General features: G+C 61.0%; 51 protein-coding genes, 1 tRNA gene and 1 pseudogene (2 of these 53 only partly in view). 32 read left to right on the top strand and 21 right to left on the bottom strand.

Annotated features, from left to right (window positions below; all coding sequences use genetic code 11):
• The 3 genes in view from AB7828_RS19955 to AB7828_RS19945 are tightly spaced (at most 33 nt apart) and all read left to right on the top strand, a layout consistent with a single transcriptional unit that may run on beyond the window.
• Positions 1–41, top strand: the end of a protein-coding gene (locus AB7828_RS19955) for a rod-binding protein (RefSeq protein WP_309941951.1). The gene continues 424 nt to the left of window position 1, outside the view; the window shows 41 of its 465 coding nt (coding positions 425–465); the start codon falls outside the window, past its left edge; it ends in the stop codon at positions 39–41.
• A gap of 33 nt (positions 42–74) precedes the next feature.
• Positions 75–566 carry a hypothetical protein gene (locus tag AB7828_RS19950; RefSeq protein ID WP_441230991.1) on the top strand — a complete coding sequence of 164 codons (492 nt, stop codon included), beginning with the start codon at positions 75–77 and terminating at the stop codon, positions 564–566.
• Positions 563–1,015: a hypothetical protein gene (locus tag AB7828_RS19945; RefSeq protein ID WP_089263453.1), complete on the top strand. Its 453-nt coding sequence runs from the start codon at positions 563–565 to the stop codon at positions 1,013–1,015. Before AB7828_RS19950 ends, AB7828_RS19945 begins: the two co-directional genes overlap by 4 nt.
• A gap of 169 nt (positions 1,016–1,184) precedes the next feature.
• On the opposite strand, the gene AB7828_RS19940 is transcribed toward AB7828_RS19945, so the two are convergent.
• On the bottom strand, positions 1,185–1,898 hold the full coding sequence (locus tag AB7828_RS19940) for a response regulator transcription factor (RefSeq protein WP_089263454.1): 714 nt from the start codon (positions 1,896–1,898) through the stop codon (positions 1,185–1,187).
• 902 nt (positions 1,899–2,800) lie between these two features.
• A complete protein-coding gene (locus AB7828_RS19935) occupies positions 2,801–3,685 on the bottom strand; it encodes a hypothetical protein (RefSeq protein WP_441230990.1) in 885 nt (294 codons plus the stop codon).
• 516 nt (positions 3,686–4,201) lie between these two features.
• Here AB7828_RS19935 and AB7828_RS19930 point away from each other — a divergent pair.
• Both AB7828_RS19930 and AB7828_RS19925 read left to right on the top strand, forming a co-directional pair.
• Positions 4,202–4,555 carry a hypothetical protein gene (locus tag AB7828_RS19930; protein ID WP_441230989.1) on the top strand — a complete coding sequence of 118 codons (354 nt, stop codon included), beginning with the start codon at positions 4,202–4,204 and terminating at the stop codon, positions 4,553–4,555.
• Positions 4,556–5,495: 940 nt separating this feature from the next.
• The gene (locus tag AB7828_RS19925; protein WP_441230988.1) at positions 5,496–6,401 is read left to right on the top strand and encodes a glycosyltransferase family 1 protein; all 906 of its coding nucleotides are present in this window, start codon (positions 5,496–5,498) and stop codon (positions 6,399–6,401) included.
• A gap of 78 nt (positions 6,402–6,479) precedes the next feature.
• Here AB7828_RS19925 and AB7828_RS19920 read toward each other — a convergent pair.
• A tRNA-Arg gene (locus tag AB7828_RS19920) sits at positions 6,480–6,556 on the bottom strand.
• A 203-nt stretch (positions 6,557–6,759) separates the two neighbouring features.
• On the opposite strand from AB7828_RS19920, the gene AB7828_RS19915 reads away from it, so the two are divergent.
• From AB7828_RS19915 to AB7828_RS19905, 3 genes are all read left to right on the top strand, one after another.
• Complete coding sequence (locus AB7828_RS19915) at positions 6,760–7,755, top strand: class I SAM-dependent methyltransferase (protein WP_441232282.1); 996 nt, start codon at positions 6,760–6,762, stop codon at positions 7,753–7,755.
• Positions 7,756–7,940: 185 nt separating this feature from the next.
• Entirely contained in the window at positions 7,941–8,906 is a 966-nt protein-coding gene (locus AB7828_RS19910; protein ID WP_441230987.1) for an amidohydrolase family protein, read from the top strand.
• Between the two features lie 112 nt (positions 8,907–9,018).
• Positions 9,019–10,107: an acyltransferase family protein gene (locus tag AB7828_RS19905; protein WP_441230986.1), complete on the top strand. Its 1,089-nt coding sequence runs from the start codon at positions 9,019–9,021 to the stop codon at positions 10,105–10,107.
• An 8-nt stretch (positions 10,108–10,115) separates the two neighbouring features.
• Here AB7828_RS19905 and AB7828_RS19900 read toward each other — a convergent pair whose 3' ends face one another.
• The 5 genes from AB7828_RS19900 to AB7828_RS19880 all read right to left on the bottom strand — a co-directional run bounded on the left by AB7828_RS19900 (position 10,116) and on the right by AB7828_RS19880 (position 14,445).
• Positions 10,116–10,616: a hypothetical protein gene (locus AB7828_RS19900; RefSeq protein ID WP_175369198.1), complete on the bottom strand. Its 501-nt coding sequence runs from the start codon at positions 10,614–10,616 to the stop codon at positions 10,116–10,118.
• Positions 10,617–10,662: 46 nt separating this feature from the next.
• Positions 10,663–10,839, bottom strand: coding sequence for a hypothetical protein (locus AB7828_RS19895; RefSeq protein WP_231078773.1), 177 nt, complete (start codon positions 10,837–10,839; stop codon positions 10,663–10,665).
• Positions 10,840–11,047: 208 nt separating this feature from the next.
• The gene (locus AB7828_RS19890) at positions 11,048–12,109 is read right to left on the bottom strand and encodes a polysaccharide deacetylase family protein (protein WP_441230985.1); all 1,062 of its coding nucleotides are present in this window, start codon (positions 12,107–12,109) and stop codon (positions 11,048–11,050) included.
• Between the two features lie 115 nt (positions 12,110–12,224).
• Entirely contained in the window at positions 12,225–12,629 is a 405-nt protein-coding gene (locus tag AB7828_RS19885; protein WP_231078775.1) for a YccF domain-containing protein, read from the bottom strand.
• 94 nt (positions 12,630–12,723) lie between these two features.
• Positions 12,724–14,445, bottom strand: coding sequence for a putative bifunctional diguanylate cyclase/phosphodiesterase (locus AB7828_RS19880; protein ID WP_441232281.1), 1,722 nt, complete (start codon positions 14,443–14,445; stop codon positions 12,724–12,726).
• 612 nt (positions 14,446–15,057) lie between these two features.
• On the opposite strand from AB7828_RS19880, the gene ssuD reads away from it, so the two are divergent.
• The 4 genes and pseudogenes from ssuD to AB7828_RS19860 all read left to right on the top strand — a co-directional run bounded on the left by ssuD (position 15,058) and on the right by AB7828_RS19860 (position 18,553).
• Complete coding sequence (ssuD, locus tag AB7828_RS19875; protein WP_441230984.1) at positions 15,058–16,215, top strand: FMNH2-dependent alkanesulfonate monooxygenase; 1,158 nt, start codon at positions 15,058–15,060, stop codon at positions 16,213–16,215.
• Between the two features lie 19 nt (positions 16,216–16,234).
• A complete protein-coding gene (locus tag AB7828_RS19870; RefSeq protein ID WP_441230983.1) occupies positions 16,235–17,041 on the top strand; it encodes an ABC transporter permease subunit in 807 nt (268 codons plus the stop codon).
• 239 nt (positions 17,042–17,280) lie between these two features.
• Positions 17,281–17,925 (top strand): annotated as a pseudogene (locus AB7828_RS19865) (ATP-binding cassette domain-containing protein); the annotation flags it as partial.
• A 25-nt stretch (positions 17,926–17,950) separates the two neighbouring features.
• Positions 17,951–18,553, top strand: a complete 603-nt coding sequence (locus tag AB7828_RS19860) for a flavin reductase family protein (protein ID WP_439074332.1) — start codon at positions 17,951–17,953, stop codon at positions 18,551–18,553.
• A gap of 84 nt (positions 18,554–18,637) precedes the next feature.
• Here the strand turns inward: AB7828_RS19860 and AB7828_RS19855 are convergent, their stop codons facing one another.
• Genes AB7828_RS19855 through AB7828_RS19845 form a run of 3 tightly spaced genes read right to left on the bottom strand, consistent with a single transcriptional unit; the run spans position 18,638 to position 23,836 of the window.
• Positions 18,638–20,863 carry a CHASE2 domain-containing protein gene (locus AB7828_RS19855; protein ID WP_441230982.1) on the bottom strand — a complete coding sequence of 742 codons (2,226 nt, stop codon included), beginning with the start codon at positions 20,861–20,863 and terminating at the stop codon, positions 18,638–18,640.
• 10 nt (positions 20,864–20,873) lie between these two features.
• Positions 20,874–22,181, bottom strand: a complete 1,308-nt coding sequence (locus AB7828_RS19850) for an HlyD family type I secretion periplasmic adaptor subunit (protein WP_441230981.1) — start codon at positions 22,179–22,181, stop codon at positions 20,874–20,876.
• Complete coding sequence (locus AB7828_RS19845; protein WP_441230980.1) at positions 22,178–23,836, bottom strand: type I secretion system permease/ATPase; 1,659 nt, start codon at positions 23,834–23,836, stop codon at positions 22,178–22,180. The genes AB7828_RS19850 and AB7828_RS19845 overlap by 4 nt, the downstream gene beginning before the upstream one ends.
• Here AB7828_RS19845 and AB7828_RS19840 point away from each other — a divergent pair.
• Entirely contained in the window at positions 23,826–24,005 is a 180-nt protein-coding gene (locus AB7828_RS19840) for a hypothetical protein (protein WP_439075071.1), read from the top strand. The two genes, AB7828_RS19845 and AB7828_RS19840, sit on opposite strands and share 11 nt — an antisense overlap.
• Positions 24,006–24,101: 96 nt before the next feature.
• Here AB7828_RS19840 and AB7828_RS19835 read toward each other — a convergent pair whose 3' ends face one another.
• Positions 24,102–28,955, bottom strand: a complete 4,854-nt coding sequence (locus AB7828_RS19835; protein WP_441230979.1) for a cadherin-like domain-containing protein — start codon at positions 28,953–28,955, stop codon at positions 24,102–24,104.
• Between the two features lie 567 nt (positions 28,956–29,522).
• On the opposite strand from AB7828_RS19835, the gene AB7828_RS19830 reads away from it, so the two are divergent.
• On the top strand, positions 29,523–30,323 hold the full coding sequence (locus AB7828_RS19830) for a transglutaminase-like cysteine peptidase (RefSeq protein ID WP_441232280.1): 801 nt from the start codon (positions 29,523–29,525) through the stop codon (positions 30,321–30,323).
• A 43-nt stretch (positions 30,324–30,366) separates the two neighbouring features.
• On the opposite strand, the gene AB7828_RS19825 is transcribed toward AB7828_RS19830, so the two are convergent.
• A complete protein-coding gene (locus AB7828_RS19825; RefSeq protein WP_441230978.1) occupies positions 30,367–32,055 on the bottom strand; it encodes a methyl-accepting chemotaxis protein in 1,689 nt (562 codons plus the stop codon).
• A 245-nt stretch (positions 32,056–32,300) separates the two neighbouring features.
• Between AB7828_RS19825 and AB7828_RS19820 the strand changes: the two genes are divergently transcribed.
• Together AB7828_RS19820 and AB7828_RS19815 are read left to right on the top strand one after the other, a co-directional pair.
• Positions 32,301–33,143 (top strand): SDR family NAD(P)-dependent oxidoreductase, encoded by an 843-nt coding sequence (locus AB7828_RS19820; protein ID WP_441230977.1) that lies wholly within the window; start codon positions 32,301–32,303, stop codon positions 33,141–33,143.
• Positions 33,144–33,160: 17 nt separating this feature from the next.
• On the top strand, positions 33,161–33,670 hold the full coding sequence (locus tag AB7828_RS19815; RefSeq protein ID WP_441230976.1) for a cupin domain-containing protein: 510 nt from the start codon (positions 33,161–33,163) through the stop codon (positions 33,668–33,670).
• Here the strand turns inward: AB7828_RS19815 and AB7828_RS19810 are convergent.
• Positions 33,651–33,947, bottom strand: a complete 297-nt coding sequence (locus AB7828_RS19810) for a hypothetical protein (protein ID WP_441230975.1) — start codon at positions 33,945–33,947, stop codon at positions 33,651–33,653. The genes AB7828_RS19815 and AB7828_RS19810 overlap by 20 nt on opposite strands.
• 150 nt (positions 33,948–34,097) lie before the next feature.
• On the opposite strand from AB7828_RS19810, the gene AB7828_RS19805 reads away from it, so the two are divergent.
• Positions 34,098–34,871, top strand: coding sequence for a DUF4886 domain-containing protein (locus AB7828_RS19805; protein WP_441232279.1), 774 nt, complete (start codon positions 34,098–34,100; stop codon positions 34,869–34,871).
• 130 nt (positions 34,872–35,001) lie between these two features.
• Here AB7828_RS19805 and AB7828_RS19800 read toward each other — a convergent pair whose 3' ends face one another.
• Entirely contained in the window at positions 35,002–36,228 is a 1,227-nt protein-coding gene (locus AB7828_RS19800; protein ID WP_441230974.1) for an LLM class flavin-dependent oxidoreductase, read from the bottom strand.
• Positions 36,216–36,371, bottom strand: coding sequence for a hypothetical protein (locus tag AB7828_RS19795; protein WP_231078790.1), 156 nt, complete (start codon positions 36,369–36,371; stop codon positions 36,216–36,218). Before AB7828_RS19795 ends, AB7828_RS19800 begins: the two co-directional genes overlap by 13 nt.
• A 46-nt stretch (positions 36,372–36,417) precedes the next feature.
• Between AB7828_RS19795 and htpX the strand changes: the two genes are divergently transcribed.
• From htpX to AB7828_RS19775, 4 genes are all read left to right on the top strand, one after another.
• Positions 36,418–37,350 carry a zinc metalloprotease HtpX gene (htpX, locus tag AB7828_RS19790; protein ID WP_441230973.1) on the top strand — a complete coding sequence of 311 codons (933 nt, stop codon included), beginning with the start codon at positions 36,418–36,420 and terminating at the stop codon, positions 37,348–37,350.
• 157 nt (positions 37,351–37,507) lie between these two features.
• Positions 37,508–38,587, top strand: coding sequence for a DUF4892 domain-containing protein (locus tag AB7828_RS19785; protein WP_441230972.1), 1,080 nt, complete (start codon positions 37,508–37,510; stop codon positions 38,585–38,587).
• A 186-nt stretch (positions 38,588–38,773) separates the two neighbouring features.
• Positions 38,774–39,196, top strand: coding sequence for a hypothetical protein (locus tag AB7828_RS19780; RefSeq protein ID WP_441230971.1), 423 nt, complete (start codon positions 38,774–38,776; stop codon positions 39,194–39,196).
• A 53-nt stretch (positions 39,197–39,249) separates the two neighbouring features.
• On the top strand, positions 39,250–39,999 hold the full coding sequence (locus tag AB7828_RS19775) for a cupin domain-containing protein (RefSeq protein ID WP_441230970.1): 750 nt from the start codon (positions 39,250–39,252) through the stop codon (positions 39,997–39,999).
• A 61-nt stretch (positions 40,000–40,060) separates the two neighbouring features.
• On the opposite strand, the gene sthA is transcribed toward AB7828_RS19775, so the two are convergent.
• A complete protein-coding gene (sthA, locus tag AB7828_RS19770) occupies positions 40,061–41,455 on the bottom strand; it encodes a Si-specific NAD(P)(+) transhydrogenase (protein WP_441232278.1) in 1,395 nt (464 codons plus the stop codon).
• 278 nt (positions 41,456–41,733) lie between these two features.
• Between sthA and AB7828_RS19765 the strand changes: the two genes are divergently transcribed.
• The 9 genes from AB7828_RS19765 (at position 41,734) to AB7828_RS19725 (ending at position 51,921) form a co-directional block, all read left to right on the top strand.
• Positions 41,734–43,146 (top strand): MFS transporter, encoded by a 1,413-nt coding sequence (locus AB7828_RS19765; RefSeq protein ID WP_441230969.1) that lies wholly within the window; start codon positions 41,734–41,736, stop codon positions 43,144–43,146.
• A 144-nt stretch (positions 43,147–43,290) separates the two neighbouring features.
• The gene (locus tag AB7828_RS19760) at positions 43,291–44,109 is read left to right on the top strand and encodes a chromate resistance protein ChrB domain-containing protein (RefSeq protein ID WP_441230968.1); all 819 of its coding nucleotides are present in this window, start codon (positions 43,291–43,293) and stop codon (positions 44,107–44,109) included.
• Position 44,110: 1 nt separating this feature from the next.
• Positions 44,111–45,508, top strand: a complete 1,398-nt coding sequence (gene chrA / locus AB7828_RS19755; protein ID WP_441230967.1) for a chromate efflux transporter — start codon at positions 44,111–44,113, stop codon at positions 45,506–45,508.
• A gap of 105 nt (positions 45,509–45,613) precedes the next feature.
• Entirely contained in the window at positions 45,614–45,862 is a 249-nt protein-coding gene (locus tag AB7828_RS19750; RefSeq protein ID WP_093757628.1) for a hypothetical protein, read from the top strand.
• A 212-nt stretch (positions 45,863–46,074) separates the two neighbouring features.
• Positions 46,075–47,262, top strand: a complete 1,188-nt coding sequence (locus AB7828_RS19745) for an extracellular catalytic domain type 1 short-chain-length polyhydroxyalkanoate depolymerase (protein WP_441230966.1) — start codon at positions 46,075–46,077, stop codon at positions 47,260–47,262.
• Positions 47,263–47,361: 99 nt separating this feature from the next.
• Positions 47,362–49,851 carry a PAS domain-containing protein gene (locus AB7828_RS19740; RefSeq protein WP_441230965.1) on the top strand — a complete coding sequence of 830 codons (2,490 nt, stop codon included), beginning with the start codon at positions 47,362–47,364 and terminating at the stop codon, positions 49,849–49,851.
• 195 nt (positions 49,852–50,046) lie between these two features.
• The gene (locus AB7828_RS19735) at positions 50,047–50,466 is read left to right on the top strand and encodes a DUF1236 domain-containing protein (RefSeq protein WP_068730422.1); all 420 of its coding nucleotides are present in this window, start codon (positions 50,047–50,049) and stop codon (positions 50,464–50,466) included.
• 166 nt (positions 50,467–50,632) lie between these two features.
• Positions 50,633–51,604 (top strand): acyl-CoA desaturase, encoded by a 972-nt coding sequence (locus AB7828_RS19730; RefSeq protein WP_441230964.1) that lies wholly within the window; start codon positions 50,633–50,635, stop codon positions 51,602–51,604.
• A gap of 65 nt (positions 51,605–51,669) precedes the next feature.
• The gene (locus AB7828_RS19725; RefSeq protein WP_093757625.1) at positions 51,670–51,921 is read left to right on the top strand and encodes a hypothetical protein; all 252 of its coding nucleotides are present in this window, start codon (positions 51,670–51,672) and stop codon (positions 51,919–51,921) included.
• A gap of 5 nt (positions 51,922–51,926) precedes the next feature.
• Here the strand turns inward: AB7828_RS19725 and AB7828_RS19720 are convergent, their stop codons facing one another.
• From AB7828_RS19720 to AB7828_RS19710, 3 genes are all read right to left on the bottom strand, one after another.
• Complete coding sequence (locus AB7828_RS19720) at positions 51,927–52,253, bottom strand: hypothetical protein (RefSeq protein WP_089263487.1); 327 nt, start codon at positions 52,251–52,253, stop codon at positions 51,927–51,929.
• 7 nt (positions 52,254–52,260) lie between these two features.
• Positions 52,261–52,929, bottom strand: coding sequence for an MBL fold metallo-hydrolase (locus AB7828_RS19715; protein WP_441230963.1), 669 nt, complete (start codon positions 52,927–52,929; stop codon positions 52,261–52,263).
• A gap of 249 nt (positions 52,930–53,178) precedes the next feature.
• Positions 53,179–54,303: a vWA domain-containing protein gene (locus tag AB7828_RS19710; protein ID WP_441230962.1), complete on the bottom strand. Its 1,125-nt coding sequence runs from the start codon at positions 54,301–54,303 to the stop codon at positions 53,179–53,181.
• A gap of 147 nt (positions 54,304–54,450) precedes the next feature.
• On the opposite strand from AB7828_RS19710, the gene AB7828_RS19705 reads away from it, so the two are divergent.
• Positions 54,451–54,945 (top strand): MmcB family DNA repair protein, encoded by a 495-nt coding sequence (locus tag AB7828_RS19705; RefSeq protein ID WP_441230961.1) that lies wholly within the window; start codon positions 54,451–54,453, stop codon positions 54,943–54,945.
• Positions 54,946–54,959: 14 nt separating this feature from the next.
• Here AB7828_RS19705 and AB7828_RS19700 read toward each other — a convergent pair whose 3' ends face one another.
• Positions 54,960–55,514 (bottom strand): ActR/PrrA/RegA family redox response regulator transcription factor, encoded by a 555-nt coding sequence (locus tag AB7828_RS19700; protein ID WP_089263491.1) that lies wholly within the window; start codon positions 55,512–55,514, stop codon positions 54,960–54,962.
• Positions 55,515–55,728: 214 nt separating this feature from the next.
• On the opposite strand from AB7828_RS19700, the gene AB7828_RS19695 reads away from it, so the two are divergent.
• Positions 55,729–56,708: the 5' portion of an MFS transporter gene (locus tag AB7828_RS19695; protein WP_441230960.1), read on the top strand. Its footprint extends 286 nt past the window's final position; the window shows 980 of its 1,266 coding nt (coding positions 1–980); it begins with the start codon at positions 55,729–55,731; its stop codon lies beyond the right edge, outside the window.

Genomic DNA, 56,708 nt, shown 5'->3' with positions numbered 1-56,708 from the left:
CCAAATCGCGCCCGACATCGGCTCCAACTTCCGAAGGCTAACGGCCGAATCCGGCCATGACAGTAGAGATCGACATGGAACAGATCGAACAGCAGACCTCAATCATCCCCGTCGAAGCGCAGGCTCTGGCCCTGCCTGAGAATGACCTTCCTGAATCGGCGGCACAGGAAGCCCCGATTTTCGGCGAGGCGGACGATGTGCCTGGCCAATGGCTCGGCACCCAAAGCAGCGCGCTGAGCGCGATCGATCGGCTGAAAGCGACCATCGACGAGGAGACGGAGAAGCTTGAGGTTCGCGCGGTAGTGGATTTCGACGGCTTCAGCCAGCGCAAGAACCGTGGCCTGCTCGAACTGACTCGGGCAATGCGGCTGACTCAGGACATCAAGAATGATCCGCGCGTCACGCCGCAACTCACACTGTTGCGTGCGAGCCTGATCCGTAATCAAGCTGCGTTGCAGATCCATCTCGATGCAGTGCGTGAGGTCTCGGCCATCATCGCGCGTTCGATCCAGGAGGTTGAATCGGACGGCACCTACTCACTGGCGATCGCAGGCAAGCGCAAATGATGAAGCTGCTGATCACGGGCATTTGGGCCTGCCTCGTCACTGTGGGTACCAGTTTCGGGATCTCCTACTGGAAGGAGACTGCGGCTGCATTGCCCGCGAAGCAGGACCAACCTGAAGGTCTGGTCTATGAAAAGGTCAAGGTGATCAATGTGCCGATGATCGCCGACGGCAGCGTTCAGGGCTATATCGTCACCCAGCTCGTCTTCACTGCTAACGCCAAAGTCCTGCGTCAGCTTCCGGTGCCGCCGGAGCCGTTCGTCGTCGATGAAGCATTCCGTATGATCTATGGCGACCAGAAGCTCGATTTCAAGAATCTCGGTCGTTACGACCTCACACAATTCGCGCAGACGGTGCGCGCGCAGGTCAACAAGCGTCTGCAGACGGAGGCGCTGCAGGAAGTCCTGGTGCAGGATTTCAATTATGTGTCGAAGGATCAGATTCGCCGCTGAGACTACAACGGGTGGTCATCGCTGTGGTACGGTGACGCTCGATGATCTAGCGTGGTGGATGTGTGGTACTTCGCGTTGCGCGAGAATCTCTGTGTCTTGCACAGCAGTTCGAGGAGGCGGTGGACGCCAACGCCGTGGTCGGCGTCCTCTTGCGCGTAAGGCGTGAGCCTTAGTTCGCCTTTGAAACAGGCGCTTCGTTAGCGGGACGAGACTTCAGATCGTCCAATCGGTAACCCATATAACGCTTCGATTCGATCGGGTCGAAGCCGAGATGATCGCGTAGCTTCTTGCGCAGCTTGCTCACATGGCTCTCGATCACATTCTCATCGAAGCTCGCATCGAACAGACCGTAGATAGCGTTGAAGAGCTGGGTCTTCGTCAGCCATTTGCCCTGATGCCCGACCAGGTGTTCGAGAATGCGTAGTTCGCGTCGTGGCAGAATCAAAGTGCGACCGGCAACCTCCGGGTCGCGGCCATCGAGAAAGACACGAATTACGCTCGTTTGTGCCGGTTCATGCTGATCGATGGTGCGGCGGCGAATAACTGCCGTTCGTGCCATGATCTCGCGGACGTGGACCGGTGCGTGAACGACGTCATCGACGCCAGCTTCGAATAACTCAATGGTCTGCTTGAGGTGCTTCAGGCTGTTGAGCGCAATAATCGGCGCTCGTGACCTGTTGCGGATACTGGATGGGATGCTCGTCCGATCCGGACAATCGCCCAGCAGAAAGGCCCGAATGACAGTTAAATCATTACCAACGGCACATTCCAGCCAATCGCGAAAGTCTGTAGAAGTGAAGCCAATCGATACAACCCCTTCGCGATCAAACCCGGCCGCATAGCCTTGTGTGACGCCCTCTCGGTCATCGATTACAACAAACATTTTAATCCCCTGCGTGTTCGCCTTGATATCGTTATGGGGTCGAATTAGGCGCACTCGCCCCATTTTTGTCTTGAAGACGCAACACAACAGTTACTTGAGCGGATGGATGGGCCTTTGAACGATTCGCTGACTTGCAAATGGGAGGCCCGGTCGCTTTTTACGGGATACCCAATGCTTTGATGCGGTCAGCTCACATTCTCCGGCTTGCATTCATCCGTAGTTTCAGAGAGCTCCCTCTCGCTATGTGAACACGACATGACATCTCATGGTCGTGCACGGTCGGTGGCAGAACCGAACCAGCGCTAATGTCAAAACGGGGGAAGTGGTCGATCGCGTGCCGTATCGTCGATATCTGGCGCTTTGATCGGCTGAACTTGCCCGAGTTGTCACACACGCGAATCGGCATACTAGTCATCAAGATGATACCGCATCATCAAGTAGTCGAGGTGCACAAATTTGCAAAGAGTCGTGCATGCAAACCATGCAGTTGAAGCAAACTAACAAGTGGATAATTCATGAAGGGCGACGATTTAGTCGGATCCTTTTTGCATCGAACTATCTCACAGCGCGTCGTCACAGATGCAATCGCGACTTCACCGGTTTGAACCAGTGCAGTACCACACGGCAAAACGCATTGATTGTCGTGCGCGGGCATATGGAGCGAGAGTCTGCTCGTCATGTGCGGGGCAGCAACATGCGATTGCGTGGGTCCGATATCAGTCGGCATCGGCCAATACTGATATCCGCTCTCAAGAGCGTGCCATATAGGGCGCTCGGATCGCTCGATACGAATCCGAAGTTGCCGATCTTGTCGGCGTCGTCCTTGGTAGTCATCCAGCGTGTCACGAGCATCCTGCCTGTGCGTGGCCGTTAGTATCGATCAGTCAGATCGAGGCATCAATTCAGCGACCTGAAAGGATGACGCCTCTGCTGGTTAGAACCTGCCAGCGGTTGTTTTCGTTCTTGATTTCCTGGATCCGCCCGAGAGCAGGGACATCCTGCCCCGGCACGACTTCAATCACGCCGGTTTTCCCCTCGAGCACTGCGACGCCATCATAGGCGCGGCGCACGTGCCAGCCGGGAATAACTTCGCGTGACGTACTTGCTGGCCGTTGCGCCTGAGGCTGCACCGTGCCGGTGATATCGGCAGTATTCGCCAGCGTGGCTGCGACCTGTACCGCTTGTGCTTTCTCATCGGCAATGCGTGCAAATTTCGCAGCCAGAGCGGTTTGTTCGCGGTCGGCGCGATCTTGTGCGCGGCTTGCCTGTTCGGCGGCCTGCGTACGGGCAGCTTCAGCGGCAGCGCGACTGCTCGCCACATCGCCGGTCATCTCCGCAACTTGCCGTCGTAGCTGCGCGACGGAATCGCGAATGCTGCGAAGATCCGCATCAGATACGGCTGAAGATGTCATCGGCCGCAGGAGCAGATAGGCAATCGCGCCAGCGGAAACGAGCGTTGACAGGCCGACGACCATCGCCAGGGAGAAGAATGGAGCTTTCCATGCCGGCGATTGTAACGGTCTTGCGACAATACGGGCGGGCGGCACAGTGAAGCGCACCTTTGCCTTGATCGGCTCTTCCCGGGTGGAAATGCGAGCGCGTTGCATATTTGCCCGCGCCTCGCTGGCGAGAAGTTCGTCGATCGCGGCGGCAGCAGCGATGTGAGGTTTTGGCGTGGAGTGTGAATTCGGTAATTGCTCACGAAACATGCTGCCGTTTTCCACAGCGGTCGACTGTGAATCCGACGGTTTCTTGGACATCGTCATGCTGATCTTTGCATTGGTCATGACTGTCTGCAGTGGCAATCAAATCGTAAGAGCGGCGTAACAAGCGAAGCTTGCGCGAAGCCGTCGAGATAGATGTATGGGCCAACGATCAACCGACGGTCGATCTCCGTCGTACGACGATGCAGATCGTTTGAACGATGATCGGGGGCTGTCCGCACCGACATATCATGCACAAGAGCGCATAGGAGTTGTGTAGTTATTGGTGTGGTCTTCGTGTGGTCACGAGCGGCTAGCCGGTCATCTCACGACCGTCACGGAGCAGCAATTTGATCGAGGAATGGAGAATTGCGCACGCACGATCAATGAGATGCGAGACAATCAAATTAAAGTCGACCCAAAGAATATTGAAATTGATTCGTAAAAATATAGATGAGTCGAGCTGCCTCGCTCCAAAGACTATCAGATCGAATCGGTAAATCCGCGCATTGAGTTAAATGCCGTAAATCTTGATAATAGATCGATAGGGGCTATTCATCGGTTGATGAAGTGGCGTTTTAAGAAACCGACACTATTGCCGTGGCCATGGATATCGATCTCAAAAGCCTTCGCGATTACGTGAAATTGTTGAAAGCCGAGCGGCAGGATTCGCCGATCGGCAAGATCAAATCTGGCGCGACTGAAATTATTCGAAAGAACCTTCGGGAACTGGAACGGATGCACCGTGAAGACGGCGCGACGTGGACCGAGATCGCTGCGGGCCTTGCTGCGCAGGGCGTTACCCAGGGTGATGGTCAGCCCATCACTGGCCGTCGCCTCACAGCTCTGATGCATAATATCAGGGTGCAGGAAGAACGGAGTCTCGCCCGGGGGAAGGCGTTCGTTGATGCGCCTGACGAGGAACCGCCCGAGCCACGAGGCAGTGGCGACTGACGCGTCGTTGCGGATTATCAATTAGATCCATTCAAAATGACGCGTCTTGTTGACGGCGTTCTGCCACGAATGTCGTTGCAGTGGATCGAGTTGAAAGAGGACCGGCATGGTGCTCCCGCCCCATTGCGGCATGGGCTCTGCCTTTGGCGTTCGCTCGACGCTGATTATCTTGTGCGGCGCCGGTCCTTCAGCTCCGACCGTTCGGACGGTCATCTGACGTGCCGACGCTCGGCCTTGTCCACCCTGATATGTAATCAGTTTCATGACCAACCAGGTATGGATCCAGTCCGCCGCGCGCTCAGGATGTCATGCTTCATCATGTCCTGTAGAGGATGTGGCTACAGCGCGTGGTGCGCCCAGTTGACGACATGGAATATGGATGGTGGCGCGCGGGTCGCTCATCGACTGATCCTGCAGCGTCAACGGTCGCCGGGCGCGGAAAGTGAAAATGGGAATGCCCGGCGATCTTCAACAGGTTGAGCAGCGGTCCCCGCCGAGTGTTGTAGAAGCTGCAGCCGGTGCAGCAAGCGGACAACCGGTGTCCGATCGCAGGTAGCTCTGGGAGAGGCCAAAAGGCGCCTTGAGGTCAGCTCGCCAAAAGCTCTTGCAAGCTGGGCATGTTGCAGCCTTCTTCGCCCTCGTCAGACGCGCTTTTTTGTTGCATTCATGCCGTGTCGCGCATCAATCCTTGATGGTGATACCCGTTCTGTTGCAACTCCTGTGAACTGGCCTCGTCTGTTAAGGAATCCCATCGGTGAGTACGACGGCTGAAAGCCCAAATAGGACGAGACCGAAAATCCTCGAATTGGGCTCCTGGCACTACTGTAAGGACGTCTATCCCGAAGAGACGGATGTGCTTTGGACGGGGGAACGTCCGATCCCTCGCGGGCGAGCGGCTAAAGGCTTCGCCGACTGCACGCCCTGGCGATTCATCAAGGCAATGCGTGAGGCGCGACGCGGGAAATACGACCTGATCATCGTCTATATGCCACTACGCCCGGCGTGGCATCCGCGCTACTGGCTACGCGCTTTCTTCCGGCAACCGCTTCGTCCGCTCTCCGCGATGACAAGAGTGTTCGGCGTCTCCTGGCTACGATTCGTGAAGCTTCCCGTGCCGGTCGCCGTTCTGGATATGAACGATGCCTTCATCGTCGGCTCGCATAACTTCTTTCTGCTCGACAAGGCTGCCGCGGCTTTCAAGCGCGAGCTTCCCGTCGATCGGTGGCATATTCTCTGCCACTCGGCCCATCCGGCGCTTCCGACGCGACGCATACGGCGCAATCGGCGCTGGAACGAACGTCTGGCGAAGATACGCCCCATTTCGCTTCCTGCAGCAAGGATCGATACCGATGGCGAACATCCGGAAAAGATATCTGACGTGTTTTTCGTTGGCGAAGTCGCGGAAAATTCGTGGGTGCGCCGTGTCGGTCTTTCAGAGCTCGAGGCGTTGAGAAGCAAGGGCCTCAAGATCGATATTCCGCATGAGAGGCTACCGCATGACGAATTCCTGCGGCGGCTTTCGAGCGCATGGCTGGCATGGTCACCGTCGGGCTATAGCTGGGAGTGCTATCGAACCGCAGAGGCAGCGCAATGCCTGACCGTGCCGGTTCTCAACTATCCGACGGTCGAGCGTCACGCGCCCGTCCGAGAACACGAGCATGTCCTGTTGTACGATGTAACCCCGGGCAGTCTGTCGTCCGCGGTCGAGCGCGGACTGAGCGACAAACCGCGCCTGCGCCAGATGGCACTGGATCTGCGCGAGCATGTTCGCAAATATCATCTGCAGGACGCGATGGTCGATTATGTCATCGGCGAGACGCTGCGTGCTGATGGTCGAACGGCTTAACGGAAGCAAGGCTCTGAGGCGCAATCCCGTTGGGCTTGACCCCGCCGCACATGCCGCCTAGCGCGGTGCGGCAAGATCTGGCGCACCCGACACGATTCGAACGTGTGACCTTTGCCTTCGGAGGGCAACGCTCTATCCAGCTGAGCTACGGGTGCTTCGAGGGTCCATTTAGCCGATTGGCCGGGCGGCGGCAACGGCTGGCCGGGGCGGGATTCGGCGAAAATGACCCGGCTGGAGGGCGCGTTGCCCTCTTTCAGGCGACGGTCACGCGTTCGAAGCGCGCCGGGGATGCGCAGAAGCGCTCGCGCCGCTGGTGTGACGGGTCTTTCGCGCGGGCGAGGGGGCCAGATTGCGCCCCGTGATTGTCCCGGAACCTCGCCCATTTGCTCGATCACGCTGTGTTTGGCAGCGGGATGTCGTCCGATCGCGAATACTGAACCTAGACCAAGAGCTGAGTGACATAACTCCGGCTACCCAGGCGCCGTTCTGCGAACTGACCCAGGCGCCGGCCGTTCCCATGTCGAACAGTGGAGGATGTCCTATGAATCCCAACCAGGCTCTTTGGGAGAAAGGCGATTTCACCCGTATCGCTGAGACGATGCGTGCCAGCGGCGAAGCGCTTGTCGCGTCGATTGGGATCACGCGCGGAAGTGATGTGCTGGATCTTGGATGCGGAGACGGCACGACAGCGCTTCCAGCAGCAAAAGCCGGGGCAAACGTCACAGGTGTCGATATTGCGCGCAATCTGGTGGACGCCGGCAACAAGCGCGCGAAGGCGGAAGGGCTTACGTGTCGTTTTCAGGAAGGCGATGCGTCGAATCTAAAAGATATCAAAGACGACAGTTTCGATGTTGTCGTTAGCATCTTCGGCGCGATGTTCGCGCCCCGGCCATTGGATGTCGCCAGGGAAATGGTTCGCGTCACGCGGCCAGGCGGCCGGATTGTGATGGGAAACTGGATCCCGAACGATCCCACTCTGGTGGCGCAGATCCTCAAGATCAGCTCGTCCTATTCGCCTCCTCCGCCGGAAGGGTTCGTAAGTCCCATGACCTGGGGTCTCGAGGACAATGTTGTCGAGCGCTTCACGTTGGCCGGCATTCCGAAGCCAAATATATCATTCGCTCGTGACTCCTACGAATTCAACTTTGCCGGACCGCCGGCAAAGTTCGTCGATCAGTTCAAGGCCTATTACGGTCCGACCATGAATGCCTTCGATGCGGCTGAAAAAGACGGTCGCGCCGACACCTTGAAGGGAGAGCTTGTAAAGCTGTTCGAGAGTCAGAACAGAAGCTCCGATCCTGCGACGACATCGGTGAAGGCGACGTTCCTGCGCGTCACCGTCCGCAAACCGTGACATGACTGCGAGCGAGTTGCTGCACAGCCAATTTGACATGGGGTTGTGCAGCAGGCGGGCAATCCCCACCATGTTTGCTCTGCAGCATGTGGAAGTACACTTGACATGGATCGCGAAACGATCACGTTGGCCTCAATCACGTGAACGCCGGCCCAAAATGGCGTCACGATATCAGGGAGGAACCAATGTTCACAAGACGCGGTGTTCTGCTCTCTTCAATCGCGGGAGCGGTCGTGCTCAGCAACAGACTTGCGGTTGGCAAAGCCGCGCAGCCGGCGACGCCGGTGAATTTCCAGGTGCCCGCGGACGCCTGCGACTGTCACACCCATATTCATGGCGATCCCGAAAAATTCCCGTTCTTTGCAGGCCGCGTCTATACGCCGGAACTGGCGTCGCCGGAGGAAATGGCGGCGCTGCACAAGGCACTCGGCGTCAAGCGCGTGGTGATCGTCACGCCCAGCATCTACGGCACCGATAATTCGGCGACACTGTTCGGCATAAAGGCGCGCGGCAGCGATGCGCGCGGCGTTGCTGTCATCGATGACAAGACACCGGAGAGCGAGCTCGACGCCATGAAGGCCGCGGGCATTCGCGGCATGCGGATCAATCTTGCGACCAGCGGCGTGAGCGATCCTGCCATCGGCAGGCAGCGTCTTCTGGGCGCGATCGAGCGTATGAAGACGCGCGGCTGGCACATCCAGATGTTCACCAATCTGCCATTGGTATCCGCGATCAAGGAGGTCGTTGCCAGTGCACCGATGCCGCTGGTGTTCGATCATTTCGGCGGTGCGGAAGCCAGGCTCGGACCGGATCAGCCGGGCTTTGCGGACCTGCTCGACCTCGTCAAAACCGGCAAGGCCTATGTGAAGATTTCCGGCGCCTATCGCGCTTCAACGCAAGGGCCGGATTTCCCCGACGTCGCACCTCTGGCGAAGGCGCTGATCGCAGCCAATCCGGAGCGGATCATCTGGGGCACCGACTGGCCGCATCCGGATTCGGTGACACCGCCCGGCAAGAAGCCGACCGAGGTCACGCCGCTCTATCAGATCGACGATGGCCGCCTGCTGAACCAGCTCGCTGTGTGGGCGCCCGACGCGGCACTTCGCAAGACAATCCTGGTCGACAACCCGGCGCGGCTTTACGGCTTCTGACCGCTGGCGTCACCTCGCCGCCTTCTTTGTCCCGCGAGAGTTCCGGATCGGCGGAACTCTCGTCTCTGCCAGAGGTTTGCCCCCGACCGCGACGGGCGGTCGAGGGAGCCCCATGCTGTCAAATCTGCAGGTGTTGCGCGGCGTAGCTGCCCTCGGTGTGGTGTTCTTCCACACCGGCTACAAGTTCGCGGGCGATTGGCACACCGAATTCTTCGGGGTCTCCACCTTCTTCGTCATCTCCGGCTTCATCATGTGTTTCATCACCCGTAAGGGTGATGACGATTTTCTCGCCAAGCGCTTGGAGCGGATCGCACCGCTCTATTGGCTGTGCACAGCCGTGCTTCTTGTCGTGATGTTCGGATCTGCGCTGCTTGAGGCAGAGACATGGGCAAAGCCGTTGGATGGCCGTTCGTCCGAGCCGCTCTGGGCCTATGTCGGCCGTAGCCTGATGTTCGCGCCGATCGGTGACAAATATCCGATCCTGAATGTCGGTTGGTCGCTGAACTACGAGGTGTATTTTTATCTGATCTTCGCAGCCGCGCTTGTGATCAGCCGCCGTCTGGCGCCGCTGATCGTTGTCGGATGCCTGGTGGCGTTGAACTATGCCGCGGCCGCCGTCTGCACGGCGGCTGCCTGCCACTATCTGTCCTTCGACTATACGAAGTTCTTCATCGCCGGGATCGCGATCTTCTATGCGTTGCAGGTTTTTGCTCCCGCTGCACCACAACGCTCCATTGTCTGGATCGGCGCCGCACTCGTCACACTCTGCTATGGGTCCCAATTCGTGGGACCGCTATGGGCAAACAGCGTCACGCCGTCGGTCTATATGGCGCTCGCCGCAGCCGCGCCGGTCGTGATTGTCGCCAGTGCGCTGTTTGTCGAATATGCCGGCGGTGCCATAACCTGGCAGCCGCTTATTCTGATCGGCAATGCGTCCTACGCCATCTATCTCACGCATCCGATCGTTTTCGACGTCATGAAAACAGGGAATGAGCGATGGCTTCAGCTGCCGACGCCCGAAGCATCGACAATGATGATGCTGTGTTATGTCGCCATAGCCGGCGGCGCGGGCATCATCGTGCATCTCACAATTGAAAACCCACTGCTTCGCGTGATCAGGCGCAGGCGGCAACCGGGCATCAAAACACTCGTGTCAGGCAGTGGGCTTGATGCTGTGGGTCGACAGCATCAAGCCGCATAGGTTCTGCCTCAGCTCCGGATCATATTGATCGAGACGTCGCGGATCTGACCCTTGGAGCTGATCGAGACCAGCTGCTTGTTGCCCTTGGTCGTCAGCGTCAGGTTGGCGGCGAAGCCGGCGGCCTCGACGAAGACATCGATCTGGCCACCGCCGGCGCTGCCCTGCAGATTGCCGAAGATATTGCGGCTGGCTTCGCCCCAGGTGCCGGTCACCTGATTACCCTGGCTCTTCACATCGCTGCTGAGTTCGAACTTGTAGCTGTCGCTGGCGCAGCGGAGGGACTGTTTCAGCGCGGTACCGCCGACGACGTTGTAGGTGGCGCGGCAGCGAATTTGTTCGGAGGAGCCATCCGACAGCGACACGGTGCCGCTGCCGCTCCACGATCCGTCAAAGCCGGCAAAAGGGCTCGCCGACTGGGCATGGCTCGCCGTCGCCGACAGCATCAGGATTGCGCCGACAGTGGCGGCCTTGAGGGTGTGTCCGATCAGATTTGCGCTGAATGAGGTCATGGTGATGGCTTTCTGTGTCTGGGGATATCGGAGGGGAGCGGTGCGATCAGGCGCGACGCGTGAGCGTCAGATAGGCGAATTTCGCGGTCGCCGGATCTGGGGCGATCTGCGCACCGTTGTAGGAAAAGGTGCCGATACCCGGCAGGTCGTTCATCGCGGTGCCGGAGAATGACGGGCCGGCAAAGGCGAACGAGAAGGCGACGATGAAACCGATGATGCGCATCTGACTGTCCCTGTTGGGCGGCGCTGTGTGCCGCTTCGTTGGACAGATGGATAACCATGCCCGGTTTCAGGCGGTCTGCGTCGAGGCTGATAATGGTTTCGTCGGGGGATTGTTTTGTTTCGCCGCGCGCCTTGCCACGAAACACAAAAAGGCCGAGGCAGCGGTGCCGCCCCGGCCTCGATTGGGTTCAACCCGAGTGGATCAGGTGTTAGTCGACCGTCTGGATCACGTTGGAAATCGGGCGCGCATTGCTGGTTTTCACCGGCTGCAGTTCGGCGGCGATGGCGGCGTCGTAGCTTGCGATGGTCGGCAGCGTGTCCTTGGCGCGGATATGCACGATCTTGTAGCCGCCGGCCTTGAGCTGGGCGAGCAGGTCCGGCACGGCAGCCGCAGACCACTTGTGCAGGTCGTGCATCAGGATGATGCCCTTGCCCTTCTTTTTCAGCTTTTCCATCACCGAAGCGACGAGCTTGCCGGCATTGTGGATGCGGAAATCCTCGGAATCGATGTCGATGGAGAAGGCGGCGATGTTGCGTTCGGCGAGATAGGCCTTCAGCTCCGCATTCTGGCGCAGCTGCGGGAAACGGAAGAAGGGTGACAGCGGCTGGCCGGCCATCAGCGTGATGGCGCTGATGCCGCGCTCGATCTCGTCCTTGGCTTCCTGCGGGGTCTTGGTCGCCAGATTCTGGTGCGACCAGGTATGGGTACCGACCGAATGGCCAGCCGCGATCACCTGCTTCAACACCGCAGGATGCCAGGTGGCATGCTTACCAATCGGGAAGAACACGGCCTGAACGCATTGCGCGCTGAGCGCCGCCAGCACGGCGGGCGTCGTCACCGGCCACGGGCCATCATCGAACGTCAGCACGACTTCGCCGGGCTGCAGGAAGTCATAGTCGCGATATTGCGACATACCGAGGCCGGGGCCACCGGTGGTGTCGATCTGTACGGTGCGTGACACGCCAAGCGCGTTCGGATTGTTGCAGACGGGCTTGGCGATGGCCGGGCGTTTTTCCATGGCCGGAGCGGCGGGCATCGGCGTGGCGGCCGGTGCGGCTGCGACAGCCTGCACACGCGGCGGCGGTTCGGTCGGTGCGGCCGAATTCGACTTCGGCGCGCGCGTGTCGATCGAGGCGGTGGTGAGCTCGCCTTTATCCGCTTTCGCGCTGGTCTGAGCGCCGGCGGGCCCGAAGAAATGCCAGGCGCCAGCGCCCGCGGCGACAACCGCCGTGAAAGAACCTGCAACGATCAAAAAAGGAAGCTTACGCATAATCACTCCGGCGCCCGAGGCCCACCTCGTTTCACCATTGAGCGAAATAGTTAATCACGCGTATGCGCGGCGCACTCTCAACGAGAAAATTTGAATTTGTTCAACGCAATGCGCGTTAGGCCGGTACGATGACCTTGCCGATCGGCCATAGCGCGATGCCGGCGAGCTTCAGATGTGCCCAGGCAAAGGGAATGCCGACGATGGTGATCGCCAGGGCCAGCGCCGCCAGGAGATGGCCGATCGCCAGCCACCAGCCGGCCAGCACCAGCCAGATCACATTGCCGATCAGGCCGAACACACCCGTGCCGATGTCGCCGCGGCCGGTGACGGCCTCGCGGTCAACGGCGCGCTGGCCGAACGGCAGCAGCGTATAGGCGGCGATATTGAAGGCGGCGCGGGCCCAGGGCAGGCCGATGATGGTGATGGCCATCACAACGGCCGCGATTAGCCAGCCGACTGCCATTCCCAATCCGCCGAACACGATCCAGAGGATATTCAGAAACAGCGGGACGACGGGCATGGGGGCTCTCTGGTGATGCGTAGCGCGTGGTTTTCAGTCCCTTAACAGATGGGATCTGGTTGCGGGATGACAATGACGGGGAGAGGGCGGTGCCTCAATAGCCCCGGCCGCCGGCGCGGGAATAGGCCGGGCGGGCATCTGCTGCCGGGCGAGCCGATGGTGCGCTGCGCACGTCGCTACTGGTGCGCGCCTGGGGCTGCAGTTCTTCCAGAAAGATCGGCTTGGAGAAATAATAGCCCTGCGCATAGCGGATCTTGGTCGCGGCCTGAAGATAGGCCAGTTCCTCGAAGGTCTCGACGCCTTCCGCGATCACCGTCATGCCCAGCGCCTCGCTGAGCGACTCGATGGCACGGAGGATGCCCTGGCTGCGCGGGCGCTTGTGGATGTCCGTAATGAAGGAGCGGTCGATCTTGATCTCGTCGGCGGTGATATCCGCCAGCGCCGACAGCGACGAATAGCCGACGCCGAAATCGTCGATGGAGATGCCGACGCCAAGCGCGCGGAACATCGGCAGGATGTCGTCCTGGAAATGCGTCTTGGCGACGAATGCGTCTTCGGTCACTTCGACCATGAAGCGCGTTGGGCAGCCGGTCTCCTCGATGGCCCTGGCAAAGGCGCGCATGAATTCCGGGTTGCCAGCCTGTTTGGCGGCGACGTTGATGCTGATACTGGCGGTGGCGCCGAAGGTCTCGTCGATCAGGTCGATCGACTTCATGATCTCGGCGAGCACCAGATGGGTGAGCTCGTCAATCAGGCCGAGTTCGACTGCCAGATTGATGAAGGTGCTGGGTGCCTGGATCACGCCATCGTCGTTACGCAACCGCACCAGGGCCTCGATACCCTTGATCTCCAGGCTGCGGATATCGACCTTCGGCTGAAACGCGCAGCAGAACCGCTTGTCGAGGATCGCCAGCCGCAATGACTGTTCGGTGGCCATGCGCGTCAGAGCCTCGCTCTCCATGCTGGAGTCGAAGAACACCGCAGCGCCCTTGGTCTCATTCTTCACGCGATACATCGCGATATCGGCGTTCTGATGCAGCGCGTCGTAGTTGCGACCGTGTTCGGGATAGAGGCTGACACCGATCGAGGCGGAGGCGAATACTTCGGAGCCGTCGATGAAGAACGGCGCACGCAGCCGCTGCACCAGCAGTTCCAGATATTCGGCGACCTCCTGCTGGCTCTGGATCGGGTTCAGCAGCAGCAGGAATTCGTCACCGGAAATCCGCGACAGCATGTCGGTGCCGCGCAGGTCGAGCGCCAGTCGCTTGGCGAACTGCACCAGCAGCGCATCACCGACGCTGTGACCGTAATAGTCGTTGATGTGCTTGAAATTGTCGATGTCGAGGAAGGCCAGCGCGAAATGTGATGTCTCGCCGGAATGGCCAATGATGTCGCCGACATGTTTCTCGATCACGCGCCGCGTCGGCAGATCGGTCAGCTCGTCGTAATAGGCGCGGCGAAACAGCTCTTCTTCCATCTCCTTCTGCCGGCTCACATCGGTGGCGCTGGACAGTATCACGCTGCGGTCACCGATACGCACCGGGCGATGCGTGGTCAGGAACACGCGCCGGTCGCGTTCGGAATTGACGCGTTCTTCGAACACCGCGGAGCGGCCGGACTGCAGCAGGTCGAGTGCAGTCATGCGTCGATGCGTCAGTGCCTGTACCAGAAAATCCGACTGCGGATCGGGTCTGTTGAACTGGTCTGCCGATGCATTGAACTGGATTGCCGCGGCGTCATTTACCAGCAGAAAGTCGCCCTGATCGTCTTGCACAGTGACGGAGGCCGGCAGCATGCGTACGATCTCGCGCAGCATCTCCAATTCGCGTGCGGCATCGCTATCCACGAATCCGGTAGCCACCTCGGTGGAAGAGGTTGCGGTCGGGCGGTCGCTGTCCATTGGAGAGGCCGACGAGCCTGGGGCGGATGCGTTCTGCATGGTGGCCGAGCCTCGCAAAACGCCTTGTCGATTTGGTTAAATCGGTTCGCAAAACGCGGGTAGTTGTGTAAATGCCGCACGATTTGGAGCGGTAGCGGTGCTGACGTCATTAACAAAGCGTCAATGCCGGCGGCGAAAGCGCTAGATTGCTCAATGACGGCCTGCACGATAATTCTCATGATGAGCCTTTGAGCAAAACAATCTGAGTGTCACGCGCCGTGGTCTCAGCATGAAATTCTCCACTCAGTCGCGCTGATCACCGGTCGAGCTCTTGCATTCCGACCCACGCGGTTGTGATCGCTGCGGGATGCAAGATTGGCGGAGAAAAATGCGCTGCATATGCCCGGAAGTTTGAAAGGAACACCTCGTCATCGACCTAAGTCACAGTGCGCACGTCGCTATTTTCCCGGGCCACTCGACAGACTTATGTCATGACACCATCCTCTCGCGATGCCGCAATGGTCGCCCGATGCGAGAGAGACGTCGCCGATGAGTAATCCATCCAAAGCCAATGTTCTCTGGTTCCTGCCGACCCACGGCGATGGACGCTATTTGGCATCGACCCATGGTGCGCGCGACATCGACTTCAAATATCTCCGTCAGATCGCGCAGGCCGCCGATCAGCTGGGCTATTTCGGCGTGCTGCTGCCGACCGGGCGCAGCTGCGAGGATTCATGGGTGGTTGCATCCGCCGTGGCCCCATGGACTGAACAGCTTCGTTATCTCGTAGCTGTTCGGCCGGGCCTGCAATCGCCGAGCGTCGCCGCGCGCATGACCGCAACGCTGGACCGGGTCACGAACGGTCGCCTCCTGATCAATGTCGTTACTGGCGGCGATCCCGTCGAGAACAAGGGAGACGGCATTTTCCTGCCGCATGACGAGCGCTATGCCGTCACCCGCGAATTCCTCAACGTCTATAACGACCTGCTGGCCGGCAAGACCGTCAATGTTCAGGGCAAGCATATCCAGATTGAAGACGGTCGCCTGATCTTCCCGCCGGTGCAGTCGCCGCGCCCGCCGCTGTATTTCGGCGGCTCGTCGGACGCCGGCATCGATGTCGCGGTGGACACCGTCGACAAATATCTCACCTGGGGCGAGCCGCCGGCGCTGGTCGCCGAGAAGGTCGCGCGGGTGAAGGCTGCTGCCGAAAAGCGCGGCCGCAAGCTGTCTTTCGGCATCCGTCTTCATGTGGTCGTGCGCGAGACCAATGAGGCGGCATGGAAGGCCGCCGACGAACTCATTCAATATGTCACCGACGACGTCATTGCCAACGCGCAGAAGACACTGGCCCGGCAGGACTCGGTCGGCCAGCAGCGCATGATGCAGCTGCATGGCGGACGTCGCGACAAGCTCGAGATCAGCCCGAACCTCTGGGCCGGTGTTGGCCTCGTGCGTGGCGGCGCCGGTACAGCGCTGGTCGGCGATGCGCAGACGGTGGCGGCGCGCATCAAGGAATATCAGGACGTCGGCGTCGATACCTTCATCATGTCCGGCTATCCGCATCTCGAGGAAGCCTATCGCTTCGCCGAGCTCGTCTTCCCGCTGCTGTCGCTGCAACAGCACGGCAATGTCACATCGCTACGAACGCGCACCGGCCCGGTCGGTGAAATCGTTGCCAATGAGCACCGCGCGCAGAGCGCCTCGTAATCCCAACAGGCACCCCATCATGAGCATTGTTGAAATCCTTCCCCGCGTTCGCAGCTTTCGCTTGCCGCGCATAGATGGCCTGACTCAATGGATCGTGCCACTGGTCATCCTGCTCGTCTGGCAGGCCGCTTGCGTCACGGGTTACGTGCCGGCGCGGGTAATGCCGGCGCCGACCGATGTTGCCTTGGCTGGCTGGAAGCTGCTGATTTCGGGCGAACTCGCCCAGAATATCTGGGTGTCGTTCTGGCGCGCATCTGTCGGTTTCCTGATCGGCGGCAGCATCGGCTTTGCTTTCGGTCTGGCCAACGGTCTGTCTCAGCTCAGCAGCAAGCTCACCGACACGACGCTGCAGATGGTGCGCAACGTGCCGCATCTGGCGCTGATCCCGCTCGTCATCCTGTGGTTCGGCATCGATGAATCGGCCAAGCTGTTCCTGGTCGCGCTTGGCGTATTCTTCCCGATCTATCTCAACACGCTGCACGGCATTCGCACGGTCGATCCGCAGCTGATCGAGATGGGCCGCATTTACGGCATGCGCAACAGCGAACTGTTCCGCCGCGTGATCTTCCCGGGCGCGCTGCCATCGATCTTCGTCGGCGTGCGCTTTGCGCTCGGCATCATGTGGTTGACGTTGATCGTGGCCGAAACAATCGCGGCCTCGTCGGGCCTTGGCTACATGGCGATGCAGGCACGCGAATTCATGCAGATCGACGTCGTGGTGCTCAGCATCCTGATCTATGCGCTGCTGGGTAAGGTCGCCGACAGCGCCTCGCGCGGGCTGGAACGGCTGACATTGTCCTGGCACCCGGCTTTTCAGAAACATTGAGCGAAATTCGGAAGCGAGAATTTGAAATGACCGTGCAACAGTCTCTTCGCCTCAGTCATGCCGATGCACAGGTCATCGATGTGCCCGTCGATTTCGAACAGGCCATCGCCACGCAGGCGCGGCGTCCGTCCGAGCAGAAGTCCCGCGGTCTGTCGCTCACCATCCGCGGTCTCCGCAAATCCTTCGGCAGCAATGAAGTGCTGCGCGGCGTTGATCTGCATATTCCTGCCGGCCAGTTCGTGGCCATTGTCGGCCAGAGCGGCTGTGGCAAGAGCACGCTGCTCCGCCTGATCGCAGGCCTCGACGCGCCGACTGCCGGCACGATCAGCTTTGGTGAGGAAACCCGCGCGGAAGACATCCGCGTGATGTTCCAGGAACCGCGCCTGTTGCCATGGGCCAGCGTGCTCTCGAATGTGGAAGTGGGCCTCGGGACCGACCGGACATCGGCCGATGCCAAGGCACGCGCTGAAAGTGCATTGACGGAAGTCGGCCTCGCCGAGAAGCGCGATCAATGGCCGTCCGTGTTGTCTGGCGGCCAGAAGCAGCGTGTCGCGTTGGCGCGGGCACTGGTCAGCCATCCGCGTGTGCTGGCGCTCGACGAGCCGCTCGGCGCACTCGATGCGCTGACCCGTATTTCGATGCAGCAGTTGCTCGGTCGCGTGTGGCATGACCAGACCTTCACCTCGATTCTCGTGACGCATGACGTGTCCGAGGCCGTGGCGCTGGCGGATCGCGTGCTTGTGATTGAAGACGGCCGCATCGCGCACGATATCAATGTCGATATCGCCCGGCCGCGGCAGCGCGGCTCGGCAGATCTTGCGGCGCTGGAAGGTTCGATCCTGCGCAATCTGCTCGGCCCGGGAGCCGACGCCACTGGCTTGTGAGACTATTGTGACCTGCGAGGCTGCCATGAATTCCGTCGTTCGTAACATCACCGTCGATCGCGAGATTTCCTCTGATCGCGGGGTCTCTTCGCAAGAATTCCGTGGCGCCATGCGAGTGCTGGCCGGCGGCGTCAGCGTCATCACCGTCGGGCGTGGCAAAGACATCACGGGCATGACGGTGACATCGGTCTCGTCGCTGTCGGTCGATCCACCGACGCTGATCGTCAGCGTCAACAGGGAGTCGTCGTCCTGGCCACTGCTGCAGCGCTACGGCGCCTTCGGTGTCAACATTTTGTCGGCTGATCAGCTCGACGTGGCCGAGCGATTTTCGGGCAAGGGCGGATTGAAGGGCGCAGAACGTTTCGTTGGCGCGCAATGGGTGACCCGGGCAACCGGCGTGCCGCTGCTGGCCGGCAGCCTTGCGGCAATCGACTGCGACGTCGAGGAAGTCATCGAGCGCCACTCCCACGCCATCGTCATCGGCCGCGTCCGCGATGTCATCACTTCGGTTCCGCACACCGCGCTGACCTATTGGGACGGGCAATATGTCGCGATCGACCAGAACGAAGACAATCTGAAGCTCGCCGAAGTCAGCGTGCCCAGTATGCGGGCACTGCGCGAAATCTGATCTGTAGATTGTAGGATGGGTTAGCGCAGCGTAACCCACCGCCCGGTGGCGCAATATGCTTTGCTATTGCGCCCTACGCGGGGATTACTTCGTCAGCAATGCAAACGAGCCGTTCCAGTCCGCTGGTGGCGGGGTCTCCTGATAGGCGCGGATGCGCTTCTCATAGAGATCGTAGAGCTTCTCAAGCGCATTCGCGACATCGGAATTGCGGCCGCGCTCGACGGCGTACAATGCGCCGTCCCAGTCGCGACTACGATAGCAAGCCAGCATTTCGATGGTCAGGTTGCGCAGCGTCTGGAAGCGCTCCGAATGCGTCACGTCCTCACGTCCGGCGATGGCGTAGATCACTTCCGGTTCTTTCTTGCCCTTCACCATGATGAAGTCGAGTTCGAGAATGGCGAACTTGTCCTTGACGGCGAGCGCGGTCTTCGAGCCGACGATGATCGGAAAGCCGTATTCCTTTGACTGGCCTTCGAGACGCGAGGCCAGATTGACGCTGTCGCCGAGCACCGAATAGTCGAAGCGCAGATCCGATCCCATATTGCCGACGACGCAGATGCCGGTATTGAGGCCGATGCCGACATTGATCGGGATATAGACGTGGCCGCCGTTCTCGGCCTCGGTCTGGCGCAGTCTGTTCAGCGCGTCGATGCGATCCAGCATGTCGAGCGCGGCGTGGCAGGCATTGATCTGGTGCTGGTTGTCGTCGAGCGGCGCGTTCCAGAACGCCATGACAGCGTCGCCCATATATTTGTCGATGGTGCCCTTGCGATCGAGGATTGCATTGGTCAGCGGCGTCAGAAAGCGGTTCATCAGCGTGGTCAGGCCATGCGGATCGTGCTTGTAGGATTCGGAAATGGTCGTGAAGCCGCGCACGTCGGAGAACATGATGGTCATCTCGCGCTCCTCGCCGCCGAGCACCAGTTTCTCCGGCGACTGGGCGAGCTGAGCCACCAGCGCCGGCGACAAATACTGGCTGAAGGCCGAGCGGATGCGGCGGCGCTGCGCCTGCTCGCGCACGAAATTGCTAAAGATCAGCGTGAGATAGATCAGCGTGGTCGAGAGCAAGGGATAGGTGAAGTCGATCAGCAGGCGGTGCTGCGTGTAGAAATACCAGGATGTACCGGCGAGCAGCGCGGCAAACACGGCGCCCATGATGATAAGGGTGACGGGGCCGAACATCGGGGCGAGCCAGATCACGATAATGCCGAGAATGATCGCAATGCATAGTTCGGCGCCACGCGTATAGGCGGGTTGCGACAGCACGGTCTTCGTGAGCGCACTCTCCAGCACCTGCGCATGAACCTCGACGCCGGGAATCACTGCGTCGAGCGGTGTCGTTTTGGTGTCGAGCAAGCCGACCGCCGAGGTGCCGATCAGCACCAGATGCCGTGCGATCGCCTGAGGTTGCACAGTGCCGTCGAGGACGTCGGCGGCGGAGACATAGATGCTGGGATCGTGCTTGGCGAAATGCACCCACAGCCGTCCTTCACTGTCGGTCGGAATTTCGAAGCCTCCGACGCGGATACTCTTGATGCCGGCGCTATCGGATTTGACGAGGATCGTGTCGGCACCCGAGGCGACGCGCAGCATCTCGAAACTCAGTGAGGGCATCGTCACGCCCTGGGTCAGCATCAGCATTGGCACGCGGCGCACGATCCCGTCGCGTTCGTTACGGATCGAGAACAGGCCTCGGCCTGCGGCAGCTTTCTCCAGCACGTCGACATTGCGTAGCAGTCCCGGGAAATCCACCATAAAACGCTGCGGCTCCCCGCCAAGAGTTGCGAGGCCGGTGGTCGGCAACGCCTTGTCGAGCCCCGGAACCTCATAAGGCAGGCCGGATTCGCCGAGCACCACGCGGGATCGCCTGATGGCGTCGGCGAATACTTGATCGTTACTCGGCAGCGTCTTCAGCCGGGCCCGCAGATCGTCGTCGAGGCCGGCAAAGCTGTCGGCAGCCAGCGCCGGATTCAACCGGTCGGGCTCGGGGAACACGATGTCGAAGGCGATGACGACGGCGCCGAGTTGAGTCAGTCGCGTTACCAGTTGCGCGAGCAGCGTCCGTGGCCATGGAAACTGGCCGTACTTGGCGATGCTCTTCTCGTCGATATCCACGATGGTAACGGGCTTCGCCGTCTTCACCCGCGGCTGGATCACCTGATAGGTATCGAAGACGCGCAGCCGCAATTCCTCGATGGCGGGCGGGTCAGCGATGCGCAGCAGTGCGAGGCCCAGCAGCAAGACAAGACAGAACGCGCGTGCCCAACCGAACCGCTGCGCCAGCCGTCTCACTCGCCGCATGCGCTTCATGGGTGTTGGGTCATTTCTCGCGGAAGGCGCGCATCAACTGATCGCTCAGCGGCTTGGCGAGATAGGACAGCATGGTGCGGTCGCCGGTCTGCACGAAGGCTTCGACGGGCATGCCGGGGATCAGGCGCACATCGCCGAGCTTGGCGACTTCCGACGCCGGCATCGAAATCCGGATCGTGTAATAGCTCTGCCCGGTGCGCTGGTCCGTCGTCGTATCCGGCGAGACGCGGCTGACGGCGCCGTTGAGCTCGGGCGTGGTGCGCTGGTTGAAGGCGGAAAGTCGCAGCAGCGTCTTCTGGCCGATCTGCAGCTTGTCGATATCCTGCGGATTGACCCGGGCTTCCACCGACAGATTGTCGGTCTGCGGCACGATCAGCATGACGGCGTCGCCCGCGGTAATGACCCCGCCGATCGTGTGTACGGTGGACTGCAGCACCATGCCGTCCTGTGGCGCGCGGATGTCGATGCGGCGCAGCTGGTCCTCGGCGGTGACCTTGCGTTCGACGAATTCGCCGATCTTGTCATTGGTCTCGCGCAGATCCTTGGAGACCTCGCTGACCAGATCCTTGTCGATCTGGAAAATCTGCAGCTCGATCTCGGTGATCTTGCCCTTGGCCTGGGCGCGAGCGGCGATGAATTGCGCGCGTTCGCCGGCGAGGCGCGCGGCGTCGCGTTCCAGCACGGTCAGGCGCGAGATCTGCACCAGCTGCTGGTCGAACAATCCGCGGACGCCGACCAGTTCCTTTTCCACCAGCGCGATTTCGCGGGTCTTTGCAGTTTCCTGCGCGGTGAGGCCGGCGATCTCCTCGTTGAGCTGCGCAATGCGTTCGCGAAGCTGCTGCTTCTGGCCGACGCGGCCGGTCGAGCGCACATTGAACAGTTTCGTTTCGCTTGCGATGACATTCTTCACGTCGTCATCTGCGATCTGCTCGATAAGCTGCGGTGGAAACGTAATACGATCGACGCCGCGCTGTTCGGCTTCCAGCCGCGCCGCGCGTGCCCACAATCCGTTGAGGTTCTTGGTGACGATAGCAAGGCCGGCTTTGGTGACGGTATCGTCCAGGCGCACGACGACATCGCCGGCCTTTACCAGGTCGCCGTCGCGGGCGCGCACTTCGCCGACGACGCCGCCGGTCGGGTGCTGGACTTTCTTGACGTTGGAATCGACGACCACCGAGCCGGGCGCGATCAGGGCGCCGGAGATCTGCGCCGTCGATGCCCAGCCGCCCAAGCCGCCTGCGAGCACGAGCACAACGACGAGGCCGATAATGAGGTGGATTCGGATCGAGCGGCGCGATCCTGTGAGCGGTGCACTCATGGCTTGGCTACTCCGCCGTCGGCGACGATCTTGATCGGCTGTGCTGCCGGGCGCTGCAGCACCTGACCCAGCACGGTCTCCTTCGGTCCGAAGGCCTGCATGCGACCATCCTTCAGCACCAGTAGCATGTCGACGCCTTCGATGCCGATCGGCCGATGTGCAACGACGATGACGATGGCACCGCGCGTACGGGCCGCGCGCACGGCCTTGGTCAGCGCTTCATCGCCTTCGGTATCGAGATTGGAATTCGGTTCGTCCAGAACGATCAGGAACGGATCGCCATACAGTGCGCGCGCCAGCGCGATGCGTTGCGCCTGGCCGGCGGACAGAACGCCGCCGTGATCGCCGACCTGCGTATCATAGCCTTCGCGCATGCCGACGATGAGGTCGTGGACGCCGGCCTGCCTTGCCGCGGTGATGATGTCGTCATCCTTCGCATCGGGATCGAAACGGCAGATATTGTCGGCAATGGAGCCTGCAAATAGTTCGACATCCTGAGGCAAATAGCCGATATGGCGGCCGAGATCGTCCGGCGCCCATTGGTCGAGCGCCGCGGCGTCGAGCCGGACATGACCGCGCACCGGCTTCCAGACGCCGACCAGCGCGCGCAGCAGCGATGACTTGCCGGAGCCCGACGGTCCGATGATGCCGAGGCCGTTGCCGGCCGCGAGTGCAAACGTGATGTCGCTGACCGTGATCTTCTGCTCACCCGGCGGTGCGATGCTGACGCCTTCGATCGTCAGTTTCTGCGACGGGTTCTGCAGCTGAGTAACAGCTGCCTGATCCGGCAGAGCGTATAGCAGCCCGTTGAGCCGATGCCAGCTCTGCCGGGCGGTGACAAAACCCTTCCAGTGCGCGATCGCCAGATCGACCGGCGCCAGCGCGCGGGCACTGAGGATCGAGCCGGCGATGATGATGCCGGCGGTGGCTTCCTGATTGATCACGAGATAGGCGCCGACACCGAGCACCGCTGATTGCAGGATCATGCGCATCACCTTGGCGATGGCGCCGAGACCGCCGGCCACATCGCTGGTGCGCTGGTTGCCGGCCAGATAGGTCTCGTTGGCTTCGCGCCAGCGCTGCGTCAGACGCCCGGCCATGCCCATCGCGACGACGACTTCGGCATTGCGCCGGCTGGCCGAGGCAATCCCGCTGCGGCGTGCCGCAAGACCATTGGCCTCGCGCGCAGGTTCGCGGGTCATGATTTCCGTGAGGATCGTCAGGCCTACCAGCAGAACTGCGCCGACCAATGCGGTGACGCCGATCATCGGATGGAAGGCAAAGCAGATCGCCAGATAGAGCGGCAGCCATGGCAGGTCGAACAGTGCGCTCGGCCCCATGCCAGAGAGGAACGAGCGGACGTTATCGAGGTCGCGCAGCGGTTGCAGGCCTTCGTTGTGTCCGCCGGCGAGGAGCGGCAGTCGCACCACGGTCTGGAACACGCGAGGGCTCAGCGCCTCGTCAAGCGAACTACCGATCCGCACCAGAATGCGGCCGCGCAGCAGGTCGAGAATACCCTGAGCCACGTAAAGGCCGCCGGCCAGGACGATGAGACCGACGAGAGTCGGCACGCTGCGGCTTGGCAGCACACGGTCATAGACCTCGAGCATGAAGAACGAGCCGGTCAGATACAGGATATTGATCATGCAGCTCATCAGCCCGACGCCCAGAAAGGCGCCGCGGCAGGCCCGCAAGGCATCGCCGAGCTCAGTCCGCGCTGGCAGGCTGGAGGTTCGTGACAGGCCACGCTGCATCGTCAAACCTTTGCGGATCGCACGGATCGATGGTCGTCAGGTGCTGCACACCACCCGAGCCCTGATCTAACGGCCATTATGCCATCATCGGAACGATTTGTGCAGGTGGTCCATTAGGGACAGTTAATGGACCAGTCGGCCAGTGCCGAAATCCCTCCGCACGGGATCAGGCATGCAGAATGAAGTCGTTTGCAGTGAGATGGCTTTTGACCACGTCCTGAAGCAGAATCGTGTTGGTCTGCACCACCGCGTCGGGCGCATCGAGATGGATCAGCGTATCGTTACCGACCTGGGTGGCGTGCGCATCGAGCCAGGCCGTCAAAGTGCTGCCAGTCGTCGGCGCATTCGGCATGTGGAGATCAATCCGGTCTTCGCCCGGCTTGAAATCCGTGATCGTATGCTGGCCCTGATTATTCGCGAAGACAAACTGATCCTTGCCAGCGCCTCCGGTCAACGTGTCCTTCAGGTAAGTCGCAAGAATGACGTCCTTGCCGCTGGTTCCCTCGAGAACAATCGAAGCCGAGTCTGACAACGCAACGATGAAATTCACCGAGTCTGATGCGCCATCGCTATCGGTGACCGTAACCGACACCTTCTCCGTGGTCGGGGGGACAGAGTTGCCGGGCGCATAGGTGATACCTTGTGCGAGACTCGCATTGATGGCAGCAAAGCTCTCGGAGTTGCCTCCGACGGGGGTCGCATGGCCCCAGCCTGTTGCGGTGGTGACGGTGAAATTCCCGTTTGAAGAGTCCGCATCTGCGACCGAAATCCCCATCAGTGTGATCTGGCCGGACTGGCTTTGCGAAAAAGACAGGTTTTCCGTCGAGATCATCGGCGCGTCATTGACCAGTGCAACGTCGAAGCTGACGGTACCCGTTGATGTCACCGTGCCGTCGAACAGCGTGTATGTGAAGCTGTCGGCGCCATTGTAGTTCGCAGATGGATGATAGGTGATAATATTGTCGGCGAGCGTCGCCGATCCGCCGTGGACGCTCGTTGTACTCACTGCGGTTATAGAGAGCGAGCTCTGGTTCTGGCCAGTGTCGTTTTGCAGCAACTGCTGTGTCGTCAGCGTCGTGCCGGTGTCTTCCCGGAAAGCGATCTGTCCCGGCAATCCACCTAATTCCTCGATGAAGACACGTCCGTTATCAAAACCCGGTTCGTCGTTCCATCCAAGATTTTGGGAGTCGGTGACGCCTTCGATGTGAATGTATTGTGTATTCGCGCCACCACCGCCATTCGGCTCGAGCGGAGCCCAGTGTGCATAGTTCAAGGGCGTGCCTGCCTCGGGGCCGGTTGCCCAGAAAAAATGTCCCGAGCCATTCGCATCGTCATGGCTCACGCCTCCGAGCCAGGCGCGATAGCCGGTGGCAAGCGGCCCGACAAAGTCCTGTTCGGATTGGCTTGTAATCGTTGCGAGATAAGCACCGTCCGCTTGAGCCGTCGCTTTTGCGACGCTCCAGCTCGATGCGGTTGTAACCAATCGATAATAGTGGCCGTTATCGATGTTCAGTAGCCAGCCGTCACCAAGCGAGGGCACTGCTGCGTTGAGGATGTGATCTTCATTTGCGGTCGGCGCCGGATGCGTTAGTGTGCTGCCGCCACTGAACGCATCGCTCGTGCTGTTGAACAACGAGCCGTCATTAGCTTTGATCGAAAAAGTCGGCGTTTTGTTGCTGCCGTCCTGCACAAAACGGACGTGGTCAGCATTCAGCTCCGCTGTGGTGAAGCTCGTATCGGTCGTCCACGACCACTGCCCGTGGCTATAGTTGTAAGTTTCAAAATGACCGCCCTTCACATTGGAGACGGTGAATTTGAAACTGCTGCTGTCTGGATCGCAGACGCCGAAATTCGATGCGTGAAGCAGGACGCTGCCGCCCTGGTCCACGCTGAAGTGAGCGTTCACGATCTTCGGCGCGTCGTTGACCGGGATGAAGACCACGGTGCTGTCGACCGGATTGCTCAGGTGATTGGGTGTATCGGTGTGGTTGTCGTCGGCTGTGACGGTATATGACGGCGGAATCTCGCCGCCATCATGCGTGAAGATAACCCGGCCGGCCTTCAGGTCTGCGGTGGTGAAGTGATCGGTCTCGACCCAGCTGTTTCCCTGCTTGATCTTGAACACGCCGTGTTCGACGTCGGAGACCGTGAAGGTGAAGCTGTTGTCGTCGGGATCGTTTACAAGGAAGTTCAGGACGGTCAGGACGACCGTGGCGCCTTCGGCGATCAGCAGCGGTGCCGCGAGCATCTTGGGAGCGTCGTTGACGTGCTCGATCTCGATAGTGGCGCGGAAGGTGTCGCTGAGGTTATGCTCGCTTTGGCCGTCATTAGCCCGGATCGAGAAGCTCGCGTCGGACTCGCTGCCGTCATGCACGAATCGGACATGACCGGCGTCGAGGTCGTCCGAGGTGAATGTGGTGGTGTCGCACCAGTTGCCGCTCTCGGTCTGAATCTGGAACTTGCCGTGCCGGACCTGGGAGACGGTGAAGGAGAAGTCGTGACTGTCAGGGTCGACGATGCCGATGCTGGTGGCGGAGAGAACAGTGGTGCCACCCTCGCTCAAGGCAAACGAAGCGGATTTGATCGCCGGCCGGTCATTGGTGCCGGTGACGGTGATGGTTTCCGTCTGCGTGGTCTTGCCGCCCTGGCCATCGAAGATGTCGTAACTGACGGTGATAATCATCTTCTCGCCGGCAGCGAGATGATCGAATGCTTTATTTGCAGGATCGTAGGTCAACGACGTGCCGTTAAGCGACAGCCCTGCCGGAAGATCTGTTGATGAATCGTCGTTGCCGATCGTATAGCGCACGTTGTCGATCGACAGCGTTCCGCCATCCGGATCGTTAACGCCTGTCAGGAGATCGACCGTGACGGCACAGTCGCCCTCGTTTGCCGCTGACGTGAGCGGCTTGTCGACGACAGGGGCAAGGTCCGAGAATTTGACAGTCTGAGTCGCTGTCGGGCTTTGGCTGTTCGGAGCTCCACTGCGGTCATCGACCTGGAGGTCGAATGATGGCGGGCCTCTGCCGTCGCTGATGAAGTGAACCCGTCCGTGCTGAAGGTCGGCCATGGTGAAGGTGATCGCCTGGCTCTCGGAGAGCGCTCGGAATCCGGCGAAGCGAAGAAGCTGGCCAGGCGGCGGATCGACGACGAAATAGCCGCCGCTCACATTGGTGACGGTAAATGTGAAGTCTGAGCCGACATCCGGGTCACTGATGGTGAAGCTCGTGGCGCCGAGCGTGACTTCTCCGCCCTGAGGCACTGTGAAGTTCGTCGATACGATCGTCGGCTGATCGTTCACGCCCGTAACCGTAATCGTCTCGGTCTGCGCGACGCTCGCCCCATGGGCGTCGATAACGTTGTAGGTGACGGTGATGGTCGCGGTCTGGCCTTCGCCGAGATAGGCAAAGGCGCTCGGATCGACATGCAGCGTCGTGCCGGTCAGTGTCACGCCGGTCGGTGCGGCCTGTTGTGCGGTGCCGCCATTCAGCGCGAACTTGACGTTGCCGACAGTCAATGTCGCCGTTTCGCCGAGATCGGCGTCGGATGCGCCGGCTAGCAGGTTGAAACTCTGCGCGCCGTCATCCTGGCTCGCTGCAGCGGTCAGTGCCGACAGCACGACAGGCGCATCATTGGAGCCATCGACCGTGAAGGTCAGAGTCTCATGGGTCGTGTCCGGCCCGGACTGGCTGTCGAAGCCGATGGTGTAGACGGCCTTCTGTCCGGCGGCGAGGAACTTGAACGCTGCCGGATTGTAACTGACATGACCGGTTTGTGGATCGACGGTGACCAGCGATTTGAGGTCAAGCGACGTGGGTGTGCCGCTCGGGCCGCTCGCCGAAATGATATGCGCTGTGCCCGGCACATAGGGTGTCGCAACGTCGCCGCTATCCGGATCGGTGATCTGGACCTGATCCTTGATTTCAAAGCTGGTCTTGTCGACCGGCAGCATCACGACAACCGGAGCGACGGTGACGATCGGCGCGGTGTTGAAGCGCGTGAAGGTGACGTCGATCGGCGACGTGTTGGAGCCGTCGCCCTGCAGCTTGATCGGGACGGTGTAGGGCTGGTTCGGCAGAAGATCCGGAATTATGAATTTCAAGGGATCCGGACTGGTGCCGGAATTGGGATCGCCCGGAGATGAACCGCCGCCGGGTCCGCTGCGCGGATTGGCGTTCGGAACGTAGTTCGGGAAATAGGTCTGCAGCGTTTGCTCAATGATCGCCCGTGCGATCGGCGTCAGCGGATCGGCGATGCCTGTGGATGTATCGCCATTGCCGAGCACACTGGTGACCTGACCGGCCGCATTGACGGTGCCGATCGCCTGGCCGCTGGTCTTGCTATACAAAACGTAGGAGCCGGTCGCGCCGTTGGGCTCGACCAGAACCTGGAATTTCACCGGCGGTGCGCCGCCCTGTCCGGGCACTTCGAAACCGATTTCGACCAACACGGCGGTGCCGCGGATGCCCATCGTGGCAACCGGCGTATCGACGCGCATGTTGCCATGCTTGGCAGTTTCGCCGGCAACGAAAGTGATCGTGCCCTGCACGAGGCTGAGCAAGGATGAGTTCGCCGATCCCTGGGGATCGTAGACCATCTCGTTCAGCACCATGCGTGCATTGGCCGAGAGGCCAAACACGGTGCCATCGATGAAAGTCATGGTCAGCGATGAGTCTGCGCCAGCCTGGACCACGTCGCCCTTCTGCACCTGGTCTCCGACATTGAGCGTCACAGAGACGCCATTGCGGATGGCTGTCGCGCTGCCGGCTAGCTTGCTAACAGTACCAATGACTTGCGCGGCGGCAGTGGCGCCGCCGCCGAGCTGCGCGACCTGCACTTCACCAACAAGGGCGGTGACGAGGTCGCCGGACAGCTGCGCGCCATCGGGCGACGACAGAGCTGCGCGCAGCGAACCCTTGAAATAGTCGGAGACGACGTGTTCGTGCCCGTCCTTGGACAGGACGAGATCGACGCCGGAGCGCTTGTAGTCGCCGGAGAACAGCAGGTTGGCATCCTGCACGACAATCGCGGAACCGGCCGTATGAGCGGAAAACGTATGGCCAACACTGCCGCCACCAGCCGTTGGTTCGGCCGGAGCATCGCCAGATTGCGAAAATTCGAATGGACCCGCGTAGTTCAATTTCTACCGCGCATGGTTATGGTTATTAATTAGCTAATTTGCGAGCCATGCATACCACCGCGGGGTGCAATGCGATAGTGGACGTCTGCGCATCACTTTTTCAAGCTATCGCCCGTTTTGTGAAATCATCCGGATACCACTGATCCATATAGTGAATTTTCGGTAACGATGTTCCGAGTTCAGGCTGTGTTCCCGGTTGCGGAAATCGACGTCGCTGGAACGAATGCGTGAGGTAATATAATCCCTCCCGTATTAGCCTTTCGGCCATTTCGATAAAATTGTCGTCAAGCCGGTTAGCCCCCCTTTAGCCTGTCCGCGAACTTCGCCGACCCGGCTACCCCCTTTTAATCTCGTCGAAAATTAGCCGCCTCAAGATGGCCCCACAAATGATCCGGTCACGTGCGAGCAGCCCTGCTTGCCGATGCCCGGACAGACGGGGCGTCTATGATGTGGACTTCTGCTTTTGCGCGGGTGCGCTGCGCGTCTGTGCTGGCCTTGGGGCTGGCGATTTTCGCGGCACCCGCTGATCTCCTGGCCGGAACGGCCTTTCCTGACCAGGCGATCGACGCAGTCGAGCGGCCTGCGGAGCCGTTTGGCCTCGCCACATCGGCGCTGCCGGAAGGCGAGCTCAAAACCAAATGGCGCGGGGTGGAACGCGAGCAGGACGACGAGCAGCTTGCCGTCGAGCTTTGTGCCGAGATACCCGTCCGCTGCTCGCCTGAGGCCGCGAAGTTTCTGGATATCGTCGGCGATGCCAGTGCTCGCGATGGTCGCGCCCGCATGGGTGAGGTCAATCGCGCTATCAATCTGGCGGTTCGGCCCGGTGATGATCTTGTGCTCTATGGCGCAACGGATGTCTGGCGCTCGCCGCTGGCACTGTTCGCCACTGGTGCCGGCGATTGCGAGGACTATGCCATCGCCAAGTTTACCGCATTACGTGCCGCCGGCGTTGCGGCCGAGGATCTGCGCGTTGTGATCCTGCGCGATACGCTGCGCCAGGAAGACCACGCTGTTGCGGCCGCCCGTCTCGATGGCCGCTGGTTCATGCTCGACAACCGTCGCATGGCTATGGTCGAGGACGTCAACATGAAGAACACCCGGCCGCTGTTCGTGATGGATCACAACGGCATCCGTCAATATGTCGATGCGCCGCTGCTGGCAGCTACGCAGCGTCCCGTTGCGGATGAAGCAGCTCTGACCACGCTGGCATCCAACGCCAAAAAGGCATCGGGCCGCCCCGCACTGTAAGCGGAACGGCCCGTATCGATCGAAGCTCGGTCGGTCGCCTGATTTAGGCCGCGCGAACCTTGGTCAGGAAGTCCGTCACCGCCGATTGCAGCATGCTGGCCTGCCCGTCGAGTTCACGCGCGCCGTTGAGGACCTGTCCGGCCGCTTGTCCCGTGGCGGAGGCTGCTGCGTTGACGCTGCCGATATTGGTGGCGATTTCGCTGGAGCCGGTGGCTGCCGCCTGAATGTTGCGGGCGATTTCGCGGGTCGCAGCGCCTTGCTCCTCGACGGCCGATGAAATCGCCATCGAAATCTCGCTCATCTTCTCGATGGTCGCACTGATATTGCCGATCGCCGAGACGGCATCGCCGGTTGTCGACTGCATGCTGGCAACCTGCGCCGAGATTTCCTCCGTCGCCTTGGCCGTCTGGGTTGCGAGGGCTTTCACTTCCGACGCGACAACCGCGAAGCCTCGCCCCGCTTCACCTGCACGGGCGGCCTCGATGGTGGCATTGAGCGCCAAGAGGTTGGTCTGTGCTGCAATCGTGTCGATCAACTGAACCACAACGCCGATCTTCTCAGCTGCGCCGGACAGGAGCTGAACCGTTGCGTTGGTTCGGTCTGCCTCGCCGACGGCCTGCCGCGCGATCTCGGTCGATTGCGCGACCTGCCGCGAGATTTCCTCGACGGACGCCGTCAGTTCTTCCGCTGCAGCCGCAACGGTCTGCACGTTGTTCAGCGCCTTCTCGGACGCCATACTGACGCTGGCGACGCGATCGGTGGTTTCGCTTGCGGTGTTGGTCATGGACGATGCGGTGGCCTGCATTCCGGCCGCGGACGTCGCAACCGATTTCACGACGCCGTTGACGCTTTGCTCGAAGCCATCGGCAAGGCTGTTCATCGCCGACTTGCGTTCGGCGGCGACGCGCTGCTGGACGGCGACCTCTTCCTGCTCGAGGCCGTGCATGCGGATCGCGTTGTCCTTGAATACCTGCACCGTCGTAGCCATCGCACCGATCTCGTCGCGACGGCCGGCGCCGGGGATCTCGGCTTCCAGCTTGCCGTCAGCAAGATCCCGCATGCGGGTGCCGAGCTGGCTCAGCGGCCTCGTGATACTGCGGGCGATGAACCAGGCGATCAGACCGGCAATGACCGCGATACCGAGGATCGCTGTCGCCAGTGACCAGATGATCGGCGTCATCTTGGTATCGAGGTCGTCGAGATAGGCGCCGGTGCCGACGAACAGATTCCAGTCGGGCACGGCAACCGCATAGGAGAACTTGCGGATCAATTCGGTCGTGCCCGGCTTCATGTATTCGTAATACAGCGTGACATCGCCCTTGGCGGCGACGCCGTCGCGCAACTCGCGGGTCAGCGCACGGCCGTTGGTCGGGACGTCCAGCCGGTTGGTGCCGAACTGTTTCGGATCCGGCGTCACCAGCGCGATGCCGTTCATGTCATAGGAGAAGACGTAGCCGTTGCCCTTGTCATAAGTCATCGTGCGGGCGCGCTTGACGAATTCCTGGATCGCGGCATCCTTCGTCAACTCGCCGGCTGTCACCTGCTTCTGCAGACCGAGCGCCATGTTGCGCGCCGTTTCGACGATGGCGAGAACCTGCTCCATGCGAGAGCTGCGCATCTCGGCGCTGACGAGGCGCGTCGCCTGCACGCCGGCGAGGCAGAGACCGATCAGAGTGACGGTGACGAGAAGCCCGAGCTTGGCGGAAATCGGCAGGTTATTGAGCAGCTTCACGGAAAAGGTCTCCAGCAATCGCGAGCCATGCTTGGATGGCGGTACAATGCTGCACGATACGCAGATGCGTCTTAGAACTTCCTTAATCGTAATTCTCGGGACTCTCCGACGGTTGTGGCTTGGAAAGTGCGCCGCTTCATCTGCAAATTCAGCGGGCTGCGAGTCGCGCTGACTCAAAATACGCCTTGCGCGGGCGCAGGTTCGGGGCGTCAAATGCCGGCCATAAAAACAAACGGGGAAACGATATGGGGCGTCTCGACAACAAGGTCGCAGTCATCACCGGTGCAACGAGCGGCATCGGATACCGTACGGCGGAAATCTTCATCGCGCAGGGTGCGAAAGTTGTGATTGCCGGGCGTCGCGCGCCGGAAGGCCATGCGCTTGCTTTGAAGCTCGGCGCAAATTGCAGTTTCCGTCAGACCGACGTTACCGATGAAGCGCAGATGAGTGCACTGATCGGTCACGCGGTCGAGAAATTCGGTCGCATCGATTGCCTGTTCAACAATGCCGGCGGTCCGGCGCAAACCGGTGGTATCGAAGGCCTCGACGTCGATCGTTTCGATACGGCGATGGCGACACTCGTACGCAGCGTCATGCTCGGTATGAAACATGCCGCCCCGCATATGAAGAAGCAGGGCTCGGGCAGCATCATCAACAATGGCAGTATTGCCGGCCGGCTCGCCGGCTACTCGTCCTCGGTGGTCTACGGCGCCGCCAAGGCCGCGGTCATCCATCTGACCAAATGCGTGGCGATGGAGCTCGGTGAGAGCGGCGTGCGCGTCAACAGCATCTCGCCAGGCGCCATCGCCACCGGAATCTTCGGCAAGGCGCTGGGACTATCGGTGCAAGCAGCCGAGCAGACGCCGGCGCTGATGCGCGAGGCATTCAAGGCTGCACAGCCGATCCCGCGCGCTGGTCTGCCGGACGACATCGCCCATGCCGCCGTCTTCCTCGCCAGCGACGAGTCGTCTTTCGTCAATAGCAACGATCTGGTGGTCGATGGCGGTGTCACCGGCGGTCGTAACTGGAGCCAGCAGCAGCAGGGCTATGTCGCGATGCGCAAGGCGTTCGGCCAGGACAACGGCTGACGGGCAGGGAGCGAAGAATGTCCATCACATGCGATGCGATCGCGCCGCGGCTGCCTGAAGCCCGCTATGTGTCTGTTGCCGTTGCCGCAGGACTGATGTGTGCGATTGCCCTTGGCAAAGCACTTCCGGCGACAATGGACGCCTTGTCGATTGTTCTGGCGCCGCTTTGCGCCGTCAACGCTGGCTCCAGCGCCAATCCCGGCGATGCGGTGGAACTGATCACGTCGCATGCGCTGCCGAATGTGCCGGGAAAGCGCGTGACCATTGTACGCGTGTCCTATGGACCCGGCGGCTTCAGCGCGCCGCATCGTCATTCCGGCACGGTGACAGCCTACATCACCAAGGGAGAGATCCGCTCGCAGCTCGGCGGCGGTCCGGTCGAAATCTTCAAGGTTGGGCAGTCATTCTTCGAGCCGCCGGGCTCGACGCATCTCGTCTCGGCCAATGCGAGTAATACGGAGCCGGCCGAGCTGATCGCAGTGTTTGTGGCCGATGAAGGCGCGCAGCTTACGATGCCGCTGGACTAGTTGCGGTGATCGAGGCTGGTGTCTTTGGCATGACACGGCCATGCCATTGCAGGAAGGACAAGCCTGCGGCCGTCACTTGAACAACGGAGCCATGTCCAGCGATGTGCAGGCGCGTCGCGAATCCACGGTCGATGCAGTCTTCCCACACCGTCAGTCGTGGGCACGACGTCCGCCATGCATCGAGCACGTCGGCATGGGATCTGGGTTCGCGCGCGATCCATTCCAGGAGATCAAGGATCAGGGGATCGAGGTCATGGGAATCGAGCTCATGGGGCATGGCGCTGTCTGCCTCCCGCGATCGAGGCCGGCGCAATCCGCACCGACCTATGCTATCGATACGCATATCCGCACATAATAAGAACCGGGAGACATTCCATTGTCCAGAACTTTGCGAGTCTTGCTTGTCGCTGTGGCGACCCTTGCTGCCATGGCCAGTGTGCCCGTTGCGGTGCAAGCGCAGACCAAACCCAAGGTCACGTCGCTGGGGCCCGATTTCCCCAAGACCGAGATCTTCATCGGCAACAGCTTCTTCTATTTCAACAACAGCATGCACAGCCACGTGCTAGGGATGGTGCGCGCTGCCGATCCCGCCAACAGGACGAGCTACCAGGCGACCTCGGTGACCATCGGCGGCTCCGGCTTCGAATGGCATGATGTCGAGAGCTATTTCCGACCCAACGCCATCGCGTCCTATTCCTTCGACGATAATAACAACATCATCTTCAACAAGCGGGAGCGGCTGTTCGATGCTGCGATCATGATGGATTGCAGCCAGTGCCCGATCCATCCCAAGCTGAAGTCGGTCTTTACCGAATATGTGAAAAAGGATGCCGACATCGTCCGCGCCCATGGCGCGAAGCCGATCTTCTTCATGTCCTGGGCCTATGAAGACAAGCCGGAGATGACGCAGCAACTGGCCGAGGCCTATACGGTCGCCGGTAATGATAACAATGCCTTGGTGATTCCGGCAGGTCTGGCATTTGCGAGGGTGCGCGCGAAGCAGCCCGAGCTCAATCTGTACCAGCCCGACAGGCGTCATCCGAGCATGGCAGGCACATACCTTGCGTCCTGCGTGGTCTTCGCCGCGCTGACGGGCCGCTCGCCGGTGGGCAATCCGTATCTCGCGGGTATCGATGAAGCGACTGCGAAGATGCTGCAGACGGCGGCGTGGGAAACGGCGCAGGATTATTACGGGAAGTAGGCCGCCAGCTTCTCCCCGTCATTGCGAGCGCAGCGAAGCAATCCAGTCTTTCTTCGCCGAAGTGAAGAGCTGGATTGCCGCGTCGCTTCGCTCCTCGCAATGACGGAGGAAAGGCCTGAGCCGAGCGGGCTTAGCTCTTCTTCTGCAGATCCGGTGCATTCACCAGTGGGATCGCCACGCGTCCCGGTCCCGTCAGCGGCAGCGCCGCCGCTGCTTTCTCATTGGCCATGATCTTGGCCATCACGGCCTGTCCGGCGCGCTCGAACACCTCGCGGTTCTCGATGACGAATTGCTGCGACTTGCGCAGTGATGCGATGTAGCCGTTGATCTCCGGCACCACGTAGCGTGCCACCATGTCCCAGCTGCGCCTCGTGTTCTCGGGATTGGCCCAGTCATGCACGAAGCCGATGATGGTGCCGACACCGCCCGAGACCTGCATCAGGTTCTTGATGGTCTTGATGAGGTCATCCGGCGTGCCGATGGTCGAGGCCGCATTCTCGCCGCCCGCCGTCTTTTCCACTGCGTCCTCGGGTGAGGTGAAGGGCTGCAGGCCCGGTCGCTGCAGCGTGCCAACATTGTATTCGTTGTGCCAGCGCATCAGGCCGGGGCCGGCCTCACGCGCCGCCTGTTCGCGGGTCTCGGCGATATGCCAGGACAGCAGCACGCGCCAGTTGGCGCGGTCCACCGTGGTGCCGTGCTTCTTCGCGGCATCCTCCGCAAAGCCCCATTGCGTCGGCAGCGCCATCAATCCCTGCGTCGACATCGAGCCGAGCGAGATGATACCGATGCCGTATTTGCCGGCCAGCGTCATACCCGAAGGCGAGATCTGCGACGCAACCACGAAGGGCATCTCCTCCTGCAGCGGCAGGATCTGCAGCGCGGCGTCGTTCATGGTGAACCAGTCGCTTTTCGCGGTGACGCGCTCACCGTTGAACAGACGGCGGATGATGGCGATAGCTTCGTCCTGGCGGTCGCGCTGGGTCATCGGGTCGATGCCGAGCGTATGCGCGTCGGAGGCGAGCGCGCCCGGCCCGGAGCCGAAGATGGCGCGGCCGCCGGTCATGTGGTCGAGCTGCACCATGCGTTGCGCGACATTGTAGGGATGATGATAGGGCAGCGAGATCACGCCGGTCCCCAGGCGAATGCGCTTGGTACGTTCGCCTGCCGCGGCGAGGAACATTTCCGGCGAGGCGATCATCTCCCAGCCCGACGAATGATGCTCGCCGCACCAGAATTCATCGTAGCCGAGCGCATCGAGCTGCTCGACGAGATCGAGGTCCCGCCGGAACTGCAGCATCGGATGTTCGCCGATCGGATGATGCGGTGCGAGAAAGGCGCCGAACTTCACGCGAGCCATAGTGTTTCCTCTTTGTAATGTTTTTTAATGTTTTCGTTGCGCAGCCTATGGCCACATGTCGCGGCATTCAATGCAATCCGCTGCATGGCCGCGACGCGCTGCCGCACAATGCCGCCTTGCGGAACGATCGGGCCGATCACCATTTGATGGCTGCACCGCAGCGTTTCCCGCAGGCGGGCAGGAGGACCAATGAGCTACTTCAAGACCGCGATTCTGCTGGCCGGCATGACCGCCTTGTTCATGGGCGTCGGCTATCTCATGGGCGGCGCGTCGGGTGCGATGATCGCGCTGGTGGTCGCCGCTGGCATGAACATGTTCGCCTACTGGAATTCGGACCGCGCGGTGCTGTCGATGCACGGCGCCCAGCCGGTCGATATCAGCAACGCGCCGGACTTGTATCGCATGGTCGGCGAGCTCGCTCAGAACGCCGGCCTGCCGATGCCCAAGATTTACATCATGGACAATCAGCAGCCGAACGCCTTTGCGACCGGCCGGAATCCGGAGAACGCGGCCGTTGCCGTGACCACCGGCCTGATGCAGCAGTTGTCGCGCGAGGAACTCGCAGGCGTGGTGGCGCATGAGCTGGCGCATATCAAGCATCACGACACGCTGCTGATGACCATTACCGCGACAATTGCCGGTGCGATCTCGATGATCGCGCAGTTCGGCATGTTCTTCGGCGGCAACCGCAACAATAATGGCCCGGGCATGATCGGCCAGATAGCGCTGATGATCCTGGCGCCGCTCGCCGCCATGCTGGTGCAGATGGCGATCAGCCGGACCCGTGAATATGCCGCCGACGAGATGGGCGCGCGAATCTGCGGCCAACCGATGTGGCTCGCTTCGGCGCTGGCCAAGATCGACAACGCCGCGCATCAGATTCCCAACGAGGATGCCGAGCGCGCGCCGGCGACAGCGCATATGTTCATCATCAACCCGCTGTCGGGGCGTGCCATGGATAATCTGTTCACCACGCATCCCGCGACGCAAAATCGAATCGCAGCGCTGCAGCAGCTTGCGGGGCAGATGGGGGCACAGTCGCAGGTACCGACGCGATCCGCGCCTCAAGCAACTGGCCCGTGGAACGGCGGTCAGTCGCGTCCGCGCGGTCCGTGGGGCTAAAACCCATTTGGACTTAACGAGATTGGTCGCCGCGCAGCATCGTACGGTTCAATGAAAACCGGGCATGGCTGCGCGGCGATTCGTTGCGCGTGAGTCCGCTTGTTTCCACCTCGTGAATCGTCATCGTGTGCGCTCCTGAAACGGGGGCGCATGGCTCATGCTCGGACGCATTCTGACGGTTGGCTTGTTTGTTCTGTTCGGTGCGTGTGCGGCACAGGCCGATGCGACGATTCCCAACAAGGATATTCCCGGTGCCCGGGATAGTGCGCTGCTGAAGCGTTACGACGGCTCCTTCATCATCAGCTATGAGCGTCTCGCCTTCACTGACTTCACCATCCCGCTGTCGAAGCTCGAAAAGACGGGTGATAGCGACCGCGATCGCATGAACAATCAGGTCTACAAGCCGAACAAGGCGCTTGAAGTGGAAGGTGCGCGGACGCGCATCACCTATCTGCTTCCGGCCAACCGTTCGCCGCTCGAAGTGCTGCGAAACTATCAGGATGTGGTGAAAGCAGCCGGCGGCGAGGTTCTGTACACCTGCAAGACCGATGACTGCGGGGGCGATCCGACGCGCTCGGCCGCGGGCGGCGGCGGCGATATGAGCCTGCTGATGTATTTCGTCGCTGAAGCGCAGTTGAAAGACGGTGATTTCTCCAATGGCAAATGCGCCATGGCGTCTCATCTCGACGATCAGCGCTTCTTCGCTGCCAAGATCCCGCAAGTTGGCGGCGAAGCCTATGTCACCGTGCAGACCTATCTCGTGAAGGACGATCTGTACTGCAAGGCCTTCAACGAACGCACCGTGGCCGTCGTGCATATCGTCGAGCCGAAGCCGCGTGAGCAGAAGATGGTGGTCGTGAAGGCCGACGAGATGGCGAAGATCATCGGCTCTACCGGCCGCGTTGCGCTCTACGGAATATTCTTCGATACAGGCAAAGCCGACCTGAAGCCGGAATCATCGCCGACGCTGCAAGAGATCGCCGGGCTTCTGTCATCCGATCCCAAACTGGCCGTGTTGGTCGTTGGTCATACCGACAATCAGGGCGCCTATGACTACAATCTCGATCTGTCGCGCCGCCGTGCGGAGTCGGTTGTGGCGGCGCTCACCACGAGCTTCCGCGCCGATGGCAAGCGCCTGCGCGCAGCCGGTGTCGGCATGCTCGCGCCCGCAGCATCGAATGACCAGGATGACGGCCGCGCCAAGAACCGGCGTGTGGAGGTCGTCAAGCTGAACTGATCGCAACGGATGTTCGGCTGGGTGGGTTCGCCCGTGTCAGGTTCTTCGGATAGGCGCTGTTCTGTTGGAGAAGGCATATCTCTCCGGATTCGACCAAAGCCCAATAGTGTCGAAGAGGCCCACGGGGATATTGGTATCGGAAGTTGATGGAAAGGTTGTTGCCCGGACAGATAGAAGGGTAATTGCATGACGCCCGATGCCGTCGCCTTGGCCTCTATAGTCCTTCTGATTTTCTCGATGGGCTTCTTTCTGCTGTCGTCACCGGCCTTTCTGCTGGTGAGGCTGGATATCCCGGAAGTGACACAGCTGCTGCGGGGCCTGTTCCGCTCCTATTTCCTGATGGTCGCTATCGCCGGTGTCATCGCGACAACGGCCTTTGCACTGGCGGGTCGACTGGTTTTCACCATCGGCATCGGCTTGATCGCGGCTTTTGCGATCTGGGCGCGGGGCTGGTTCTTGCGGCGGATGGATAGTCAGATGAGCGCACGAGACGCCGGTGATGCCGAGGCCGTGCGCCGGCTCCGACGGATGCATTGGGGCGGCATGCTGTCGAACGCATTCCAGCTTGCCGCCATTATCGGCAGCATCCCCTACGTCATGTCGGCCTGATCAGCCTCGCAGCACAGCGATGTGCTGACGATAAAGCGCGATGGAGAATGCAGATGAGCAAGTTCTCATGGCGGTGGTTGTCACGTCAGAAGCCGAAGCCTTCGAATGCTGGGTCTCTGGATGCCGCGCAGGGTATCGAACGATTTGCAGGCAGCGATCGGCGTCAGTTACTTCAGGCGCTGTCGGCCATCGCCGGTGGCGGCGCTTTGGTCGCGCTGCCGCAAAGCTCGGATGCGAAAGATGCGAGCGAGCTGCCACCGCCCAAGCGGGTCGTGACCGGCCGCGATGAAGCCGGCAAGTCGGTGTTCAAGTCCTTCGATGTCACGTCCAAGGTCGTGGAGATCGATGCCAATCCCGGCCTGACATTCTACGAACTCTATAGGACCGAGGGCGTGCCGCAGCTCACCGGCTTGGAGGCGGATCCGATGCTCAAGGGAACGAAAGCGTTTCCCGGCCCGGGCGGTACGATGTTTCGGCTGATCTCCTATCCGCCCAGACGCCCCGAAGGCTGGAAGCCGCCGCCCGGCGTCACAATGGAAAGCGGGCTGCGCGAGTTGTCGGACAAGGTCCCGGGCATGGGGGATCATTTCGAGCGCGATGTGCCAGGCATGCACACGTCGGATACGATCGATTACGGTGTCGTGGTTCGCGGCGAGATGACGCTGGAATTGGACGATGGTCAGAAAGTCCATTTGCGTCAGGGCGACTGCGTCGTGCAGAACGGGACACGCCATCGCTGGCGCAACCCGTTGCCGGAGCCCTGTCTCATGGCGTTCATCTCGATTGGTGGCAAGCGCAGCTAGGACCTGGGCATGCCACGCGTGACGTCAGGCCATGAATCCATGTGGCCATGGTGCTTCTGCGCTACCGCGCCGTCATCCTGTTCCACGCATCCAGCCCGGCGATCTTGTAGGCCTCCGCCAGCGTCGGATAGTTGAATGTGTTCTGGATGAAGTAGTCGATCGTGCCTTTCAGGTTGAGCACGGCCTGGCCGATATGGATCAGCTCGGTCGCGCCTTCGCCAAGGATATGCACGCCGAGCAGGCGGCGGGTCTTGGTCGAGAAGATCATCTTCATCATGCCGCTATCCAGGCCCATGATATGGCCGCGCGAGGTCTCGCGAAAGCGCGCGACGCCGACCTCATAGGGAATGCCCTTCTGGCGCACTTCCTCTTCGGTGAGGCCGGTTGTGGAAATCTCCGGCACCGAATAGATGCCGTAGGGAAAGAACTCCGGGGGCGCCAGCGGTTCCATCCCGAGGGCGTGGCAGGCGGCAACGCGGCCTTGCTCCATCGATGTGGAGGCCAGTGAAGGAAAGCCGATGACATCGCCCGCCGCATAGATATGCGGCACGCTGGTCTGCAGCGTTACGGGATCGACGGCAATGCGACCGCGGTGATCGACGGCGATGCCGGCAGCATCGAGATTGAGCCGGTCGGTCGCGCCGACGCGGCCGGCGGCGAACAGCAACATCTCGGACGTGACGTTGCGGCCGTCAGCGAGCCGGGTGACGATCTGGCCATGTGCGTTCTGCTCGATCGCATTGACCTTGGAGCCGAGCCGTAGCGCGACATTGCGGTCGCGCAGCTCATGCATGAATTCGTCGATCAGCTCCTTGTCGATGAAGTCGAGAAAGGTCGGCCGCGGTTCGATCAGGGTGACGGCAACATCGAGCGCGCTGAAGATGGTCGCATATTCGACGCCGATCACGCCGGCGCCGATGACTGCGAGGCTGCGCGGCAGTTTCGGCAGGTCGATGATCTCGTCGCTGTCGAACACTGTCTTGTTGTCGAATGGGACATAATCCGGCCGGAACGGGCGGGTGCCGCAGGCAATCAGGATATGACCGGCGGTGACATTCTTGATCTCGTTCTTCTCGTTGGCGATCTCGATCTGGTGCGGCCCGGTGAAACGTGCCTCGCCGAGCGCCGTCTTCACGGCATTGCGGCTGAACTGATGCTCCAGCACCTCAACCTCGTGGTCGAGTGTCTTCTGCAGCCGCACAATCAGGTCGTGGGCATCGATGTCCTGTTTCACCCGATAGGAACGGCCGTAGAAGCCGCGCTCGCGCCAGCCGGACAGGTTGAGCACGGTCTCGCGCAGGGTCTTCGATGGAATGGTGCCGGTATGGACCGAGACGCCGCCGACCCGCCGGCCCTTCTCCACCACCAGCACGGACTTGCCGAGCTTGGCGAACTGGACGGCAGCACGCCGGCCAGAGGGGCCGGAGCCGATCACGATCATGTCGTAGTCATACATCGAAGAGGCCTCGAAACCGGAAGGGCCGGCATATGCAATCGCTTCGCCATGCAGCAATCGGGCCACAGGCGGTATCTTCCTGCACGAGGAATGCAAATTCGGTGTGACTTGGACGGGGAGATCGACCTGCGAAGCCGGGCCTGCGGTCAGCGCGCCACCAATTCCGACGGGAGAGTTCAATTGAATAAAGCTACCTCCGAGGTAATCGACGCGATGACTGGAAGCTGGGATCAAAGTGGGCGGCTGCTTCAGGCCGAACCGTTGAGCGAGGCGCTACCATGCACCAGATCGTTGCCAATCCTGTCGACTCCACGCGCCGCTGGTGGGTGCTGGCGATCGTCGTTGCGGCGCAGTTCATGTTTGGGGTCGATGCCTTTATCGTCAATGTCGCGATCCCAACCATCGCGGCCGAGCTTCGTGCCAGCGCGGCGCAGATCGAGGCCGTTATTGCGGTCTATCTGATCGGATACGCGACGCTGGTGATCACCGGCGGCCGGCTCGGTGACATCCACGGCACCAGGAACACCTTTCTCGCCGGCGTGCTTGGCTTCACCCTGACCTCGCTGTGGTGCGGGCTCGCGCAGTCCGGGCCGGAGCTGATTCTGGCGCGGCTGGCACAGGGTGCCACTGCGGCGCTGATGGTGCCGCAGGTGCTGGCCACCATCCATGTGCTGTTTGTGGATGAAGAAACCCGCGCCCGCGCCTTCGCCGTCTACGGCATCGTGCTCGGCCTTGCCGGCGCTGCGGGCTTTCTGCTCGGTGGCCTTCTGGTGACGATGGACCTCGCAGGCCTCGGCTGGCGTGCGGTGTTCTTCGTCAATGTACCGGTGGGGCTTGTCATCACAGTGGCTGCGTGGCGGCTGATGCCATCCGTTCCCCGCCGTCCAGGCACGCGGCTGGATATACCGGGCGCGCTGGTGCTGTTCGCCGGATTGCTCGGTCTGATCGGCCCACTGCTGTTCGGGCACGAACTGCACTGGGCGCTGTCTGTGTGGCTGGCGATGGCAGCGGGTGCGGCAGTGATCGCCGGCTTCGTCCGGCTGGAGCGCCGTGTCGCGTTGCGCGGTGGCATGCCGCTGATCGATCTGGCGTTGCTCGCGGATGCTGCTTTCATGCGCGGGCTGTGCGCGGTGTTCTTTTTCTTCTTCGCCAATCTGTCATTTTACCTGGTGATGACATTGTTCATGCAGAATACGCTGCACATGCCGCCGCTGCGGGCCGGTTTTATTTTCGTACCGCTGGCGCTGGCCTTCGTTGTCGCATCCCGTCACAGCGGCATGCGGTCACGCCATCGTGGCACGCTGGTGCTGATCGAGGGCTGCGTGGTGCAGGTCATCGGTCTTGCCGCACTGGCCGCAACGGTGCTGGCCGTCAACGCGTCGTCTGCATCGCTGCTGGCGGTGCCGCTTGCCGTGTTCGGTTACGGTCAGGGTCTGGTCATGGCGCCGCTGTCCAGTGCTGTGCTGTCGACTGTACAAACGTCGAGCGCGGGAGCCGGCTCGGGCATGTACGGCACCACGACACAAATCGCCAATGCAGCCGGCGTTGCTGCGATCGGCGCGGTCTATTTCGCGGTGCAATCCGAGGCATCGGCAGTCATCGCGCTGCTCGCAAGCTTCGCATTGTGCGTGTTGTCGGTCGCCGCCTGTGCGGGCTTTCTGCTATGGATGCGCCGCGCGGGCGCCGCATAGAATTCCAGCACAGCGTTTGATCGTCCAGCACGCGCCTTGACAGGTCAATCGCGATGGCTTGATATTGGGGCATGGGGACAAAGCGATCTCCCCACGAGGCGACATGCCCAAGTATCGCGTCCCGCATTCCTGCAAGGACGCGCCATGTCATCGATTAACAGCATTTCCGTTGAAAAACTCGTTCGCCTGATCGGGACGCCGAAATGTCCCGCGCTCGTCGATGTTCGCACCGACGAGGATTTCGCCCTGTCGCCGTTTCTCCTGCCAGGTTCGGTCCGGCGGCCATTCGGCGACGTGAATGGCTGGGCCGCGGCGCTGCGCGGTCGGTCCGCCATGGTGATCTGCCAGAAAGGTCTCAAGCTCAGTCACGGCGTTGCCGCGCTGCTGCGCGATGCCGGTATCCCGGCAGAGGTTCTGGAAGGCGGGTATTTCGCATGGGAGAGTGCAGGCCTGCCGCGCGTTCCCACCAGCAAGCTGCCGCCGCAAAACCCGCAGGGCCGCACTTTGTGGGTGACGCGCGAACGCCCAAAGATCGACCGCATTGCCTGTCCCTGGCTGATCCGGCGTTTCATCGATCCGGCGGCTCTGTTCATGTTCGTTGCGCCGTCGGAAGTGTCGGCAGTCGGCGAGAAATTCGATGCTGCGCCCTTCGATATCGAAGGCGTGTTCTGGAGCCATCGCGGCGAGCTCTGTACCTTCGATGTGATGATCGAGGAATTCGGCCTCACCACGCCGCCGTTGCTGCGGCTGGCTACCATTGTCCGCGCAGCGGATACAGCACGGCTCGATCTCGCCCCGGAAGCGCCGGGCCTGCTGGCGGCGTCACTCGGCCTGTCGCGGATGTATGCCGACGATCTCGAGCAGCTTGAGGCTGGACTGAATCTGTACGATGCGTTCTATCGCTGGTGCCGCGATGCCGGCACCGAAACCCACAACTGGCCGACAGCAAAGACGAAAGCTTGAGATGGCGGAAGCAACTTCGGTCACACCGCCAGCCATTCCCGAGCCGCAGACCCACGGCGTTTCCTTCTCGGAGGCATTTTCGGTGTGGCTCCGGATCGCGTTGCTTTCCTTCGGCGGTCCGGCCGGGCAGATCGCGGTGATGCATCGCATCCTCGTCGATGAGAAGCGCTGGGTGTCGGAGAGCCGGTTTCTGCATGCACTGAACTATTGCATGCTGTTGCCGGGCCCGGAGGCGCAGCAGCTTGCGACCTATATCGGCTGGCTGATGCACCGGACCGCTGGCGGGCTGATGGCCGGTGGGCTGTTCATCCTTCCCGGTGCGATCTGCATCATGGTGCTGAGCTGGATTTACGCTGCATTCGGTAATGTCGGCATCGTCGCGGCGCTGTTCTTCGGCCTGAAGGCCGCAGTGCTCGCGATCGTGCTGCAGGCGGTGGTGCGAGTCGGTAGTCGTGCACTGAAGAACGATGTGATGCGCGCGCTGGCGGCCATCGCCTTTCTCGCGATCTTCTTTCTCGACGTGCCATTCCCGGTGATTGTTTTCGGTGCGGCAGCGATTGGCTTCCTCGGCGGTCGGGCCGGTCTGTCGGCCTTCACGGTGAGTGCGGGCCACGGGTCATCAGGCGGCGGCGACGCTGATAGTTTGCTCGGAGATCAACTTCCTCTCCATGCCCGGCCGAGTGTACGGCAGTCGCTCACCGTTGCGGTCGTCTGGCTGGTGCTGTGGCTTACGCCCGTCGCTGTGCTGCTCGTGGCGTTCGGCAGCAATGATGTGTTCAGCCAGATTGCCGTTTTCTTCTCCAAGATGGCGATGGTCACCTTTGGCGGTGCCTATGCGGTTCTCGCTTATGTCGCGCAGCAGGCCGTCGATCACTACGCATGGCTGAAGCCGGGTGAGATGCTCGATGGCCTTGGCATGGCCGAAACCACGCCTGGTCCGTTGATCATGGTGCTGCAATTCGTGGGCTTCATGGCCGCCTTCCGCGCACCGGGGATGTTGCCGCCGCTGCTGGCGGGCACGCTTGGTGGATTGCTCGCGACCTGGGTGACCTTTGCGCCGTGCTTTCTCTGGATTTTCCTCGGGGCGCCGTTCGTCGAAACTCTTCGTGGCAACCGCGCGCTGAGCGCCGCGCTGGCGGCGATTACCGCCGCAGTGGTCGGCGTCATCCTCAACCTGGCGATATGGTTCGCCATCCACACGATGTTTCGGGAGGTGAAACCTGTTCGCACGCTCGGACTCAGCTTCGACATGCCGGTTCTGCAGAGCGTCAATGGATGGGCTGTCGCGCTGTCGGTCGCGGCGCTGCTTGGGGTCTTCTATCTGAGGATTGGTTTGCTGCAGATCCTGTTGGCTTGTGCAGGCGCGGGCGTGCTTTTGCACATCGTCGGTCTGGTGTGACGTCAATCGCGAAACCGTGTGCGGAACCGGTAATTGACGGCCGACGGAACAGGAACGTTTCGAACCACGTCGCGTTGAAGGCCGTTCACTCAACAGGAGCTGACCATGCGGAAAACCATTCTTGTTGCGATCTGCGCCACGGCCATCGGCGCTACTCCGTTCGCAGCCTTTGCCCAGGCGACCGGCCCGTCCGGCCAGGATTCGACCAAGATGGGCACCGGCACGACGGCGAAGGAAGGCGAGACCAAGGCCACGGGCACCCAGGGAATGTCGAAAAATAGCGCGAAGAAGGATTCCATGCACAAGGACGGCATGAAGAAAGACAAGATGATGAAGAACGAGATGAAACAATAACTCGTCATCTCTCCCCGACTCGCCCCGTATGGCGTGGCCATGTTATGGCCGGCCCTGCGGGGCTTCCTTTGCAATATAGGTAATTTCGGAAGCGTCCGTGGCGCCTCTCGTTTCGTTGATAGGTATATTGAAACCGTATTTGTTTTATTTTGCAGTGCAGCAACCATATGTCGTTGGTACTGTTGTATAAGCCTGACGACCTAGGAGCTGCCGTGTCTCTTGCCGATAATATCGATTTCCTCCGCAATCTCCCGAAACCGCCCGGAATCAATACGTTGCAGGGGTTGGCGCGCGGCCGTGCGTCGGCAGGTTTGAGTCCGATCAGCGAATCAACGGGTTTCGGCAGCAATCCCGGCGACCTCCGTATGTTCAGTTACGTGCCCGCCACGCTGGCAGCAAATCCGGCATTGGTCGTCGTGCTGCACGGATGCACCCAGAACGCTGCGGGCTATGACAATGGCACGGGCTGGTCTGCTCTCGCCGAGCGCTATGGTTTCGCGCTGCTGATGCCCGAGCAGAAGTCATCCAATAATGGCAACACCTGCTTCAACTGGTTCAATGCCGATGACATCGCGCGCGACAGCGGCGAGGCGCTCTCGATCCGTGAGATGATCGAGCAGATGGCCGTGGACCACGATGTGGATCGCAAGCGTATCTTCGTTACGGGTTTGTCGGCCGGCGGCGCGATGACCTCGGTGATGCTCGCGACCTATCCCGACGTGTTTGCTGCTGGTGCCATCATCGCAGGCCTGCCTTACGGTATCGCCACCACCATGCAGGAAGCGCTTAGCGGTATGTATCGCGCGGCGCCGCGTGCCGCGAACGATCTCGGCAACCTCGTGCGCAAGGCATCGCCGCATACCGGTGAGTGGCCGAAAGTGTCCGTCTGGCATGGTAGTGCCGATCGCACCGTCAATCCGGCCAATGCCGGCGAGATCGTCAAGCAATGGCTCGACCTTCACGGCCTGCCGCCCGCACCGATGTCCGCCGTGGATGTCGACGGCTATCCGCGCGAGGTGTGGTGGAACAAGGACGGTGAAACCGTCGTGGAATCCTACACGATCACCGACATGGCGCATGGCACGCCGCTGGCGATTGCCGGACAGGACGAGCCCTATGGCGCGGCCGGTGCCTTCCTGCTCGAAGTCGGCATCTCATCCTCGTATCATATCGCGCAGTTCTTCGGCCTTACTCGGCAGCTTGCTCCGCGCAATGTCGAAGCTGCAGCCGTGGAACCAGCGGCTCCGGCGGATGCCACTGTCTCATCGGTGACGCAAAAGCCGCGCACGTCAGGCGATCGACGCGCCGCGCGCCGCGATCCCGTAGGACGGCGGTCTATCGATATCAACGGTGCCATTACTCGTGCCCTCACGGCTGCCGGTCTCATCAAGTCACCCTGACAAGTAACAGGCGTGATCGGCGCCGATTTGCGCCAGGTCTGACAGGGCGCTAAGTTCTCAAGATACGTCAGACTGGTCTTGCGTACCGATTGCCCGCGCATGTTGGATGCCCATCGACCGAATTCGCCCGACTTTCTCGCCGGTGGAGGCGAGATGGGGGCGTTGATGCGCGCTTACGATTGGGCATCGCATCCGATCGGAGCACCGGACACCTGGCCGCAGAGTCTGCGCACCGCGATCCGGATCGTTCTGAATACCAACCACCCGATGTTCATCTGGTGGGGACCGGACCTCATCCAGTTCTATAATGACGCCTATGCGCTGACCATGGATGCACGACAGCATCACGCAGGGCTGGGCGCGCGTGGCCGTGAATTCTGGCATGAGATCTGGCCCATCATCGGCCCGCAGATCGCGCAGGTGATGAGTGGCGGCGGTGCCACCTGGCACGAAAACCAGCTGATCCCCATGACGCGCAATGGCAAGCTCGAACACAGCTATTGGACCTACAGCTACAGTCCGCTCGATCTGGATGACGGCGTCGGCGGCGTGCTGGTGGTTTGCCGCGATGTCACCCGGGATCATGAAGCGACCATTGTCTTGCGCGAGCGAGAAGCAGAGCTTGCGCGCGTGCAGCAGATCGGCCAGATCGGTGGTCTCGAAGTCGATCTGCGTACCGGCTTCCGCAATCGTCGATCGCCCGAATATCTGATCGTTCATGGTTTGCCGCCGGAAGCAGCCAACGAGTCGCACGAAGATTGGGTGCGTCGCATCCACCCCGAGGATCGCGAGGCGACGGAGCAGAAGTTTCGCGACGCTGTGAAAAGCGGCGTGCGCGACTATACTGTGCAGTATCGCATCATTCGCCCCAGCGATGGCCAGACCCGCTGGATTTCGGTGCGGTCCTATATCGAGCGCGACGACGCGGGAAAGCCGCTGCGGCTGGTCGGTGCGCATACCGACGTCACCGATCAGGTGCTGGCAGAGCAGGCGCTGCGCAAGAGCGAGGATGAGGCGCGTCAGCTCGCGGCAAAACTAGCAGACCTCAATGAGACGCTGGAACAGCGCGTGCGCGACAAGACGCGTGAGCGCGACCGGATCTGGAGCGTGTCGCAGGATCTCCTGATGGTCGCCGACCATGATGGCGTCTGGCGCACCGTCAATCCGGCCTGGACGCGCACGCTCGGCTGGAGCGAGGCCGAGCTGCTCAACAAGACCTCGCGCTGGCTCGAGCATCCCGAGGATCAGGCCAGGACGATGGCCGAGGTCGATAAGCTTGCTGCCGGCGAGCCGACGATCCGCTTCGAGAATCGCCTTCGCCACAAGGATGGCTCCTATCGCTGGCTGTCCTGGACGGCGGTGCCGGATCAGAACCAGATCTATTGCGTGGCGCGCGATGTCACAGCCGAGAAGGCTGCCGCCGAGCGCCTTAAAAACACTGAAGAGGCGCTGCGACAGTCGCAGAAGATGGAGGCTGTCGGTCAGCTCACCGGCGGCATCGCGCATGACTTCAACAACCTGCTCACCGGCATCGTCGGCTCGCTCGACCTGATGCAGACACGGCTCGGTCAGGGTCGCACCGACAATATCGCGCGCTATATCGACGCTGCGATGACCTCGGCCAATCGTGCGGCTGCGCTGACGCACCGGTTGCTGGCCTTCGCGCGGCGGCAACCGCTGATTCCGAAAAGCGTCGATGCCAATATGCTGATCGTCTCGCTGGAGGATCTGTTGCGCCGGACCATCGGCGAGACGCTGGATCTCGATATCGCGGCGGCGCCCGATTTGTGGTGCACGCTGTGCGATCCGAACCAGTTGGAGAGCGCGTTGCTCAATCTGGCGATCAATGCGCGGGACGCGATGCCTGATGGTGGGCACCTGAAGATCGCGACACAGAATGTGCGCGTCGATGCCATCAATGCCAATGCGCCGGCTCTGACGCCCGGCGACTATATCTGCATCAGCGTCAGCGACAGCGGAACCGGCATGAGCCCGGAGGTCGTGACGCGCGCCTTCGATCCGTTCTTCACGACAAAGCCGATCGGGCAGGGCACGGGTCTTGGCCTATCGATGATCTACGGCTTCGCGCGTCAATCCAATGGACATGTCAGCATCGACAGCAGGCTCGATATCGGGACGACCGTGAAATTGTATCTCCCGCGCCATGAGGGAGACGCTGCCGCACAGGATGCGCCCCCGCTGAAGGGCGATCAGCATGTGGCCGCAAGCGAAACCCTGCTGGTGGTCGAGGATGAGCCGGTGGTGCGCTCTGTCATCGTCGATATGTTGCGGGACGAAGGCTATCGCGTGCTCGAGGCAGTTGATGGTCCGTCGGGCTTGCGGGTCCTGCGCGAGACGCCGAATATCGATCTGCTGGTCACCGATATCGGGCTGCCCGGCATGAACGGCCGTCAGCTTGCCGATCAAGCGCGCGAGGCGCGGCCGGACTTGAAGATCCTGTTCATCACCGGTTATTCCGAAAGCGTCGTTATGGCGAAAGGCTTTCTGCTGCCTGGGATGGAGATGATCACCAAGCCGTTCGACCTCGATCATTTCCTGCGACGCATCCGCGCGATGGTCACGAGCTAAAGCGTTTTCAAGCGAAGTGGATACCGGTTCGCGTCTAGAAAACGCGTCAGAATAAAAGGCGTAGCCCTCCGGTTCCATATCTCTCCAGATATTTCAGCCTCGATGCGCAGGTTCTAACAGTTCAATCGCCGGAACCATTGTGCGGCCGCGAGCTTGTATCGGCGCAATACCGATCAATCAAAACTGGAGATCATCATGATCCGCCGTCTTCTTGGAACCGCTGCCATCGTCGCCATGATGGCTCTTCCCGCCGTTGCTCAGGCTCAGGGTGTCCCCGGAGGCATTGAGCGTGGTGCGCGCGATGGCGAGCGCGCAGCTGGTCCTGTGGGCGCTATCGTAGGCGGCACCATCGGTGGTGTTGTCGGCGGTGTAGCCGGCGTGCTCGGTGTCGACGATCGTCCGCGGTTCCGCAGCTATGTCGTGGAACAGCGTCGCCCATCCTACACCTATAGCAACGAAGTTCGTGTCGGTGCCGTGCTGCCTGAGAGCGGCGTGACCTATTACGAGGTTCCGGCAGAATACAATTCCGCCCGTGAATACCGCTACACCGTGGTCAATGGTCGCACGGTTCTCGTCGAGCCGCGCACCCATCGCATCGTGGAAGTGATCGATTAAGCCGATCAATAAATGACTTTTCGAACGGGCCGCCTTCAGGCGGCCCGTTTTGTTCCATCTATGGCCTGCGGCGTATCTGTAGTCAGCGCCGATGTTCTCGCGTAGAGAAGTGCCGGGGAATCACACGAGCACCACGCGGCGATCAATCGCCCGGATGCGGAGAACGATGGCCACCAGCAATCGCGATCAGATCGCCCCTGCCATCGCACTGGACATTCCCCTTGCCGATCGTACCGAGACAGGTCTCGCTTTGCCGGACGGCGTGCAGCCCTATCGCATCGACTGGCTCAACACGCTCACCATCGCCACCTTTCACGCACTCGCACTACTCGCGCTGATGCCGATGTTCTTCAACTGGACAGCGGTGATTGTGACGGTCATCGCAGCGCGGTTGTTCGGCCTCATCGGCATCAATATCGGTTATCACCGGTTGCTGACGCATCGTGGTTTCAAGTGTCCGAAATGGCTGGAGCACGCTTTCGTTGTCGTGGCGATCTGCTGCGCCGAGGATACGCCGGCGCGCTGGGTTGCCATCCATCGCCGTCATCACGAGAAGTCCGACGAGCAGCCGGACCCACACAGCCCGCTTGCCAGCTTCTTCTGGGGCCATATGGGCTGGCTGCTGGTGAAGAACCCGGACCTGTCCCGCCTCGGCATCTATGAACGATATGCCAAGGACGTCCTGCGCGATCCGTTCTATGTCGCGCTGGAGCGCAATCTCTGGCAGCTGAAGATCCTGCTCATCCAGATCAACGTCTTCTTCTTTGCGGGCCTGGCCGGCAAACTGCTGTGGGGCGGCTCATGGGCCGAGGCCGTGCAGTTCGCTTTGAGCATCGTCATCTGGGCGGTCTTCGTGCGAACCGTCTTCGTCTGGCATCAGACCTGGGCGGTCAACTCGGTCACCCACATCTGGGGCTATCGCAACTACGCGACCGATGAGGACAGCCGCAATAATCTGTTCATTGGCTACCTCGCCCATGGCGAGGGCTGGCATAACAACCATCACGCCGATCAGCGCTCCGCGCGCCATGGCCATCGCTGGTGGGAGTTCGATACCACCTATCTGACGATCCGCCTGCTGGAGAAGCTCGGCCTGGTATCGGATATTGTCGAGCCGCGGCATACGACCAAGAGGTAAGGCCTGCCAAGCTCGAGCATGCCACACGAGATGCAACTTTTCGTCACAATTCGCGTTACTACACCATGATGACGAAGCCCGATATCTGGTACGTGGCGTTTGGCCCCGACAAATCCGTGAAGTCCGACACTCGTGCGACAAACGGTGTGCGTACGACCAGGACCTTCAAATCCGAAATCGATGCAAAACTGTTCGCCCGGGAAATCCTGGCCAAAGGCTGGACCGCTACAGCCGGCACACTCAATCCATATCAACCCAAGCGCACCATTGCGGCATCGCAGATCGAAGACTGGGCCGATCCCGCTCGAGCCGACTAATCTGGCTAGATGACTTCGTAGGCGAAAAACAGAATGATTACCGTGATCGCGACTAGGCCTCCCAGAAAGCACTGATCGGCAATCGACTCGCAGCGCTCGCTGAGTTGGCGGTTTTGCGACTTCCGCATCGATGTGTAGGACGCGACCGCGCTGGCGAGGAAGAACAGCGAGGCGATGGCCGAATATTCATCGACCCGGCTGGGGCCGATCTGCGGCTCCATGATCTTGACCAGTCCGATCAGCGTCGCGCAGACGCCGATCATCGTTCCGGAGCTCGGCAGGATGTGCTTGGAAAGCGCTCCTTGCTCCCCGGAAGCCCTGTCGTCGCTCATGGCGGGATTATGCCTGGCCGGTGAGGAACGGGTTGGTCATGCGCTCCTGGCCGATGCTGGAGCCCGGGCCATGACCGCAGATGAACCCGACATCGTCGCCGAGCGGGATCAGCTTGGTCGTAATCGAATTGATCAATGTCTCATGGCTGCCGCCGGGGAAATCGGTCCGCCCGATGGAGCCTGCGAATAGCACGTCGCCGACATGGGCGAATTTCATCGCCTTGCTGTAATACACGACGCTCCCAGGCGAATGACCGGGGCAGTGCAAGATGTCGAAAGTCAGGCCGCCGACGCTGACGGTGTCGCCTTCATTGAGCCAGCGGTCAGGAATGAAGTTGCGGGTGCCCGTCATGCCGTACTTCGCGCCGCTGTCCTCGACATGTTCGAGCAGGAACGTATCGGCGACATGCGGGCCGATGATCTCGACCTTCAGCGTTTCGCGCAGCTCGTCGGCGCCGCCGACATGGTCGATATGGCCGTGGGTCAGCCAGATCTGTTCGACCTTCACATTGGCCTTGGCAATGGCGTCCAGGATCAGTGGCACGTCGCCGCCGGGATCGATCACCACGGCCTGCCGCGTGGCCTCATCCCACAGCAACATGCAGTTCTGCTGAAACAGGGTCACCGGAATGATGGTGCCCCCGGCCTGGGCTTTATGTTTGGTTTCATCTGTCATCGCGCCACAATGCTGATTTTTGCGGGCGAGAAAAGGGGGAATTTGGGCGGCTTCTTTCTTCCCCTCTCCCCCGGGCGCGGCGCAGCCGCGACGGGTGGGAGAGGGTGGATCGAACCGCAGAGCGGTTCGAGACGGGAGAGGGGGCGCTCGCTCAAGGCCCTCTCCCGCCTTCGCTTCGCTCAGGCACCCTCTCCCACGGCGCGCAGCTTCGCTGCGCTGGGGAGAGGGGAGGGAAAGGACGACCGCGTTCTACTTCTTCAACTGCACCTTCAACGTCGCCTCCACCTCGCGATCGAAGGACGACGCCTTGGCCGGCGCCTTGTCGCGCTGGGTCATGAGGTAGGCATCGCGCTTGGCCACCAGCGCTGTCAGCTTGTCGTTCAGCGCCTTGCGATCCTTCATCTGCTTGCCGAGTTCATCGGCGCGCTGCTGCGGCGACAATTTGCGAATGGTCTCAGGCAATTCATCTTCCTTCACGCTGTCGAGCTTCTGCTTGCCGGCGGACACGTCGCTGACAAGATCGCCGCCGCCCGTGACGGCTTCCGACGACACTTTCGCGCGCTTGTTGATGTAGCTTGCCATATCCGTTGCCGAGGCGGGCGCCGCCGCTGCGACTTCCGAGAGCTGCCGGGTTTTGTTCTCGGTGTGCTTCTGCAGCGCGCGCGGGCCGTAGGGGATCACCGTCTTGTTGATGTCGTTCTGCAGGATGATGATCTCTTCGTCATAGGGTGTCTCGATGATGACGATCTGGCCGCCATCCTGCGGGATTGCGATGAAACGGCCGTCGCCGCGCTGGGCAACGTCGCGCCAGACCTTCTCCGTATCGCGGGCAGCGCCTGCCAGAACAGCGTTGACGATGATGTCCTTCTGCTTCGCGACTTCGAGCGTGGTCGTGTATTTCGTGTCCTGCTGATAATCCATATGCGGCGGTGCGTCGCCGACCAGGAAGACGATACGCCTGACATCGTTACCCTTGGTCCATTGCAGCTTGTTGACGGCGACATCGAGCGCCTCGTTGACGCTTTCCGGCCAGTCGCCGCCACCCTGCGCCCGGACCTGCAGCAGGTTGCCATAGAGATCCTGGATGTCGGTGGTGAGGTCGAAGGTCTTGGTCACGTAGTCGTCGCCGATGTCGCGATAGGCGACGAGGCCCATGCGGATGTCGGCGTCGGGATTACTGTCAAGGATGGTGGTCGCGATCGACCAGATCTTGCGCTTGGCGCCCTCAATCAGGCCGCTCATGGAACCGGTAGTGTCGAGCACGAAGGCGACCTCGACGGTCGGCTTGGCCTGTGCGGAACCCGCGAAAATCGCTTGTGGCAAAGTTGCGGCAGCCGCGAGCAGGACGACGCGACTGAGATGGGATAAGCTCATGGAATGTCTCCGTAATCCGGGCTGCTGCGATGAAAGAACACGCCCGCTGCGCTTGCGGAAAACTTGCGTCCGGCTTGCGACATGCGTGCGGCAGACTGGCGGGAGACGTGATGGGCGGCCCCGCCGAAATCGGCTAAGTTTGTCGCCATGGAATCGAACGCCGTTCACACGCCCGCGCTGATTTTCGATCGTCGCCAGTCGGAGACGGCGCTGGCGATTGTGCGCGGAACCACAAGGTTGCTGCGGTCGCTGGGATTCTCATGCGTCAGCGAATTGCCGCTGCCATCCGGACGGCGTGCGGATCTGGTTGCGCTGAACGAACGCGGCGATGTCTGGATTGTCGAGATCAAGTCATCGATCGAGGATTTGCGGGCTGATCAGAAATGGCCCGAGTATCGCGCGCATTGCGACCGGCTGTTCTTTGCCTTCACGCAGGATCTGCCCTGCGAGATTTTTCCCGCTGACACAGGCCTGATCGTGGCGGATGCCTATGGCGCGCATGTGCATTGCGATGCACCGGAGCATCGTCTGCCGGCGCCGACGCGCAAGGGCATGATGCTGCGCTTCGCGATGACCGCGGCGCACAGACTGAACAGGCTGCACGACCCTCAAGGTCATGCAGCCCTGCCGAACGAAATCTAGCTTTTAAAGAAGGCTCAACGCGGCGCGCGCTTGGCGAGAATGCGCTGCAGCGTACGGCGATGCATATTCAGGCGACGTGCGGTTTCCGAGACGTTGCGGTTGCACATCTCATAGATGCGCTGGATGTGCTCCCAGCGCACGCGGTCGGCCGACATCGGGTTGTTCGGCAGTTCGGACTTGTCATTGTCGATCGCAAGCAGCGCTGCAACAACGTCATCGGCGTCGGCCGGCTTCGACAGATAGTCGACGGCACCCATCTTCACTGCTGTCACGGCGGTGGCGATGTTGCCATAGCCGGTGAGCACGATGGCGCGCGCATCGGGACGCTGTTGCTTCAGCGCCGACACGACATCGAGGCCGTTGCCGTCACCGAGACGAAGATCGACTACGGCAAAAGCGGGTGCTGACTTGCTGATCTGGGCAAGACCTTCGGAAACGGAGTCGCAGGACGTGACCGTGAAGCCGCGCGTTTCCATTGCACGCGAAAGACGCTCCAGAAACGGCTTGTCGTCCTCCACGATCAGGAGCGAGCGGTCGGTCTGTTCAGTCACTTCGGCGAGCGCATTCACGGTTCAAAATCCTCCATATCCAATACGATACCATATGGCGCTGCCGAATGCAGCTGCCAAGGGTGTGAAGATTTGAATGGCTTGATTGTGAAGTTAATCCAAAAGCGTTTTGGCCCGTAAAACGGGTGGTTAATTCTAATCACGGTGGTACATCAGCGCGGCGTGTTGTCGCAGAGCAGCATGATGGACGAAACGTAATGAAAGCAGATCCGGAATGGACGCGACTCCGACTGGGCCGAAGAAGCCCGAGGTAAATGACGAGACATCCGCTCGTTACGACGGCTGGCGTATCGTCGGTGTTTGTTTCCTGCTCGCGACATTCGGCTGGGCGCTCGGTTTCTATGGCCAGAGCGTGTATCTCGCGGAACTTCAGCGCGTGCATGGCTGGCCGGCCTCGACCATCGCGACGGCGACCACGTTTTTCTATCTCGTTGGCGCGTTGCTCGTCGCATTCGTGAGTGAAGCAATGCGCGCGCTCGGGCCGCGCAACTGTTTGCTGGCCGGTGTCGGGGTGATGGCCTTCGCCACGATCCTGCTCGGACAGATCACGTCGCCCTGGCAGCTCTATGCAGTGAACGTGCTGCTCGCCTTCGGCTGGGCCGGCACCAGTCTCGGCGCGATCACCAACACGCTTGGTCTGTGGTTCGACAAGAAGCGCGGCATGGCCATCAGCTTTGCGCTGAATGGCGCGAGTTTCGGCGGCATCGTCGGCGTGCCTTTACTGGTCGCGGCGAGCAATGCCTTCGGCTTTGGCGGCGCGACTATCGCAGCAGCGATCGCGATGCTTGTGCTGCTCGTCCCGGTGATCATCATCTTCGTCGGCCATCCGCCGCATCGCGCAGCATCCGCCACACCGGACGGTGTTGCCGCTACGGCCAGCGCGCCATCGTCGACACGGATTCGCGCGGAGGCGATGCGCGACGTGGCGTTCCTGACGCTCACCATTGCTTTTGCGTTCGGATTGTTTGCGCAGGTCGGCTTCATCGTGCACCTGATCTCGTTTCTCGATCCGGTGATCGGCCGCGAGCGCGCGGCAGCCGCGGTATCGCTGCTGACGCTGATGGCGGTGGTTGGCCGCGTGCTGTTCTCGACAGTGATCGACCGGCTCAATCAGCGGCTGGCATCGGCGCTGTCGTTTCTCAGCCAGGCGACGGCGCTTGCGATCATTATCAATTCGCGCAATGAGGCGCTGGT

The sequence above is a fragment of the Tardiphaga sp. 215_C5_N2_1 genome (assembly GCF_052076055.1).
In the GTDB taxonomy this organism is placed as follows: domain Bacteria; phylum Pseudomonadota; class Alphaproteobacteria; order Rhizobiales; family Xanthobacteraceae; genus Tardiphaga; species Tardiphaga robiniae.
Note: the sequence above shows the minus strand (reverse complement) of the source record. Positions and strands in the feature narration are given on the sequence as shown.

Coding starts and splice junctions, on each gene's coding strand:
- AB7828_RS19950 (WP_441230991.1), top strand. CDS start 75: ATGGAACAGATCGAACAGCAGACCTCAATCATCCCCGTCGAAGCGCAG.
- AB7828_RS19945 (WP_089263453.1), top strand. CDS start 563: ATGATGAAGCTGCTGATCACGGGCATTTGGGCCTGCCTCGTCACTGTG.
- AB7828_RS19940 (WP_089263454.1), bottom strand. CDS start 1,898: ATGTTTGTTGTAATCGATGACCGAGAGGGCGTCACACAAGGCTATGCG.
- AB7828_RS19935 (WP_441230990.1), bottom strand. CDS start 3,685: ATGACCAATGCAAAGATCAGCATGACGATGTCCAAGAAACCGTCGGAT.
- AB7828_RS19925 (WP_441230988.1), top strand. CDS start 5,496: ATGCGTGAGGCGCGACGCGGGAAATACGACCTGATCATCGTCTATATG.
- AB7828_RS19910 (WP_441230987.1), top strand. CDS start 7,941: ATGTTCACAAGACGCGGTGTTCTGCTCTCTTCAATCGCGGGAGCGGTC.
- AB7828_RS19905 (WP_441230986.1), top strand. CDS start 9,019: ATGCTGTCAAATCTGCAGGTGTTGCGCGGCGTAGCTGCCCTCGGTGTG.
- AB7828_RS19900 (WP_175369198.1), bottom strand. CDS start 10,616: ATGACCTCATTCAGCGCAAATCTGATCGGACACACCCTCAAGGCCGCC.
- AB7828_RS19895 (WP_231078773.1), bottom strand. CDS start 10,839: ATGCGCATCATCGGTTTCATCGTCGCCTTCTCGTTCGCCTTTGCCGGC.
- AB7828_RS19890 (WP_441230985.1), bottom strand. CDS start 12,109: ATGCGTAAGCTTCCTTTTTTGATCGTTGCAGGTTCTTTCACGGCGGTT.
- AB7828_RS19885 (WP_231078775.1), bottom strand. CDS start 12,629: ATGCCCGTCGTCCCGCTGTTTCTGAATATCCTCTGGATCGTGTTCGGC.
- AB7828_RS19880 (WP_441232281.1), bottom strand. CDS start 14,445: ATGCTGCGCGAGATCGTACGCATGCTGCCGGCCTCCGTCACTGTGCAA.
- ssuD (WP_441230984.1), top strand. CDS start 15,058: ATGAGTAATCCATCCAAAGCCAATGTTCTCTGGTTCCTGCCGACCCAC.
- AB7828_RS19870 (WP_441230983.1), top strand. CDS start 16,235: ATGAGCATTGTTGAAATCCTTCCCCGCGTTCGCAGCTTTCGCTTGCCG.
- AB7828_RS19860 (WP_439074332.1), top strand. CDS start 17,951: ATGAATTCCGTCGTTCGTAACATCACCGTCGATCGCGAGATTTCCTCT.
- AB7828_RS19855 (WP_441230982.1), bottom strand. CDS start 20,863: ATGAAGCGCATGCGGCGAGTGAGACGGCTGGCGCAGCGGTTCGGTTGG.
- AB7828_RS19850 (WP_441230981.1), bottom strand. CDS start 22,181: ATGAGTGCACCGCTCACAGGATCGCGCCGCTCGATCCGAATCCACCTC.
- AB7828_RS19840 (WP_439075071.1), top strand. CDS start 23,826: ATGCAGCTCATCAGCCCGACGCCCAGAAAGGCGCCGCGGCAGGCCCGC.
- AB7828_RS19845 (WP_441230980.1), bottom strand. CDS start 23,836: ATGAGCTGCATGATCAATATCCTGTATCTGACCGGCTCGTTCTTCATG.
- AB7828_RS19830 (WP_441232280.1), top strand. CDS start 29,523: ATGTGGACTTCTGCTTTTGCGCGGGTGCGCTGCGCGTCTGTGCTGGCC.
- AB7828_RS19820 (WP_441230977.1), top strand. CDS start 32,301: ATGGGGCGTCTCGACAACAAGGTCGCAGTCATCACCGGTGCAACGAGC.
- AB7828_RS19815 (WP_441230976.1), top strand. CDS start 33,161: ATGTCCATCACATGCGATGCGATCGCGCCGCGGCTGCCTGAAGCCCGC.
- AB7828_RS19810 (WP_441230975.1), bottom strand. CDS start 33,947: ATGCCCCATGAGCTCGATTCCCATGACCTCGATCCCCTGATCCTTGAT.
- AB7828_RS19805 (WP_441232279.1), top strand. CDS start 34,098: ATGGCCAGTGTGCCCGTTGCGGTGCAAGCGCAGACCAAACCCAAGGTC.
- AB7828_RS19800 (WP_441230974.1), bottom strand. CDS start 36,228: ATGGCTCGCGTGAAGTTCGGCGCCTTTCTCGCACCGCATCATCCGATC.
- AB7828_RS19795 (WP_231078790.1), bottom strand. CDS start 36,371: ATGGTGATCGGCCCGATCGTTCCGCAAGGCGGCATTGTGCGGCAGCGC.
- htpX (WP_441230973.1), top strand. CDS start 36,418: ATGAGCTACTTCAAGACCGCGATTCTGCTGGCCGGCATGACCGCCTTG.
- AB7828_RS19785 (WP_441230972.1), top strand. CDS start 37,508: ATGCTCGGACGCATTCTGACGGTTGGCTTGTTTGTTCTGTTCGGTGCG.
- AB7828_RS19780 (WP_441230971.1), top strand. CDS start 38,774: ATGACGCCCGATGCCGTCGCCTTGGCCTCTATAGTCCTTCTGATTTTC.
- AB7828_RS19775 (WP_441230970.1), top strand. CDS start 39,250: ATGAGCAAGTTCTCATGGCGGTGGTTGTCACGTCAGAAGCCGAAGCCT.
- sthA (WP_441232278.1), bottom strand. CDS start 41,455: ATGTATGACTACGACATGATCGTGATCGGCTCCGGCCCCTCTGGCCGG.
- AB7828_RS19765 (WP_441230969.1), top strand. CDS start 41,734: ATGCACCAGATCGTTGCCAATCCTGTCGACTCCACGCGCCGCTGGTGG.
- AB7828_RS19760 (WP_441230968.1), top strand. CDS start 43,291: ATGTCATCGATTAACAGCATTTCCGTTGAAAAACTCGTTCGCCTGATC.
- chrA (WP_441230967.1), top strand. CDS start 44,111: ATGGCGGAAGCAACTTCGGTCACACCGCCAGCCATTCCCGAGCCGCAG.
- AB7828_RS19750 (WP_093757628.1), top strand. CDS start 45,614: ATGCGGAAAACCATTCTTGTTGCGATCTGCGCCACGGCCATCGGCGCT.
- AB7828_RS19740 (WP_441230965.1), top strand. CDS start 47,362: ATGTTGGATGCCCATCGACCGAATTCGCCCGACTTTCTCGCCGGTGGA.
- AB7828_RS19735 (WP_068730422.1), top strand. CDS start 50,047: ATGATCCGCCGTCTTCTTGGAACCGCTGCCATCGTCGCCATGATGGCT.
- AB7828_RS19730 (WP_441230964.1), top strand. CDS start 50,633: ATGGCCACCAGCAATCGCGATCAGATCGCCCCTGCCATCGCACTGGAC.
- AB7828_RS19725 (WP_093757625.1), top strand. CDS start 51,670: ATGATGACGAAGCCCGATATCTGGTACGTGGCGTTTGGCCCCGACAAA.
- AB7828_RS19720 (WP_089263487.1), bottom strand. CDS start 52,253: ATGAGCGACGACAGGGCTTCCGGGGAGCAAGGAGCGCTTTCCAAGCAC.
- AB7828_RS19715 (WP_441230963.1), bottom strand. CDS start 52,929: ATGACAGATGAAACCAAACATAAAGCCCAGGCCGGGGGCACCATCATT.
- AB7828_RS19710 (WP_441230962.1), bottom strand. CDS start 54,303: ATGAGCTTATCCCATCTCAGTCGCGTCGTCCTGCTCGCGGCTGCCGCA.
- AB7828_RS19705 (WP_441230961.1), top strand. CDS start 54,451: ATGGAATCGAACGCCGTTCACACGCCCGCGCTGATTTTCGATCGTCGC.